Annotated in this window: 47 protein-coding genes (1 of these 47 cut by a window edge); 12 read left to right on the forward strand and 35 right to left on the reverse strand. The window is 71.8% G+C overall.

All coding sequences use genetic code 11. From position 1 onward, the window contains the following. The 3 genes from ACT2CW_RS22450 to ACT2CW_RS22460 all read left to right on the forward strand — a co-directional run. Window positions 1-737: the 3' portion of an alpha/beta hydrolase gene (locus tag ACT2CW_RS22450; protein ID WP_445518005.1), read on the forward strand. The gene continues 145 nt to the left of window position 1, outside the view; 737 of the gene's 882 nt are visible here — the last part of the coding sequence; its start codon lies off the left edge, out of view; the stop codon is at window positions 735-737. 188 nt (window positions 738-925) lie between these two features. Then, entirely contained in the window at window positions 926-2,257 is a 1,332-nt protein-coding gene (locus tag ACT2CW_RS22455; RefSeq protein ID WP_445518006.1) for an ROK family protein, read from the forward strand. Window positions 2,258-2,399: 142 nt separating this feature from the next. After that, window positions 2,400-3,986 carry an ATP-binding protein gene (locus ACT2CW_RS22460; protein ID WP_445518007.1) on the forward strand — a complete coding sequence of 529 codons (1,587 nt, stop codon included), beginning with the start codon at window positions 2,400-2,402 and terminating at the stop codon, window positions 3,984-3,986. A gap of 265 nt (window positions 3,987-4,251) precedes the next feature. On the opposite strand, the gene ACT2CW_RS22465 is transcribed toward ACT2CW_RS22460, so the two are convergent. Next, complete coding sequence (locus ACT2CW_RS22465) at window positions 4,252-4,410, reverse strand: hypothetical protein (protein WP_164425727.1); 159 nt, start codon at window positions 4,408-4,410, stop codon at window positions 4,252-4,254. Between ACT2CW_RS22465 and ACT2CW_RS22470 the strand changes: the two genes are divergently transcribed. Beyond that, on the forward strand, window positions 4,390-6,945 hold the full coding sequence (locus ACT2CW_RS22470) for an FHA domain-containing protein (protein ID WP_445518008.1): 2,556 nt from the start codon (window positions 4,390-4,392) through the stop codon (window positions 6,943-6,945). The two genes, ACT2CW_RS22465 and ACT2CW_RS22470, sit on opposite strands and share 21 nt — an antisense overlap. Before the next feature lie 530 nt (window positions 6,946-7,475). Here ACT2CW_RS22470 and ACT2CW_RS22475 read toward each other — a convergent pair. The 4 genes from ACT2CW_RS22475 to ACT2CW_RS22490 form a co-directional block, all read right to left on the reverse strand. Beyond that, the gene (locus ACT2CW_RS22475) at window positions 7,476-8,084 is read right to left on the reverse strand and encodes a hypothetical protein (protein ID WP_445518009.1); all 609 of its coding nucleotides are present in this window, start codon (window positions 8,082-8,084) and stop codon (window positions 7,476-7,478) included. 3 nt (window positions 8,085-8,087) lie between these two features. Then, the gene (locus tag ACT2CW_RS22480) at window positions 8,088-9,320 is read right to left on the reverse strand and encodes a hypothetical protein (protein ID WP_445518010.1); all 1,233 of its coding nucleotides are present in this window, start codon (window positions 9,318-9,320) and stop codon (window positions 8,088-8,090) included. Window positions 9,321-9,415: 95 nt separating this feature from the next. Then, window positions 9,416-9,859 carry a FixH family protein gene (locus tag ACT2CW_RS22485; protein WP_182473784.1) on the reverse strand — a complete coding sequence of 148 codons (444 nt, stop codon included), beginning with the start codon at window positions 9,857-9,859 and terminating at the stop codon, window positions 9,416-9,418. Further along, a complete protein-coding gene (locus tag ACT2CW_RS22490) occupies window positions 9,856-11,475 on the reverse strand; it encodes a hypothetical protein (protein ID WP_445518011.1) in 1,620 nt (539 codons plus the stop codon). Before ACT2CW_RS22490 ends, ACT2CW_RS22485 begins: the two co-directional genes overlap by 4 nt. Before the next feature lie 328 nt (window positions 11,476-11,803). On the opposite strand from ACT2CW_RS22490, the gene ACT2CW_RS22495 reads away from it, so the two are divergent. Both ACT2CW_RS22495 and ACT2CW_RS22500 read left to right on the forward strand, forming a co-directional pair. Further along, complete coding sequence (locus ACT2CW_RS22495; protein ID WP_445518012.1) at window positions 11,804-12,985, forward strand: sensor histidine kinase; 1,182 nt, start codon at window positions 11,804-11,806, stop codon at window positions 12,983-12,985. Continuing rightward, window positions 12,982-13,719, forward strand: a complete 738-nt coding sequence (locus tag ACT2CW_RS22500) for a response regulator (protein WP_445518013.1) — start codon at window positions 12,982-12,984, stop codon at window positions 13,717-13,719. Before ACT2CW_RS22495 ends, ACT2CW_RS22500 begins: the two co-directional genes overlap by 4 nt. 248 nt (window positions 13,720-13,967) lie before the next feature. Here ACT2CW_RS22500 and ACT2CW_RS22505 read toward each other — a convergent pair whose 3' ends face one another. From ACT2CW_RS22505 to ACT2CW_RS22520, 4 genes are all read right to left on the reverse strand, one after another. Beyond that, on the reverse strand, window positions 13,968-14,186 hold the full coding sequence (locus tag ACT2CW_RS22505) for an EF-hand domain-containing protein (RefSeq protein WP_086880558.1): 219 nt from the start codon (window positions 14,184-14,186) through the stop codon (window positions 13,968-13,970). 79 nt (window positions 14,187-14,265) lie between these two features. Continuing rightward, window positions 14,266-15,201: an endo-beta-N-acetylglucosaminidase H gene (locus ACT2CW_RS22510; protein ID WP_445518014.1), complete on the reverse strand. Its 936-nt coding sequence runs from the start codon at window positions 15,199-15,201 to the stop codon at window positions 14,266-14,268. Between the two features lie 188 nt (window positions 15,202-15,389). Beyond that, complete coding sequence (locus ACT2CW_RS22515) at window positions 15,390-16,025, reverse strand: hypothetical protein (RefSeq protein ID WP_445518015.1); 636 nt, start codon at window positions 16,023-16,025, stop codon at window positions 15,390-15,392. Between the two features lie 86 nt (window positions 16,026-16,111). Then, window positions 16,112-17,107, reverse strand: coding sequence for a 4,5-dihydroxyphthalate decarboxylase (locus ACT2CW_RS22520; protein ID WP_182473790.1), 996 nt, complete (start codon window positions 17,105-17,107; stop codon window positions 16,112-16,114). Window positions 17,108-17,242: 135 nt separating this feature from the next. Here ACT2CW_RS22520 and ACT2CW_RS22525 point away from each other — a divergent pair, with 135 nt between their 5' ends. Both ACT2CW_RS22525 and ACT2CW_RS22530 read left to right on the forward strand, forming a co-directional pair. Then, complete coding sequence (locus ACT2CW_RS22525; protein WP_445518016.1) at window positions 17,243-17,860, forward strand: TetR/AcrR family transcriptional regulator; 618 nt, start codon at window positions 17,243-17,245, stop codon at window positions 17,858-17,860. Between the two features lie 153 nt (window positions 17,861-18,013). Then, window positions 18,014-18,694, forward strand: a complete 681-nt coding sequence (locus tag ACT2CW_RS22530; protein WP_445518017.1) for a phosphatase PAP2 family protein — start codon at window positions 18,014-18,016, stop codon at window positions 18,692-18,694. A gap of 34 nt (window positions 18,695-18,728) precedes the next feature. Here the strand turns inward: ACT2CW_RS22530 and ACT2CW_RS22535 are convergent, their stop codons facing one another. The 22 genes from ACT2CW_RS22535 to ACT2CW_RS22640 all read right to left on the reverse strand — a co-directional run bounded on the left by ACT2CW_RS22535 (window position 18,729) and on the right by ACT2CW_RS22640 (window position 46,798). After that, window positions 18,729-20,033, reverse strand: coding sequence for a glutamate-1-semialdehyde 2,1-aminomutase (locus ACT2CW_RS22535; protein ID WP_445518128.1), 1,305 nt, complete (start codon window positions 20,031-20,033; stop codon window positions 18,729-18,731). Window positions 20,034-20,115: 82 nt separating this feature from the next. After that, window positions 20,116-20,667, reverse strand: a complete 552-nt coding sequence (gene rfbC / locus ACT2CW_RS22540; protein WP_445518018.1) for a dTDP-4-dehydrorhamnose 3,5-epimerase — start codon at window positions 20,665-20,667, stop codon at window positions 20,116-20,118. Further along, on the reverse strand, window positions 20,664-21,884 hold the full coding sequence (locus ACT2CW_RS22545) for a polysaccharide pyruvyl transferase family protein (RefSeq protein ID WP_445518019.1): 1,221 nt from the start codon (window positions 21,882-21,884) through the stop codon (window positions 20,664-20,666). The genes rfbC and ACT2CW_RS22545 overlap by 4 nt, the downstream gene beginning before the upstream one ends. Then, complete coding sequence (locus tag ACT2CW_RS22550; protein WP_414083277.1) at window positions 21,881-22,828, reverse strand: glycosyltransferase family 2 protein; 948 nt, start codon at window positions 22,826-22,828, stop codon at window positions 21,881-21,883. The genes ACT2CW_RS22545 and ACT2CW_RS22550 overlap by 4 nt, the downstream gene beginning before the upstream one ends. Next, entirely contained in the window at window positions 22,825-24,132 is a 1,308-nt protein-coding gene (locus ACT2CW_RS22555) for a hypothetical protein (RefSeq protein ID WP_445518020.1), read from the reverse strand. The genes ACT2CW_RS22550 and ACT2CW_RS22555 overlap by 4 nt, the downstream gene beginning before the upstream one ends. Beyond that, complete coding sequence (locus ACT2CW_RS22560; RefSeq protein WP_445518129.1) at window positions 24,129-25,382, reverse strand: DUF4910 domain-containing protein; 1,254 nt, start codon at window positions 25,380-25,382, stop codon at window positions 24,129-24,131. The genes ACT2CW_RS22555 and ACT2CW_RS22560 overlap by 4 nt, the downstream gene beginning before the upstream one ends. A gap of 32 nt (window positions 25,383-25,414) precedes the next feature. Continuing rightward, entirely contained in the window at window positions 25,415-26,440 is a 1,026-nt protein-coding gene (locus tag ACT2CW_RS22565; protein WP_164425764.1) for an NAD-dependent epimerase/dehydratase family protein, read from the reverse strand. Window positions 26,441-26,443: 3 nt separating this feature from the next. Then, complete coding sequence (locus ACT2CW_RS22570; protein ID WP_432046831.1) at window positions 26,444-27,091, reverse strand: PIG-L deacetylase family protein; 648 nt, start codon at window positions 27,089-27,091, stop codon at window positions 26,444-26,446. After that, window positions 27,088-27,882: a glucose-1-phosphate cytidylyltransferase gene (locus ACT2CW_RS22575; protein ID WP_432046830.1), complete on the reverse strand. Its 795-nt coding sequence runs from the start codon at window positions 27,880-27,882 to the stop codon at window positions 27,088-27,090. Before ACT2CW_RS22575 ends, ACT2CW_RS22570 begins: the two co-directional genes overlap by 4 nt. Continuing rightward, window positions 27,879-29,114, reverse strand: a complete 1,236-nt coding sequence (locus ACT2CW_RS22580; protein ID WP_445518021.1) for a class I SAM-dependent methyltransferase — start codon at window positions 29,112-29,114, stop codon at window positions 27,879-27,881. The genes ACT2CW_RS22575 and ACT2CW_RS22580 overlap by 4 nt, the downstream gene beginning before the upstream one ends. Continuing rightward, window positions 29,041-30,354: a glycosyltransferase gene (locus ACT2CW_RS22585; protein WP_445518130.1), complete on the reverse strand. Its 1,314-nt coding sequence runs from the start codon at window positions 30,352-30,354 to the stop codon at window positions 29,041-29,043. Before ACT2CW_RS22585 ends, ACT2CW_RS22580 begins: the two co-directional genes overlap by 74 nt. Before the next feature lie 2 nt (window positions 30,355-30,356). Further along, window positions 30,357-31,583 (reverse strand): O-antigen ligase domain-containing protein, encoded by a 1,227-nt coding sequence (locus ACT2CW_RS22590; RefSeq protein ID WP_445518022.1) that lies wholly within the window; start codon window positions 31,581-31,583, stop codon window positions 30,357-30,359. 1 nt (window position 31,584) lies between these two features. After that, on the reverse strand, window positions 31,585-33,114 hold the full coding sequence (locus ACT2CW_RS22595) for a right-handed parallel beta-helix repeat-containing protein (RefSeq protein ID WP_445518023.1): 1,530 nt from the start codon (window positions 33,112-33,114) through the stop codon (window positions 31,585-31,587). Between the two features lie 7 nt (window positions 33,115-33,121). Next, window positions 33,122-35,065 carry an alginate lyase family protein gene (locus ACT2CW_RS22600; protein ID WP_445518024.1) on the reverse strand — a complete coding sequence of 648 codons (1,944 nt, stop codon included), beginning with the start codon at window positions 35,063-35,065 and terminating at the stop codon, window positions 33,122-33,124. Further along, the gene (locus ACT2CW_RS22605) at window positions 35,062-37,251 is read right to left on the reverse strand and encodes a bi-domain-containing oxidoreductase (RefSeq protein WP_445518025.1); all 2,190 of its coding nucleotides are present in this window, start codon (window positions 37,249-37,251) and stop codon (window positions 35,062-35,064) included. Before ACT2CW_RS22605 ends, ACT2CW_RS22600 begins: the two co-directional genes overlap by 4 nt. Window positions 37,252-37,289: 38 nt before the next feature. Then, window positions 37,290-39,224: an asparagine synthase (glutamine-hydrolyzing) gene (gene asnB / locus ACT2CW_RS22610; protein ID WP_445518026.1), complete on the reverse strand. Its 1,935-nt coding sequence runs from the start codon at window positions 39,222-39,224 to the stop codon at window positions 37,290-37,292. Between the two features lie 3 nt (window positions 39,225-39,227). Beyond that, window positions 39,228-40,748: a Wzz/FepE/Etk N-terminal domain-containing protein gene (locus ACT2CW_RS22615; protein ID WP_445518027.1), complete on the reverse strand. Its 1,521-nt coding sequence runs from the start codon at window positions 40,746-40,748 to the stop codon at window positions 39,228-39,230. After that, window positions 40,745-42,142: a Wzz/FepE/Etk N-terminal domain-containing protein gene (locus tag ACT2CW_RS22620; RefSeq protein ID WP_445518028.1), complete on the reverse strand. Its 1,398-nt coding sequence runs from the start codon at window positions 42,140-42,142 to the stop codon at window positions 40,745-40,747. The genes ACT2CW_RS22615 and ACT2CW_RS22620 overlap by 4 nt, the downstream gene beginning before the upstream one ends. Further along, the gene (locus ACT2CW_RS22625) at window positions 42,139-43,377 is read right to left on the reverse strand and encodes a glycosyltransferase family 4 protein (RefSeq protein WP_445518029.1); all 1,239 of its coding nucleotides are present in this window, start codon (window positions 43,375-43,377) and stop codon (window positions 42,139-42,141) included. The genes ACT2CW_RS22620 and ACT2CW_RS22625 overlap by 4 nt, the downstream gene beginning before the upstream one ends. Next, entirely contained in the window at window positions 43,367-44,692 is a 1,326-nt protein-coding gene (locus ACT2CW_RS22630) for a nucleotide sugar dehydrogenase (RefSeq protein ID WP_445518030.1), read from the reverse strand. The genes ACT2CW_RS22625 and ACT2CW_RS22630 overlap by 11 nt, the downstream gene beginning before the upstream one ends. A gap of 73 nt (window positions 44,693-44,765) precedes the next feature. Further along, the gene (locus tag ACT2CW_RS22635; protein ID WP_182473808.1) at window positions 44,766-46,286 is read right to left on the reverse strand and encodes a sugar transferase; all 1,521 of its coding nucleotides are present in this window, start codon (window positions 46,284-46,286) and stop codon (window positions 44,766-44,768) included. A 374-nt stretch (window positions 46,287-46,660) separates the two neighbouring features. Beyond that, a complete protein-coding gene (locus ACT2CW_RS22640; protein WP_445518031.1) occupies window positions 46,661-46,798 on the reverse strand; it encodes a hypothetical protein in 138 nt (45 codons plus the stop codon). A 91-nt stretch (window positions 46,799-46,889) separates the two neighbouring features. Here ACT2CW_RS22640 and ACT2CW_RS22645 point away from each other — a divergent pair, with 91 nt between their 5' ends. From ACT2CW_RS22645 to ACT2CW_RS22660, 4 genes are all read left to right on the forward strand, one after another. After that, entirely contained in the window at window positions 46,890-47,516 is a 627-nt protein-coding gene (locus tag ACT2CW_RS22645) for an SAM-dependent methyltransferase (protein WP_445518032.1), read from the forward strand. 28 nt (window positions 47,517-47,544) lie between these two features. Continuing rightward, window positions 47,545-48,045, forward strand: a complete 501-nt coding sequence (locus ACT2CW_RS22650) for a mycothiol transferase (RefSeq protein ID WP_445518033.1) — start codon at window positions 47,545-47,547, stop codon at window positions 48,043-48,045. A gap of 159 nt (window positions 48,046-48,204) precedes the next feature. Then, entirely contained in the window at window positions 48,205-48,726 is a 522-nt protein-coding gene (locus ACT2CW_RS22655) for a SigE family RNA polymerase sigma factor (RefSeq protein WP_414083298.1), read from the forward strand. Further along, window positions 48,723-49,238 (forward strand): PASTA domain-containing protein, encoded by a 516-nt coding sequence (locus ACT2CW_RS22660; protein WP_166483180.1) that lies wholly within the window; start codon window positions 48,723-48,725, stop codon window positions 49,236-49,238. Before ACT2CW_RS22655 ends, ACT2CW_RS22660 begins: the two co-directional genes overlap by 4 nt. A gap of 75 nt (window positions 49,239-49,313) precedes the next feature. On the opposite strand, the gene ACT2CW_RS22665 is transcribed toward ACT2CW_RS22660, so the two are convergent. The 4 genes from ACT2CW_RS22665 to ACT2CW_RS22680 all read right to left on the reverse strand — a co-directional run bounded on the left by ACT2CW_RS22665 (window position 49,314) and on the right by ACT2CW_RS22680 (window position 57,457). Continuing rightward, a complete protein-coding gene (locus ACT2CW_RS22665) occupies window positions 49,314-51,383 on the reverse strand; it encodes a glycoside hydrolase family 97 protein (RefSeq protein ID WP_445518034.1) in 2,070 nt (689 codons plus the stop codon). 11 nt (window positions 51,384-51,394) lie between these two features. After that, window positions 51,395-51,706, reverse strand: coding sequence for a nuclear transport factor 2 family protein (locus tag ACT2CW_RS22670; RefSeq protein WP_445518131.1), 312 nt, complete (start codon window positions 51,704-51,706; stop codon window positions 51,395-51,397). A gap of 322 nt (window positions 51,707-52,028) precedes the next feature. Next, a complete protein-coding gene (locus tag ACT2CW_RS22675) occupies window positions 52,029-53,453 on the reverse strand; it encodes a M1 family metallopeptidase (RefSeq protein ID WP_445518035.1) in 1,425 nt (474 codons plus the stop codon). Then, entirely contained in the window at window positions 53,450-57,457 is a 4,008-nt protein-coding gene (locus ACT2CW_RS22680; protein ID WP_445518036.1) for a Pls/PosA family non-ribosomal peptide synthetase, read from the reverse strand. Before ACT2CW_RS22680 ends, ACT2CW_RS22675 begins: the two co-directional genes overlap by 4 nt. Between the last annotated feature and the right edge of the window lie 214 nt (window positions 57,458-57,671).

The raw sequence follows: 57,671 nt of genomic DNA on the forward strand, positions 1-57,671 counted from the left end.
CCCGGGCGCGATGGGCCCGTCCGTTCGATGCCGCCGCGTTCGCCACGGAGCCCTCGCCGGTGGCCGGGATCACGGCGTCCTCCGCGGCCGCGAGCCTGGTCGAGCAGGTGCGGCGGATCGGAGGCGGTCGGCCGTGTCTGGTCGTGGCGCACAGCATGGGCGGCGCCGTGGCCACCGCAGCGGCTGAACAGGCGCCGGAGCTGTTCGCCGAGCTCATGTACGTAACGGCGTTCGCCCCGGTCAGCGGAGCACCGGCGGCACAGTACATCGGCATGCCGGAGAACGCGGGAGAAATGGTGGCGGGCGGGCTCTCGGCGGACCCGGCGTCGCCCGGTGCGCTGCGCTACGACACGGGCGACAGCGAGCGTCGGGCCCTCATCCGCGAGACGTTCTACAACGACGTCACCGACGAGGTGACCGCCGAGGCGGCCGTCTCCCTGCTGAGCGCGGACGCGCCTGCCGGTGTCGCCGCCGAACCGATCACGGTGACCGCCGAACGGTACGGTTCGATTCCGCACAGCTACGTCGTCTGCACCAGGGACAACGCCATACGGCCCGCGTTGCAGCGCCTCATGATCCGGGAAATCGACGCCATTTCCGCGCGGCCGACGACGGTCGTGGAAATGGATTCCTCGCACTCACCGTTCCTCTCGCGTCCGGCCGCCCTCGCGGATGTCATTCAGGTGACGCACAGGGCCGCACACCGGCCCGACCGGTCGCGGACCGCCAGGGCCTGACGCGGTCCGGACAGCCGCCACGCGGGTCCGGATGCCCGCCACGCGGTCCGGACACCCGCCGCCCGCGCGCCGCCTGGTAAACCCACAGAATTCCCACAAAGTCGCTCTCTAGCCTCTCAGGCCACAAGCGACCGAATCATCCGCGTCCTGCCACGTCGCAGCCGTGTTCACAGAGGGGACCCTCCGCCATGCTGACTGAGAGGACAAGGGCCTCCGCCTCCCACAAGACCCTGGTGCTGCGCCTGTTGCGCGAACACGGCCCGCTGACACGGGGAGAGTTGGGGACCCTGTGCGGCCTGTCCCGCACCGTGCTCCACGACATCGTCGGAGCGCTCATGGACAACGGCACCGTGCTCGCCTCGATACCGGAAGCGGCCCGGCGCAAGCGGGGCCGCCCGGCCGAGGTGCTGAGCCTGAACCCCGGAACCGGTCTGCTGCTCGGCATCGAATTCGCGCGGCGGGCGGTGCGGGTGGCCACGATGAACGCGGCACGCGAGATCGTCGGCGGAGTCGGGGAGGCGCACGGCCCCGACACCCCGTGGCAGGCCCGTGTCGACATCGCATGGCGGCTGGCGGACACCCTGACGAGCGGGGCGCTGCGGTCCGGCACGCCGAACGGCATCGGCGTCGGGGTGGTCGGACCGGTCGACGCGCCGGATCACACCCCCATGCGGACACCCCGGCACAACACGGTTTCAGAGCTGGTCCGCGAGCGCTTCGGCGCGCGGGTGGCGATCGACAACAACACCCGGCTGGCGGCTCTGGCCGAGACGATCTGGGGCGCGGCCGCCGGCGAACAGGACGTGCTGTACCTGAGGTTGTCGCACGGCGTCGGCGGCGGACTCGTGGTGGCCGGCGCACTCCACCGCGGCGCTCACGGCCGCTCCGGGGAGTTCGGCCACATCACCGTGGAACCGGACGGCGCGCCCTGCGAGTGCGGTGGGGCCGGGTGCCTGGAGACGGTGGCCTCGATCGGGGCCGTACTCGACGCCTACCGCGCCGCCGGAGGTACGGCGGCGGACGTGCCGGAGCTGATGGCCGCGCTCAGGTCGGGCGACCGTAGGGCACACGCGGTCCTGGATCGGGTCGGCACCCACATCGGCAGAATGCTGGACGCCGTGAGCCATGCCGTGGGTCCGCGCGTGATCGTCGTGGGCGGTGAGCTGGTCGATGCCGGTCCGGCCCTGATGCGGTCGATCGAACGCACGCTGAACACGCGGGCGACGGGCGGCGCGGATGGGCGGCCGGCAGTGCGTCCGGCCAGACTCGGTGACTCCGGCACAGCGCTCGGCGCCATCGCCCAGCTGGTGCCCCGGCCCCCCGGAGGCATCACACCGTCCGGCGGCGGCCACGCCAAGTGCGAGGAACGTGGCAGGTACGCGGTCGACCGGTCGGCCGCTTCACCGAATGAGCACGAGAACCGGCAGGAGCACATGGCTCGACTGGCACAACGCGGGCGCCGGTACGGGGAGGCACGTGCCACGGCGCGCCGACGGCTCGGCACTCCCGAGCGTGGGTGACCATGTGTCCACTGTCAGATGCGACACCTGCGGTGAACCGCTGTCCGGCCCCGCCCGGTCCGGCAGGTCCCGTCCCCGGGCACGCTACTGTTCCAACGCCTGCCGACAGCGCGCCTATCGGTCGAGGCAGAAGGCGGGCGGCATGGACACCGCGCTGGGCGGTGGACCGCTGACCCAACTGAGCAGCCTCGTGGGCCGCACCGACGAGCTGGTGGAACTGGCCCGGCTGCTGGACGGCGTACGGCTGCTCACACTGACCGGCCCCGCCGGGGTCGGCAAGAGCCGGCTGGCGCTGGAACTGGTCGATCAGGAGGTCCGTGGCAAACGCCGCGTCGCGTCGGTGGTGCGGCTCGGCGCCTGCACCGAGCCCGACGAGATCCGGCGGCAGGTGCTGGCCGCGCTCGGCGAGCCGCCCGGCGCCACGCCGCCCTCCGTTGCCGCCGCCTCCGACGCCACATCCGAGGGCCCCGACGGCCCCGAGAGCACCGGCCGGGACCAGCTCCTCCTGCTCGACGACTGCGAACACGTACTGGACAGCTGCGGGAGGCTGCTGACCGAGTTGCTGCCGGGCCGGCCACGGCTGCGGGTGCTGGCCACCAGCCGCGAATCACTCCAACTGCCCGGCGAGACCGTCTTCTCGGTGGCCGCTCTGGCCCTGCCCGATGTCAGGTCCGATGCCGGCCCCGACGCCGTGCTCAACGCGTGCCTGCGCTCCGACGCGGTCACCCTCTTCGTGGACCGGGCCCGCGCCGTCGTACCCGGCTTCCAGCTCACCCACGACAACGCGGTCCACGTGGCCGAGATCTGCGCCCGGCTGGACGGGCTGCCCCTACCCATCGAGATGGCCGCCCGGCTGATCCGGGTCTTCCCACCGGCCGAGATCGTGACCCGGCTCGAGGACCGGCTCGCCCTGCTGACCAACGGCTGGCGGCTCGCCGACGACCGCCACCAGAGCCTGCGCGCCTCCTTGGAGTGGAGCTACGCCCTGCTGAACCCGCAGGAACAAGCACTGCTGCGCAGACTGTCAGTGCTGCCCGGCGACTTCGGCCCGGACGCCGCCGCCGCGGTCGCCTCCGACCTGCCCGACCCGGCCGCGATACCGCGGCTCCTCATCGGTCTGGAGGCCAAATCCGTCATCACTGCGCTGACCGACACCGGCGGTCCCACCCGCTTCCGGCTCCTGGAATCCATCCGCTGCCTCGGACACGACAGGCTCATCGCCGAGGGCGAGGAAACCGCGGCGTACGAACGGCTGGTCAGCTGGCTGACCGCGATGTGCCTGCCCCTGCACGGCGAGGCCGTGGTCCCCTCCGCCACGCTGGAACGGCTGGCGAAGGAGCGTACCCACCTGACCCATGCGCTGCACCGCCTCCAAGCCGGTACGGACGAACGCCAACTGCTGCTGGCCAGTGCGCTCGCCGCGATCGAGACGGCCGACGGGCGGGTCACCGGCACCGCCGACCTGGTGGCACAGGCCCTCGACCACACCGCGCCGGACTCGGACTACCGCCCTGCCGCCCTGGCGGCGGCCGCCTCGCTAGCGGCCCGGGACGCCGACGCCGACTCCGCACTCCGCTACGCCGACGATGCGGTGGAGTTGGAACACGGCCGGGACCGCCCGGAACCGCCCGCCCGGCTGCTTCTGCCGCGCGACACCATCCAGCACCTGCGAGGCGAGCCGACCGCCACCCTCACCGATCTCCAGGGACCTCAGCGCGAACTCACCTGACCAGCTTGGCGCGTTTGGCGCGTGCGGTAGGCAGTGCGGGGATCACGCGGCTGAGGGCGGGATCGGCCATGCCGACGCGCAGCGCCTCCAGGTGCCCGACGATGCCGCGCAACCTCCGCGCATTCCGCGCCCTCTTCCCTACCGGCCATGCCCCGATTCCACGAGGACACACCGCTGTGATGCCCGACCGTCGATGTTCCGGCACCCGCCAACCGGCGCACGGCCCGCCGCTGAGCCGGTTGGCGCATGGACCGGTGGTGGTTCATCACCTCGCGCCGCAGACCGTATGACGCTCATCCGCGCCCGGGACGTCCGGGCGCACGCCGGAACCGCAGGAACCGTCCGAGGCGTCGTCCGCCCGCACGCAGACGGCCTCGGTGCACACGACCGACTTGGGGCAGACGTGCCGGAACTTGTACTGCATGCCAATGGACGCACCTGGACGTTGGACACGTCCCGGAGCTACACCATCGGGCGCGACCAGCAGGCCGACATCTCGTTCATCGACCGCCGGGTCTCCCGGCGGCACCTGATGATCCGTTGTGACGGCGGGGCGTGGGTCATCGAAGACCTCGGCAGCGCGAACGGCACGTTCGCCGATGGGCGTCGTATCCAGCGGATCGAGATCGGCCACGGTTCGATCATCCGGTTGGGAGACGTCTCCACCGGCATGCGGCTGGACTTCACCGGAGCCCCGGTGGCGGTGGGTGACGCTCATGTGCGTGCCGACGCTCAGGTCCGGGCTGACGCTCAGGCTCGTGCCGACGCCCAGGCCCGTGCCGACGCTCGGATACGCGCCGGGCTGTCCCAGGGCGAGTCCCGTCCCCAGGCGCGGGGTGCCACGGCTCGGGGCACGTCGGCGGCGGCCGCCGCCACACCCCCGGTGGTGCCCGGCCCCCGGACGGAGGAGGCCCCGGGAGCCGCCGCGTCCCTCTTCGTCGACCGGGACCCCTCGGGCGTCCACCGACTCGACCTGGGCCAACGGCTGCGTATCGGTCGCGCGCCGGAGAACGAACTCGTGGTGGAGGGCCCGTATGTCTCCCGCCACCACGCCGAGTTCCGACCCCTGCCCGGTGGCCGCTTCGAAATCGTCGACCTCGGCAGCCACAATGGCACCTATGTCAACGGGCAGCCCGTACACCGCCAGGTCATCGGCCCGTACGACATCGTCGGCGTCGGCCACTCCACCTTCCGTCTCGCCGGAGACCGGCTGGAGGAGTTCGTCGACACCGGCGAGGTCTCCTTCACCGCCCGCAATCTGACGGTGACCGTCGGGCGCGGCAAGACCATCCTGAACGACGTCTCGTTCGGTGTCCCCGAGAAGTCGCTGGTCGCGGTGATCGGGCCGTCGGGTTCCGGGAAGTCCACCCTGCTGCGCGCGCTCACCGGCTACCGGCCCGCCGACCGTGGTCGGGTGCTCTACGACCACCGCGATCTCTACGCCCAGTTCGCCGAGTTGCGCCGCCGTATCGGCCTGGTCCCGCAGGATGACATCCTGCACAAGGAACTGACCGTCGACACCGCGCTGAAGTACGCCGCCAAGCTCCGCTTCCCCGGTGACACCAAAGCGGCCGAGCGCAAGGCCCGTATCGACGAGGTGCTACAGGAGCTCAAACTCGACGTCCACCGGGCCAAGAAGGTCGCCTCGCTCTCCGGCGGTCAGCGCAAGCGGGTGTCCGTGGCCCTGGAACTGCTGACCAAGCCCTCCCTGCTCTTCCTCGACGAACCCACCTCCGGTCTGGATCCGGGCCTGGACCGTGATGTGATGAAGCTGCTGCGAGAGCTCGCCGACGACGGCCGCACCGTGCTGGTGGTGACGCACTCGGTCGCCGAACTGTCCTTGTGCGACCGGGTGTTGGTCATGGCGCCCGACGGCTCCGTGGCGTACTTCGGCCCCCCGGGCGAGGCCCTGGACTACTTCGGTCACGAGAGCTGGGCCGATGTCTTCTCCGCCTTCGAGAACCATCGCGAGGACGACTGGGGCGGGCGCTGGCGGGCCTCCCGGCAGTACGACCGGTGCATCGCGGAGATCGACTCGGCCGTACCGCCGCAGCAGCCGGGCACGCCCGCGACACAGCCGCCCGCACGGGCTCTACAGTCCAAACCCCAGGGCTGGATCGGCCAGTTGTGGACGCTGATGCGCCGCTATGTGTCGGTCATCGCCTCCGACAAGGGCTTCATGGCGCTGATGCTGCTGCTCCCGGCCGTGCTGGGCGGGGTGAGCTGTCTGATTCCGGCAAAATACGGACTCGCCCCGCCACCGCCCAACAGCGGTTTCCGCTACAACCAGGAGTCTGGAACCATTCTGCTGGTGCTGGTCGTCGGCATGTGCTTCTCCGGCGCGGCCAACTCCGTACGTGAATTGATCAAGGAACGGGTGATCTACGAACGGGAGAGGGCCACGGGGCTGTCCCGATCCGCGTATCTGATGTCAAAGGTGATCGTGCTCGGTCTGATCACCACGATGCAGAGTGTCGTCATCTGCGCGATCGGCTTCTCCGTCCGCCAGCTGCCCGCCCAGGGGCTGCTCATGCCCACGGCGGTCGAGGTCTGCGTGGTCATCAGTGCGCTGGGCTTCACCACCATGCTCTTCGGTCTGGTCATCTCCGCGCTGGTGAGGACCCCGGAGAAGACCATGCCGCTGCTCGTGATGTTCGCCGTCGTCCAGGTCGTCTTCACCGGAGTCCTCTTCAAGCTGTTCGACTCGCCGGGCATCGAACAGCTCGGCTGGCTGATGCCCGCCCGCTGGGCGGTCGCCGGCGCCGGGACCACACTCGACCTCGCGCACACCATGCCGCCCTGGAACCTCGACAAGCCGGACGAGCTCGACCCGCTGTGGGCCCACACCGTCACCCAGTGGGGCACCGACCTGGGTGTGCTCCTGGCGATCGGACTGATCTGCGGCTTCGCGGTGGCCCGCCTGCTGCGCCGGCACGAGCCCGAGATCATGCGGGACTGAGTGGTCGGCTCCGGAAATCCGCCGCCCGCGCCCTCGGCGTGGGCCGGGAGACGGACGCCGGGCGCCGGGCGCCGGGTGGACGCATGAGGATCGTTGTCACCGGCCGCACCCGTATCCGCGCCGCCGAGCGGAGCGTGACCTGGCCGGCACCGGCACGGGCGCCCACCGGCCGCGGTGGGCGCGGGGCGGGGGCGGACCGTACGGCGACTGCCAGGCCGGCCGCTCGCTCGCGTCGACGCGGAAGTCGCCCTGCACCCGGAAGCGACCGGAGGCGCACCCGTGGCTACGGCGGAGAACGATCGGCAGGCGGGTGGGCATGAACGCCCAGTTCATGGACATAGAGATACACCGGTTCCAGTGAGAAGACCGCAGCGAAAGGGAGCACGGCGCGCATGTGCGCCGTGCGACGGATCAGCGCTTGGGGGTCTCACTTGGCGTACATCGGCGCGTCCTTGACCGGGTGACTGTGGGCGGGAGCACGCTAACGGCACATCGGAGTCCGGCTCCACTGATTTTCGGGCGACCGCGGCTCAGACGAGTGCGGCCACCCGCTCGGAGGGCTTGTTGCGCCGCCAGCCCACGGCGAGGTAGGCGAGCATCCCGATGGGCGGGATGGCGCAGACGGTCCAGCTGATGGCCAGGGGCGGGCCCGGCTGGTCGAGCACGGTGACGTTCCGCAGGGTGCCGCGGCCGTGGCCGGCCCGGCCGTCGATGTCGAAGGTGAAGCTCCAGGTGCCGGGCTCCGGCAGGGCCTGGACGTCCAGGCCCCAGACATCCCGTTTGCGGGGGTGCCTGCTCAGCGGGGTCTCCCGGTCCTCGGCGTCGAGGCCGGGCCCGTCGATGGTGAGCCTGCCCGACTTTCCCGCGATGCCGTCGGCCGGTGCGAACGTGAAGTCGAGTGACTGCATGGCCCGCAGCGGCCACTCGGAGAACCCGACGGTGACCGTGTAGGGCCCTGCCTGTACCCGCTCGGTATGGACGACGCCGACCGGGGCGTACGCCGCGGCCGGTGCGGTCGACACCGCCACCAGCGCGAGTGCGGCGGCCGCGGCCAGCACCAGTCGGCGTACGTGGTCTCGCACACGCCCGGATGCGCGGGCCGCGGCGAGGAGGAGTGGTGAGCGTGAGGAGTAGTGCATGGGTCATCGGCCCTTCGTGACTGATGCGTGCGTGGCTGATGGGTTCGTGGCTGATGGGTTCGTGACCGATGCGCTGGTGACCGACGCGTTCGTGACCGATGCGGTGGATTGCTCGCGCAGCAGGACCGCGAGTCGAGCCGCGAGATAGCCCGCGAGGACGCCCGTCACCAGACCGGCGGCCGTCATCTTCAGCAGTTCGGCCGAGGTCGGGCCGGAATCGCCGAACAGGGCGCTCTGGACGGGGAGGGAGAGGCCGATCACGGCTCCGCCTCCGGCGCCCGTGATCTGCGGCGCGATACGACCCGACCAGCCCCGCCTCCTGCTCAGCCACATCAGCGCCGTGCCGGCCGCTGCCGCGAAGAGCATGAACACCGGGATCCCGGAGGGCAGTTCGGGCGGATCGTCGCCGAGGTTGTCACGCAGCGGCAGACCGGTCGCGTCGGCGTAGACGCGGGCTGCCCAGGGCGAGAACCACCACAGGACGAGTTGCAGGGCGCCGAGGGTCGCGGCGATCGTCAGCGCGGTGGTCCGCCGGCCGATGGTGAGCGTCCCCAGGATCAGCAGGAGGGTGGAGAACAGGATGGTCCCGACGAGATCGGGGTCCACCGGCAGGGGCAGTGCGCCGAACGCCTTCGTCGTGATGGGGCTGAAGACGATGAGCACGGGGATGCTGAGGATCACCCCCGCCCTGCCCCACCGGGTGTCGCGCGCCGCGGCGAAGACGATGACGCTCCCCACCATGGAGAAGGAGATCGAGAGGAACAGCCCGATATGGGGCGGTGAGTCCAGTACGGCGTCAAAGCCGTACAGCGAGTGCCACCACAGGTCCAGAAGCCCGAAGAGGAGGAACAGGGCGGCCCCCGTACCGGTGATCAGATAGCCCAGCGGGGCCCGGAAGACCCCGCCGAGGACGCGTACGGGTTTGCCGCCGGGGAACCGGTCCACGGACTGGCCGGCGCGCTGGGCGGCCGTCGCGATCAGGACCATGGCCAGGCTGGCGAGGCCCGCGATGGCGCTGCCGGAGTACAGCATCAGGTGGGAGAGCGTGAAGAACGTGTCCGGGCCGACGTCGACATGCCACTGGATGTCCCAGCTGATGCCGAACAGGGACATCATGGTCCCGGCCAGGACGGTGTTGGCGGCGATGGGGCCGGTCCTGCCGTCGCGGGAGACTTTGACGGCGAGGGACGGCTGGGACGCCGCCCTACTGCCGGTGACGGGTAGCGCTGTGCTCACGGGAATTCCTTTCTCATGACCGTGCGAGAGCGGTTGCTCGCGTTTGCGTGGCCGGTTGTTCAGCCGGAGATCGCTGGTCGGCCGGAGACCGCTGGTCAGCCGGAGATCGCCAGCGGAAAGTCGAACTGGTCACTCCGAGTGCCGTAGTCGACGCTGACGTGGAAGGTCCAGCGCCCCGGCATCATCAAGTGGACTGCCGTGGAGTAGTTCCCCGGGCCGTGAACCCGGGCGGGTGCCGGGGGCGTCGCGTGTCCGTGCGTGGGCATGACGGCCTGAAGGGTGATGGCGGGCGGACGTCCGCTTCGCCCTCCTCGGCGGGGGGTCAGGCGGATGTCGACGTCCGTGGCGCCGGTGCGGGGCCTGGCCACGGTCAGTGTCACCTCGTCGGTGGCGCTGCCCGCGGTCAGCGAGACCGCGTCGTCCGTCCAGGACGGAAGGAAACCGATGGCCACCAGGGCCAGGGACACCGTCAGCAGCGCGGCGGCGACGCCATACAGGAACCGGACCATGGGGGTGCGGGAGGCGGCGCGGGCGCTCACTTCGCTCCTCCCGCCGGGGACACGCGCAGGAGGTAGGGGATGGTCAGGATGGCACTGTCGCGTTCGGCCTGTATCCACACGCGGTAGTAGCCGGGGCGGGAGAAGGTGTACACGAAGGAGGCGTCCGGACCGTAGGCGGCCACGGTCTCGTCCGCGGGACTGTCGCCGTTGAGGGGCATCAGCCCGCTCATCGAACTCGCCTCCGCCTCTCCCCCGGCGGCGTGGGTCCCGTGTCGCATGCCCGCCATGTCGTGGGCCGTGGCACCTCCCGTGTCGGGTGCGGTGTGGTCTCCGGGTGCGGAGTGGCCGCTCATGTCGCCACCCATGGAGTGCCCGTGAGCCCAGACGGGCGCGTCCTGGGCGGCCCGTCCCATACGTGTGGGGCTGGTCGCGTCCGCCCTGTCCAGCGGGCCGACCACGATCATGTGGCCGACCATGCCGAGCCAGGGCTGGAGCGTCGGTGTGTCGCCGACGCGCGCGATCAGGGTGGTCGCTTCTCCCGCCGTGGGCGAGGGCGCCGACAGCCGCACCGATACGCCGTCGATCGTCCGCGTTCCCGGCCCCCGCGGGGCGAGTTCGGGGCGCGGGGCCGGGGCGCCGCCGCCGCGCGCGGGGCCGTCGGCGACGGTCAGGCCGGTTGCCGAGCGCACCTGCTGGACTCCGCCACCGCGGCGGGCGAACTCCGCGGACACGGCGTAGTGGCCGGCCGCGGGCAGCCGCAGCTGGACCTCGTAGCTGCCGGGCGCGGTGCGTACGGGGTGCAGGTGCCAGAGCTCACCGGTCGGCCCGATGACCAGCAGATGCATCAGGGCACCGTCGTGGACGACGAGATCGTCCGCGGGCAGGCCGGTGGAGCCGTCGGTCACGCTCAACCGGAGCGTGCCCCGTTCCGCCACCCTGGCCGTGTACGAGCCCAACTCGAGTGAGGCGGGCGGCCGGGAGTAGTCGTTCGTCACCGGCCGGACGGCCGAGTACGGATCGCTGACGTTGTCGTTCGTGGCATCCACCTGCCCGCCCGGCTCGGGCGGCAGAGGCAGGGAGGTGGACAGCAGCGCGGCGGTCACGGCCACCGCGAGCGCGGCCACGACACCTCCCGCCGGCAGCAGCACCCAGCCCCCGCGCCGGGCCCGCACGGCGACGAACAGGGTCACCAGCATGAGCACACCGGCGGTGACGAAACCGCCGAACACGGCGAGTTCCGGCGGAGACGTGACCTGGCCCGGCACCATGAAGGGAATCCGCGCCGTGCGGGACCCGTCATCGACGACGAGCTCCCAGGGCCCGGCTCGATCGATGTCCAGGGCGGCGCTGTAGGACCCGGGCGTGCCGCCGAGCTCGACCGGGACGCTGCTGGTGGTGGTCCCCGCCGAGGAACCTTCCGTACGGTCCGCCGACGCGCCCGTGGGTACGGTGCCCAGGCGCAGGGTCCCCGCGGCGGTGCCCCGATGGGTGAGCACATCCACATGCAGGGGGCCGGGCAGCCCGGTGACGCGCCGCAGGATGAAGGTCAGGTCGCGGTCGCCGAGCGTCTGCGCGACCTGAAGGTCGCCACCGGCCGTGGAATCCGCCCGTGCGGGGGATCCCACGGTGACGGACAGGCCCAGGACACAGAGCACGGCTGCCGCCACTCGCGCCGCGCATGACATGCCAGGGCGATTCCGACCGGCGCATCTGCCGCGAACGGATACGGGGGGTGCGTTGTCGTTCACGCGGCAGAGACTAAGAACCGGCCCCACGCGGTGTCGTCACGCACCCGGGGCACACCATGTCCCCCGCGCGGGGGACAGCGCCTCCTCCCGGCGCGGGAAGGCTTTTCGGTGGCGCTCGTGCACCATAAGTGCATGCCTGGTGCGACCGGCCCCGTACAAGGTGGCGTTCCGACCGCACATCCCGACTTCCGGCATGCCCGCGGTGCGGGTGTGCCGACATCCTGAGAGAGGGGCCTTGTCCGCTCAGACCCGGGACCCGAGTGGGTCCCTGACCCGGCAGTCCCTCATGGTGGCGGGCTTCTGCCTGCTCGCGGATACGCTCAGCTTCGCCTACGAGGGTTCGCGGGTGTATCCCCCCGTGTCCTACTGGTGTCTGCTGGCGGGGATCGCCCTGGTGGACGCGGCACTCGCGAGTTCGGCCCGGCTTTCGGGAGTCGTCGCCCTCGCCCAGGCGGCACTGGCCGTGGCCGGTGCGCTGATACTGCCCGACGGCAGTCCACTGCCGGACGCGAACGACGCCGGAATGCTCATCGCGGCCTATCGGGCCGGAGCCTGGCTGAACGGCCGACCGGCCGTTCTGGCTCTCCTCTCCCTGGCCGCGGGGTCCATCGGGGCCAGGACACTCGGCGGCACGACCGATTTCACCGAATGGCGCTCCATTCTGCTGGGCGCGGTGAAAGAGGCCCTCCTCGCCTGGCTGGTCGGCCGCTACACCACCGCCCGGGGCGCTCACATCGCCGAGCTGGAACAACGGGCCGTCCGGGAGCGGGAGACGGCCCGGCAAGACCTCGCGAACGCCATCGCCGAGGACCGCAGTGCCATCGCCCGGGACCTCCATGACGTCATCGCCCATCATGTGAGCGCCATCGGTGTGCATGCCGGAGCCGCCCGGCTGGGACTCGCGGCCAAGGAGGCGTCACCGGTGTCGACGGCGCTCGCGGCGGTGGAGACCTCCAGCCGAGCGGCCCTCCTCGACCTGCGCCGGCTGCTGGACTTCCTGCACGACAGCCCCGCCGAAGGCGCACGGCAACCGGGGCTGCGCGACCTCGACCAGCTCATCCAGGCCGTGTCCGCCGCCGGTCTGGAGACGAACGTCAGCGTCCGGGGAGCCCCACAGGAGTTGGAGGGGTCCTTGGACATCGCCGTCTACCGTGTGGTGCAGGAGATGCTGACCAACGCCCTGCGCCACGGCGACGGCCACGTGGACATCACCCTGTGCTACGACACTTCGCGCATCACGGTCACCGCGGTCAACCCGATCGCCGCCTCCGAGCGGCTCGTGGAGGACTCTCCGCACCGGGGCCTCGAAGGCATCAGCAGCCGAGTCGGGATGTTCAACGGCTTCGTCTCGTACGGTCCCGTACCCGGCGAGGCCGACTGGAAGATATCCGCCACCTTCTCCATGGACGGGACATGAGTCTGCGTATTCTCCTGGCCGACGATCACGCCATGTTCCGCTCGGGGCTGAAGGCGGTCCTGAGCACCCAGGACGACCTGTGCTGTGTCGCGGAAGTGGCCGATGGCCAGGCTGCCGTCGAAGAGACCATCAGGCTGACGCCCGACGTCGCCATCCTGGACATCCGTATGCCGCGACTGGACGGACTGCGCGCGGCGGAACGCATCCTCGGCAGGCCGGGCAACACCACGAAAGTCATCGTGCTCACCACCTATGACGACGACGGCTACGTCTACAGCGCCCTCCACATGGGAGTCAGCGGATTCCTGCTGAAGAGCGTCCCTCCCGAGGAGACGATCGCGGCCATCCGCATCGCCGACCGAGGCGATGCCATCATCGATCCCTCGGTCACGCGCCGTCTCATCTCCCGCTTCGCCGGCAGCATCGCGCCGCCCGCGTCCTCCACCGAGCTCGAGCGATTGACGGCCCGGGAGCACGAGGTGCTGATGCTCGTGGCCCAGGCGCACAGCAATACGGAAATCGCACGCGCCCTGGGCATCGGCGACGAGACGGTCAAGACACACGTCTCCCGGATCCTGGCGAAGCTGGGTCTGCGCGATCGCACTCAAGCCGTCATCTACGCGGCCGCCCACCAACTCGTGGCACCGCTTCCCCCTCTGCCGCTCAGCACTCCTCGACGAGCTTCTTCGCCGCCGCCAACTTCGGCCCATAAGTCACGGGATCCGTGGCGTTGAGCGCGGTGAAGATGTCCACGGCCTCCCGCGCCCGCGCGGAACACCAGCCATTGCGCGAGCGTCGCACGGTAGCCGGGGTCCAGGGCCACGACCTCGCGGGCCGACCGCGATCGCGTCGGCCGCCCGGGCGTTGGCCTCGTCGCGCGCCGGGCCCGGCCATTGGACAGCCGTTCCTCATGGTGCGCCCCGTCGCCCCGCGGACACAGAAGACCCCGGGCGCATGACGCCCGGGGTCTCAGGCCTCGGTGTCAGGCATTCATGGCCGCCCAGAACTCCTCGAAGGACATCTGGCGATCGCCGTTGGTGTCGAGCGAGTCGATGAGCTCCTGGGCCTGCGACTCGGTGATCTCCGAGCCCTCCAGCTCCGCCACGACCTTCCGGTATTCGTCCGCGGTGACCAGGCCGTCCCCGTCCAGGTCGTAGCGCTCGAACACCTTCCGCGCCGCCGTCTCCATGATGTCCGCCATGTGCTCCGCCCTTCTGCGATCTTCGCTGACGGGCCCAGGTTATCCGTCCGCCCGAAGCGCCCTCGGGGGTGCGGTCGCCTTACGGGGTGTAGACGGCGTCGCTTCCGTACAGTTCCCTGGTGAACGCGGAGACATCGGCGCTGCGATTGCCGCCGTCGAGGTTGTACGTCAGATAGACGCCGTACCCCTCGCTGACGGTGCGGCGGGCGAGGCTGGCGGCCGTGCTCTGTGCGGTCCGGCCGATCTCGACGGCCGCCGGTGACAGCTTCGACTTGGGCAGTGCCACGCGGGGGACCTGCCAGGTGCCGTAGTACGGGTTCCAGGCGTAGTCGAACTTGGACGAGATGTCGACGCCGCCGTAGGAAAGGCGTGAGGCGGCCGGGCCGATGTTGTAGAGGCTGATGATCTTGTTCGGCATGTTCGCGCGCAGCGCCGTCACCAGGTGCACGAACGAGCTGTCGTTGGGCTGGCCCGTGCCGTTGTTGCCGTACTCCGCGTACTCGTCGTCGAAGTCGATGCCGTCGAGGCCGTACATGGCCACGGTGTCCGACAACGTTTTCGCGAACGCCGAAGCCGCCTGCTGGGACGGGAAGTTGGCGAAGCCCGCGCCCTGATGGTTGCCGAGCACCGAGAGGACGACCTTGATGCCCTTCTGCTGCAACGGCCGTATCTCCGTGGCGGCGTTGTCGAGGACGCGCTGCACGTTCTCGTTGAAGTGCAGATACGCCGCCTTCTTACCCGTGTCGTAGTTGATGTTCGCCGCGAAGATCACGGCGACGTCGAAGACATTGCCGCCGCCGTTGGCGAGGGTGTACTTGCCGACGTTCCGCATGCTGTTGTTGTTCACCTCGACGTACGCCACCGAGGTCGGCCCCTGTTTCGCGGCAGCGGGGGCCGCCGCCGCGCCGGTCGTGGCGCTCGCGGCGGTCCCGGCGGTCCCCGCGAAGGCGAGGGCCGCGACCGCCGAGAGCGCGAACGCGGCCGTCCGTAATCTGCTCCGTACCAGAGTGAACATCGTTGACCGGTCTCCCCTCGCATGGGTCGGCGCCCGACGTGTTCGAAGCGCCGAGTGAGCCCTCCAAGTTTTCCGTTCCCTGACCCGAATGCCGAGGATCGCGCGCGAACTTTTCACGACTCCCACTCAGTGGCGTGACGGAGGAGTCGGCGCGGTCAGCCGATCTTCCACTGGCCGGTCTCGGGCGGTCAGCCGCGGGGGGCGTTTCCGGCGTGGTAGCCGAGTTCGAGGTAGCGGGTACGGGTGCTCCAGGAGCCGAGGTCGGGCGTGTCGGCCAGGACGTCGTGCCAGGGCTGGGCACCGGGAGCCGCAGCCTCGCCGTGAGCCGCCTTGCCGGACGGGTTCCCCTCGTCGTGCGCGGGCAGCGGACGGTTGGGGCGCCCGGCCCAGAGCCGCACTCCCGACCGTGCCTCGGACTCGCGGACCGGCTCCCACCAGCCCACCGAGAACATGCCGGCGAGCTCGTGCATGGCGATGAAGCTTGCCACGCCGCTCTCGGGGTCCGTGCTGTCCGGGCGCTCGGTGAGGGCGTGCCACAGGAAGCGCATATTCGGTAGCCGCACATCGGGCTGGAAGTGGTACACGAGCCGGTTCAGCCTGATCGAGCCGATGCGCGGCAGCTGTACCCGGGTGAGCGGGACGACCTCGCGCTTGCCGCCGTTCCAGGTCAGCCTCTGGTTGCGGCCCCGGTAGCCGGGCTCGCTGAAGACCGTGGCGTGGAGGAGTTCCCGGCGATCGGGCCGACGGTTGTGCGCCATGCCCGCGGCGGCGACGGCGCCCACGGAAGCCAGGCCCGCCAGGAGGATTCTGGTCTTGCGCTTCATCGGGACGCGACACCTCGCTTCTGACCGGACGGCCGCCTCCATCATGCGCCACGGACGGCCCGTTGAACCACCGTTCGCCGCTCGGCTCAGGTGTCGAGGAGTTCCGGCACGAAGATGTCCTCACACGTCAGCCGGTGCTTCGACAGGCCCTGCTCATGGTGGTAGCGCAGGAACGTGTCGATGGCCTTGCGGTTCGCGCCGATCCCGTAGGGCCACCAGTCGTCGCCGAGCAGCCGCCGGTTCTCCTCGAACAGCGCACTGAACCACGGCGTGATGACGCCCATGTGCTGCTTCGCGGCGCCGACGAGGTACTTCCGCTCGGCGAGCTCCTTGGCTTCCGTGAAGGCGTCGTAGACGGCCCGTGCGAGGCCCCGCCGCTGTGCCAGTTCCCTGCGGATCGCGACGATGTGCATCGGGGGGAAGATCCCGGTGCGGCGGTAGTAGTCGCGCTCGACGGCCTCGTAGTCGGGGAACAGCCGGGCGACCTTCGGCGAGCCGTCGAGCACCGCCCGCGGCACGTCGATGGAGATCAGTGCGTCGATCTCGCCGGATTCGAGCATGGCACCCAGGGTCCGGCCGTCCTCCGCGTGGCGCACCTCGACGCCGTCCGGGACGGGCTGCGGGATCCAGTCGCAGGCGGGGACGGGGTGGTTGGTGCCGCCGATGACCCAGCGGCACTGGTCGGGGGTCACGCCGTACTCGTCGGCCAGGATGCCCTTCGGCCAGATCCCGGCGTCGTGGCCGTAGAGCGTGAACTCGCCGACCGTCCTGCCGACGAGGTCCTGCGGCTTCTCGATCCCACTGGCGGTGTTCACGAAGATCGCCGAGTGGCGGAAGTTGCGGTTGGGCAGGATCGGCAGCGCCAGGAACGGCGCGTCGTCGAGGTCGAAGGTGCGCAGGAAGTAGGTGAGACCGAGCTCGGCGAGATCGTAGTGGCCCTCAACGGCGCGACGGAAGATGTCCGATACGAGGGGTGCCGTCTCGAACACCGCGTCCACCCCGCCGACCGCGACCCGGCCGTCGAACAGCGCCTCGGTGTGCTCGTAGGCGTATACGCCGATGCTCAGCGCATCCGTGCCCATCAGTGGATCTCCTCTCCGGGAGTTCGCCGGGAGGCCGCTTCCGTGAATGACCTTTCACTTTTATGGTGGACCTGGAGCAGTAGAGCCGTCAAGGTGAATGTTCATTCACGATGAGACACCGTGAGAGGGGCCACCATGCCGCGCATCACAGCCGAGCGCCGCGAGGCCAAGCGCGCCGAGATCGTCGCGGCGGCCCGCCGCTGCTTCTCCCGCGACGGGTTCCACCACAGCTCGATGCCGGACATCGCCGCGGAGGCGGGCGTCTCGGCCGGCGCGCCCTACCGCTACTTCACGAGCAAGGAGGAGATCGTCCTCGCTATCGCGGGCGACGCGTTCCGGCTGATCTTCGAACCGGTTGAGCGGCTGGCCGACAGCACCGACGCCCCGGGGATCGCGGAACTGGTGGCCGCCGCGCTCGACACGATCAGCGGTGAGACGGTGCGGGACGCGGCGGGGCACACGGTCGCGGTCGACGAGCTGCTGCGCTGCGTCGTGCAGGTGTGGTCGGAGGTGCTGCGCAATGACGAGGTGCGCGGCCCGGCCGCGGAGGGCTTCGAGAGGGTCCGGGCCAGCATCGCCGACGCGCTGCGCCGCGGCAGGGCGGCGGGCGCGGTGCCCGCCGCCGTGGACCCGGACCGCGGGGCCCGCGTGGTGATGGGGCTGCTGCACGGATTCCTGCTCCAGCGCGTGGCCTTCGGCCTCACGGACACGGCCGGTCTCGCGGACGACCTGCGTGCCGGGCTGCTCTTGTGATGGGCGGTGTGGGCCCCATCGGCGCGGGCCAACTCCCGGTAGGATGACGGGCAGAGGATGATCCTGATGTGCCCTTGGCCAGGCCAGGAGCGGGTGTCCGCGGGGCGGTTCACGGTCGCTTGAGGGTGGATCGGACACGACGGGGGGCTCGCGTTGGATCGCCTGGCCGGAGCGGACCTGGAAGTCGGCCCCACGGTGCTGCCCCCGTCGCTGCGCGCGCGGCTCGGGCCGGTCGCGGTCCTCGCCGCGCTGGTGGTCTGCGTGCTCGGAGTCCTGTACGCGGGCCACGGCGAGCCCGGCGGGGTGGACAGGTGGCTCGTCGACCCGACGGCGGACAGTGTGCGGCCGCCTTGGAGGCGCGTCGCCCTGGCCATGGACTTCTTGGGGGAACCCGCCGGAGCGGCGACGCTGATCGTGGCCGTCGTGGCGGGCTGCCTGCTGCTTCGGCGTCCGCGCGCGGCGGTGCTCGTCGTCGCCGGCGCCGCCATGACCGTGGGGACGGCGACGCTGCTCAAGCATCTGGTGGGACGCACCATCCACGGCGACGGCAACCTCTCCTATCCGAGCGGGCACACCGCCTTCTTCACCGGACTCGCCCTCGTCGTGGCGCTGCTCGCGACCGGCCGGTTCGGCCTCGGCAAGGCGGCGGGCACGACACTCGTACTCGGCGTGGCGCTCGTGGCCGGCGCCGCGATGGGATGGGCGCAGGTGGCCCTGGGCGCGCACTATCCGACCGACGTCCTCGGCGGCTGGTGCACCGCGCTGGCGGTGGTTCCGGCGACCGCGTGGCTGGTCGATCGGGTGGCCGACGCCCCTCGGCGGGAGCGTCGCTGACATCACGTCACATCGTCGCGGTCACATCGTCACGTCACACCAAGCGGCGGAATACGGGCTTCACCGGTCGTCCGGCCAGCCAGGGGGTGGGGTCGGCGGCGTCCAGTGCCTTCCGGTACACCGCACATGCCTGCGCCACCACCTCCACGGTGTGATCGATGTCGGCGTCGCTGAGCGCGCTGCTCACCACGAACGACGGGGCCAGCACCCCGCCCGTGAGGAGCCGGCGCAGGAACAGGGTGCGGTACGGCTGCGACGGCCGCCCGTTCTCGTCGAGGGTGGCGAAGACCAGGTTGCTGGCCCGGCCCCGGACGACGATGTGGTCGCCGACGCCCATGGCCGCCGCCGCCTCGCGGACACCTGCGGCCAACCGCTCGCCGATCAGATGCAGTTGGGCGGTGATGCCCTCCTCGGCGTAGGTGGTCTGCACGGCCATCGCGGCGGCCAGCGAGTGCGTTTCCGCACCGTGCGTGGTGGACAGCAGGAATACCCGATCGCTGGAGTGACGCAGGCCCCCCAGCTCCATCAGATCGCGGCGCCCGGCCAGCGCGGAGACGGCGAACCCGTTGCCCAGCGCCTTGCCGAACGTGGAGAGGTCGGGCACGACGCCGTACAGGCCCTGGGCGCCAGCCTCGGACCAGCGGAAGCCGGTGATCATCTCATCGAAGATCAGTACGCAGCCGTGCCGGTCGGCCAGCTCGCGCAGACCGGCGAGATAGCCGGGCGGCGGCTCGACAACGGTGGCGGGTTCGAGGATCAGGCAGGCGACCTCGTCCTGGTACCGGGTGAGCAGTTCCTCGGTGGCGGCCAGGTCCCCGTAAGGGAACGCCACGGTGAGCTCGTTGGTCGCCTCCGGAACGCCTGCGGACATCGGCGTGGTGCCGATAAACCAGTCGTCGACGGAGAAGAACGGATGGTCGGCACAGATGGCCACCCGCGGACGCCCGGTGGCCGCGCGGGCGAGGCGCACCGCGGCGGTGGTGGCGTCGGAGCCGTTCTTCGCGAACTTCACCATCTCGGCGGTCGGCACCGTGGCCAGGAAGCGTTCCGCGGCTTCGGCCTCCACGATGGAGGGCCGGACGAAGTTGCTGCCGCGGTCGAGTTCCCGGCGCACCGCATCGAGTACGCCCGGGTGGGCGTGGCCGAGGCTGACCGACCGCAGGCCGGACCCGTACTCGACGTAGCGGTTGCCGTCGATGTCCCACACGTGGGCACCGCGGCCGTGGCTGATGACCGGGGCCAGGTTCTCGGGGTACTGGTCGTCGCCCTTGGCGTAGGTGTGCGCGCCCCCGGGGATCATGGCGTGCAGCCGCTCGTTCGCCGCCCGCGACCGGGGCAGGACGAACTCCGCGGTCTCCCCGGCGAGTTCGGTGCGTTCGGTGCGTTCGGTGCGTTCGGTGTATTCGGTGGCCAAGCCGGCTTCACCCTTCCTTGTGCTTCAGGACCTCGGCGAGGCTCGGCGCCTCCCGGTCCCGCTGGGACATCGATGTGACCGGCAGCGGCCACGGAATGGCGAGCTCCGGGTCGTCGAAGGCGATCGTCACGTCCTCGGCCGGATCGTGCGGGCGGTCGATCCGGTACGAGGTGTCGGCGGTCTCGGTCAGCGCCTGGAAGCCGTGCGCGCAGCCCGCCGGGATGTACAGGCTCGTCTGCGTCTCGCCGGAGAGTTCGAAGGAGGCCCGGCCCAGGTAGGTCGGCGAGTCCGGGCGCAGGTCCACGACGACGTCGAAGATCCTCCCGTACGAGCACCGCACCAGCTTGGCCTCGCCCGCGCCGGAGCGCAGATGGAGCCCGCGCAGCACGCCCCGGACCGAGCGGGACAGGCTGTCCTGGACGAAGGCGTCCGGGTCGAGGCCCACCGAGCGGACCACGTCGGCGTCGAAAGTGCGGCAGAAGAAGCCGCGCTCGTCGGCGTACGGCGTGGGCTCGAACAGGTACGCGCCGGCGATCGCCGGGACTTCGGTCGCTTTCATCGTGCCTTCCGCGGGGTGTGAGGGTGGTCGGTCGTCGGGAATACGGACGCGGTCAACGCGGCGAACTGGTGGGCGAGTTGCTCTGCTGCGGCCCGGTTCCGCTCGGTGAGGGTCTGCCGTAGCTTCGCCGCGTGCTTCTCCAGGTCCCGGAACTGTTCGAGCAGCCGGTCGGCGTCGACCTCGCGGGCCGGGTGGCAGTACGCGCCGAGGCCCATCCGGTCCATGAGGGCGTCGCTCTTCGCCGCGTAGCAGAGGGCGAGCACGGGCGTTCCGGTCTTCAGCGCGCAGATCAGGTTGTGGTAGCGGACGGCGACCACGGTGTCGGCGGCCGCCATCTCGTTCATCAGGTCGGTCAGTGAGGCCGGTTCGGCCGCGGTGACCAGCGGTGAGTCGACCGCGTCGAGGATCGCGGCGACCACCGACAGATCGCACTGGTCGCCGGTGAGGAGCCGGACCGGTCTGCCCTCCTCCACGAGCGTGCGGACGAACCGGATCGTCCCGTCGAGGTAGCGCCGGTAGATCTCCTCGGCGCGGGCGCGGTCGTCGTTGCCGCCGTGGAAGTCCATGACGCCGAGGCAGACGGGACCCGGCGTGCCGGTGGGCGCGCTCGCCTGTGGTGCCGGCAGGGAGAACGCGAGGTCCGGGTAGACCTCGTCGCGCGTGGTGTCCACGCCCATCGCCCGCATCGCGTCGCGGGACTGGGTGTCCCGGTACGACCGGTACGCGGCCAGCCGCGCCGACCAGCGCACCAGGGCCCGGGTCGGCCGGTTGCGGATCTCGGCGGCGCCGACGCTGACCAGCGCGACCCGGGTGCGCAGCAGCCGGCCGCTCGCGCAGAGCAGGAACAGCGAGTACGGGAAGCCCCACGGCCGCAGCGGCAGCGTGGCCTCCAGGACGCCCATGCCCGGCACGATCACCACGTCGTGCCGGCGCACCCAGGCGGCGGTGCGGAAGACATCGACGAGTTTGCCCAGGCCCTTCGCCGCGATCGAGCCCGCACGGGACGCGGTCCGGTACTCCCCGCGGTACCAGTGCAGCCGCGTCGCGGGGATCCCGAACCGGGCCGTGACGGCCTCGGGTCCGCCGCACAACGCGTCCACGACGGCCTCCGGGTGCTCGGCGCGCAGGTACCCGAGCACGGCCTCGAGTGACCCGTCGTTGCCGAGGTTGCCGGAGCCGAGCAGGCCGAACACCCCCACACGTGGCGCCGTCCTCATGCCCGCCGCCCCTCACGCCCGGCGACGAGGTCGTCGACGGAGACGGTCAGCTTGGCCGGGTCGACCGGGGCGCGGTCCTCGACCCGCTCACCGGCGCCCGGCCGGACCCGGCTGGTCATCCACGCGGCCAAGTGGCGGTAGCAGGCGCGCCGGTCGGGCGGGGACAGCGGGGCCCGCCGGATCGCCGAGGCGAAGCCCCAGACGTACTCGGCGAGCAGCCGGGGCGTCGGGTGCAGCGGACCCGCCCGGCGCGGGTCGAGGTTGACGCACCGGGAGCGCTTGCTGGGGTTCGCCCGCTCGGCGCGGGTGGGGTGGTCGCGGCGGAAGTACAGCAGCTCCGGCACCTGGTGGAAGCGCCCGTGCAGGGCGATCTCGGCGACGAACGTGCGGTCCGCGTGGTGGTAGCTGTCCATCGGCCGCACCCGGCGCAGCGCGGCGGCCCGGATCACCCCGTAGAAGTCGTCACCGCCGGGCTCGAACAGCATGCTGCGGAAGCGCTCCGGCGGGTTCGGTGAGCCGGTGGCGAGCGTGTACGCGTACGGGACCTTCACCTGGCCGTCGCCGTCGATGACCGCCTGGTCGGCGTGGGCGAGGATCACGTCCGGCCGCTCGTCCAGCGCCTGGACGCAGGCCCGCAGCAGATCGCGGGCGTAGAGGTCGTCGTGCGAGGCCCACTTGAACAGCTCGCCGCGGCACTGGGTGAACACGTAGTTGTGGTTCGGCGTGGCGCCGACGTTCCGGGGCAGCCGGAGGTACCGGACGCGCGCGTCCTGCGCGGCGTACTTGCGGCAGATGTCCTCGGTCCCGTCGGTCGAGGCGTTGTCGGAGATGACCAGCTCGAAGTCCTCGTAGGTCTGGCCGAGCAGGGCGTCGAGCGACTCGGCCAGGTACTCCTCGCCGTTGTACACGGGCAGGCCGATGCTCAGCCTGGGGTGGGCGGTCATGGGGTCCTCACTTCGGGAACGGAGTTGTGGTCGCGCTCGCGCAGGGCGGACCGCAGGTGCAGCCACCACACGGCCGAGGCGCTGACGGTCGCGGCGGCGACGCACCAGGCCGAGCCGACCGTGCCGGCGACGGCCGCCCCGCCGAGCCCGCCGCCGACGTAAGCGGCGGAGGCGAACAGCTGGGAGCGCAGGCTGCGCCGGGCGGCGCCGAGCGCGCGCAGCCCGGCCGCCGCGCCGGTGCCGAGGCCCGCACCCGCGACGCCGAGGGTGACCGGCAGGATGAGCTGTGCGGCGGAGTGCCAGACACCGCCGAGCACCAACTCCCCCAGCCGGTCCGGCATCAGCAGCAGCGCCCCGCCCCAGAGCAGCGCGCCGACGGCCTGCCCGCCACCCAGCAGGAGGCAGAACGCGCCGAGCCGGTGCGGGGTCCGCCGCAGTACCCGTGCCGCCTCGGGGACGGTGACCAGCGAAAGGCCCATCAGCACGGCGAGGAACGGGCCGAGCAGGAGCTCGGCGCCCCGCACCGCGCCCACCGCGCCGACCCCGACGATGGCGCCGAGCCCGTACGCCCGCAGCTGGCTCGCGCCGCTGAGGCAGGTGTTCTCGACCAGGTACCGGTAGCCGAGGTCGCGCTGCTCGCGAAGCCAGCCGCGCGCCTCGGTCACCCGGGGCCGGATGCCGGACTGGAGGTAGCCGTACGCCGCCGCCACCGTGGCGGACGCGCCCCAGGCGAGCACAAAAGCGGCCACGCTGCCCACCCGGGCCGCCACGACCATGGCCGGGACGAGCGCGACGCCCCACACCACGTCGTTGACGAACGCCTTCCGCCCGGCGCCGGCGGCGAAGAACGAGAACCGCCAGGCGTCCTGGAGCAGCAGTCCCGGCAGCATGACGCCGAGGCAGACGAACGCGGGCCCCACCCGGCCGCCGAGGGCCGGTCCGACCACCAGACACACCGCGCCGATGGCCGCGCCCACGCCGAGTGCGGTACCCGAGGACCGGGCCACCGCCCCGCGCCAGGACGCTTCCGGCACGCCGCTGAAGCGCACCACGAGCGGATCGGTGGCCAGCCCGCGGGAGACGTTGAGCACCACGCCGTAGGTCACCCAGGCCAGGCTGAACACGCCGAACGCGGTCACGCCCAGCGAGCGGGCCACGTAGATGCCCACCGCGAAGTTGGACATGCTGGAGGCCGCCTGGTCGGCCAGTCCCCAGGACAGCCGGCCGACGAGGGCCCGCTTGGCGGATCCGGCCGGTGGCGCCGGTGTCGTCGTCTTCTCCCCCTCGGTGGGCATCGGCGTCATGCCTTGATCAGCCCGGCGCCGTGCAGGGCGCCGGCCGCGTCGGCGACGGTGTCGAACGGCAGCCCGGACCGCTCGGCGACGTCCAGCAGACTGTGCTCGCCGTCGGAGAGGTTGAGCACCCAGAGCATGGCCATCTGGGCCTGCTTGGCGTCGCTGCGGCCGCCGAGCGAGTCGTACAACCCGCGCCGGCCCAGCTGTGGTTCGCCGTAGGGGCTGAGGTTGAGGTACCGCCGGTCGCGGTCGAGGACGGCGAACGCCTCGCGGCAGACGGCGAGCGTGTCCGCCATCGCCTCCGGGGAGACGAAGTCCAGGTTGTCCGCCGAGGTGTGATACTCGGGGTAACCCGCGTACGGGGTCCGGGTGAGCGAGCCGACGCCGAGGTCGAACCCGGGCGAGCAGTACTGCCGCTCGTCGTAGCCGTACGGGGTGAACTCGGCGACGCGGTGCGGGCGTTCGGAGGCGGCCAGCACATGCCGCATCACCCGGTCGATCTCCGCGTCGCCGCGCCTGCTCTGCTTGTACGTGAGTCGGCCCCGGTCACCGGCGCAGGCCAGCACGAGGCCGTGCTTGACCCGGTCGATCCGCTCCGCGTTGCGGGCCAGCCAGGTGATCGCCCCGATGGTGCCGGGCGCGAAGATGAACCGGTAGGTGTAGTACGGCGTCCGCTCCGCCAGCGCCCGCGCCAGGTACGTCGCCACCGCGATACCGGCCAGGTTGTCGTTGGCCAGCGACGGGTGGCAGACGTGGCAGGAGACGATCACCTCGTCGGCGACCTGCCCGGGGACCACGTGCTCGGCGTAGGTGAGGTGGCCATCGGTGAGCGTGGAGTCGACGCACACCTCGTACGCGCCGTCCGGCAGCGCGTCCAGGGTCTCCTGGGCCAGGCAGAACCCCCATTCCGGCTGGTAGTAGCTGGTGCGGTAGGGCACCCAGGCCGGGTGGTCCGGCAGGGTGTGCAGATGCGGGCGGAGCTCGGCCAGCGGCATGGTCGCCGACACCGGCACGCTGTAGCCGAGCACGTGCAGGCTGGACTCCCGGAAGTCGACGACCCGGTGGCCGGTGGCGTCGGCGATGTACGCGTCCCGGATGTTCCACTCCTTCGGCACCGTCCAGTCGAGCACCTGCGTCCCGGTCGGCACCTCGTGCACCTTCAGCGGGATGTACTCGCCGACAATGTCCAGGGTGGCGCGCACACCGTCGCCCGTGATGCTCCGGCAGAGCGGGTACAGCCGCTCCACCAGGGCGTACATCTCATCGCCGGCACCTTCTCCTCCATACGTGGTCACCGGCGCCACCGCAGCGTGTCGTCGACGGTGCCGGCGTCGGACGCCGCGCGCAGCACGGCGAGGCGGGTGAAGCGCTGCTCGAAGTCCTCCCGGGTCAGCCCGTGCTCCCGGTAGGCGTCGGCGAGTTCGAGCGCGCCCTGCTTCACCGTCCACTCGCAGTCGAAACCGGGTATGGCCGTGCGGAACCGGGAGAAGTCCACCCGGTACGACCGCGGATCGGCGCCGTTCTCGCCGGTGATGACCACCTTCGCGCCGGACACCGCCTCGGCGACCTGCCCGGCGATCTCGGCGACCGTGACGTTGTTGGTCTCGCTGCCGATGTTGAACGCCCGGTCGTGCACCGCTTCCCGCGGCGCGGTCAGCGCGGCCGTGAAGGCCCGTGCGATGTCGGCGGCGTGCACCAGCGGGCGCCAGGGGGTGCCGTCGGAGAGCACCAGCACCTCGCCGGACAGCAGCGCGTGGCCCACCAGGTTGTTCAGCACGATGTCGGCACGCAGCCGGGGCGAGTAGCCGAAGGCGGTGGCGTTGCGCAGGAACACCGGGCTGAAGTCGCCGTCGGCCAGCTCGTGCAGATCGTCCTCCACCCGCACCTTGGACTCCGCGTACGGCGTCACCGGGCGCAGCGGGGCGTCCTCGGCCACCAGGTCGTCGCCGCCGGCGGCGCCGTAGACCGAGCAGGTCGACGCGTACAGGAAGCGCCGCACTCCGGCGTCGCGGGCCAGCCGGGCCAGCCGCACGGACGCGTGGTGGTTGATGTCGTGGGTGAGCTCCGGCGCCAGCGATCCCAGCGGGTCGTTGGAGAGCGCGGCCAGGTGGATCACGGCGTCGACCCCGGCCACGTGTTCGGCCGTGACGTCGCGCAGGTCCACCCGGTGCCCCGGCAGGTCCGCGGGCGTCGGGCCCAGCACACAGTCGGCGAACAGCCCGGCGTCGAGGCCGACGACCTCGTGCCCGGCGGCGGCGAGGACCGGGGCCATGACGGTTCCCAGATAGCCCTGGTGTCCGGTCAGCAGTACGCGCAAGGTTCAACCCCCCAGGTTGAGCGTGAGTTTGGTGACGGCGAACGCCTCGGCGTATCGCTCGTGGCATTCGATGCCGCGGATCCGCGCGAGGCCGAGGAAGGCCTCCCGGTCGTACCAGGGCCGGTGCCGCTGCGAGGGGTAGTGCTCCCGCAACAGCCGCACCTTCTCTTCGGCGATCTCCGGCGACAGCGGCTGGTACGCCGCGAGGCGGCCGAGGTCGCCGTCCCACTTGACGATCTCGTAGCCGAGCACGAGGTGGTCGCGGAAGGCGGTGGGTATCAGCTTCGCCAGGGCGCGGTGGTCCTGGTGCGCGTCATCGGTGCGCGGCGCCAGCACCAGATCCGGCTCGGTCCGCGCGCGCAGTTCCTCGACCGCGGCCTTGGCCTCTTCCCAGTGCGCGGGCAGCCGGCCGTCGGGGAGCTTGTGCACGGTCAGCCGCAGGTCGGCGTCCGGGCAGAAGGCGGTGAGCGCGGCCTGCTCCTCCCGCTCCCGCTCGCTGCCGCCGCCGGAGAGCACCAGGGCGTCCACGCGCAGCCCCGGCCGTGCCAGGCACATCGCGAGCAGCGTGCCGCCCGCGCCGATGGCGATGTCGTCGCAGTGCGCGCCCACCGCGACGATCCGGTCCGGGCGTCCGGCGCCGAGCCGGATCACGCCCGTGCTCCGGTACTGTCCCGCTCCCACACGGCCCACGGGCGGTCGCCCCGGGCGTAGGCGGCATCCAGCGCGGCCCGCTCCTTCACGGTGTCGGTCGGCTTCCAGAAGCCGCGGTGCTGGTGGGCCACCAGCCGCCCGCGCTTGGCCAGTTGGGCGCATCCGTCGGCGACCAGGTCCCCGTTCTCCGGGATGTGGTCGAAGATCTCCTGGCGGAGCACGAAGTAGCCGCCGTTCTCCCACAGCGGCAGTTCGCTCACCGCGGTGATGCCCCCCACCAGGCCGTCATCGCCCAGGTCCACGCAGTGGAACGAGGACTGCGGCGGCACCACCATCATCGACGCACCGGCGTCGCGCCGGGCGAACCGGTCGATCATCTCCGGCAGCGGGGCGTCGGTGAGCACGTCGGCGTAGTTGGCGAGGAACATCTCGTCGCCGTCCAGGTGGTGCCGCACCCGGCGCAGCCGCTCCCCGATCGGCGACTCGACGCCGGTCTGCGCGAACGTGATCGTCCAGTCCGAGATGTCGGTGGACAGCAGCTCGGTCCGCCCGCCTCGCAGCACGAAGTCGTTGGACGTCGTCTCCTCGTAGTTGAGGAAGAAGTCCTTGATGTGGTGGGCCCCGTACCCGAGGCACAGGATGAACTCCGTGTGCCCGAAGTGCGCGTAGTAGCGCATGACGTGCCAGATCAGCGGCCTGGGGCCGACCATCGCCATCGGCTTGGGCACATCGTCCGCGGCGCCGCTCCGCATCCGCATCCCGTAACCGCCGCAGAACAGAACGACCTTCATGACGTCACCTCGACAATGCTCAGTTCCGGGATGGGAAAGACCAGCCGGCCGCCCCACTCGTGCACGAAGGACAGCTGCTCGGTCAGTTCGGCCCGCAGGTTCCACGGGAGGACGAGCACGTAGTCCGGCTTGTCGGCGGCTATCCGCTCGGGCGGCAGGATCGGGACGCGGGTGCCCGGAGTGAACCTGCCGTGCTTGTAGGGGTTGCGGTCGACCGTGTACGCGAGCAGGTCGGGCCGGATGCCGCAGTGGTTGAGCAGGGTGTTGCCCTTGCCCGGGGCGCCGTAGCCGACGACCGTCTCGCCGCACTCGGCCGCCGTGATGAGGAACTTCAGGAGGTCCCGGCGCACCGTGGCCACCCGGGCGGAGAACTCGGTGTACCCGGACAGCTCTTGCAGTCCGGCGGCCTTCTCCCGGGCCAGCACGTCCACCACCCGCTGGGACGGCTCGCCGGCCACCTCGGCCGGGCGGGCCCACAGCCGGATGGAGCCGCCGTGCGTGGGCAGCAGCTCGACGTCCACGAGCGTGAGTCCGCCGCTCGCCAGCGCCCGGATCGCGGACGCGACCGTGTAGTACTGGAAGTGCTCGTGGTAGATCGTGTCGTACTGGTTCTCCTCGATCAGCGTCAGCAGGTGCTGCACCTCGATGGAGACCCAGCCGTCGTCGGCGACCAGGGCGCGCAGCCCCTTCGTGAATCCGACGACGTCGGGGATGTGCGCGTACACGTTGTTGGCCACGACCAGGTCCGCCGGGCCGTGTTCGGCGCGGACGGCCGAGCCGGTCTCCGGGCTCAGGAACTCCGTGAGCGTGGGCACACCCGCGTCCCGGGCCGCGGCGCCGACGTTCACCGACGGCTCGATGCCCAGGCAGCGGATCCCGCGGTCCACCACATGCTTCAGCAGGTAGCCGTCGTTGCTGGCGACCTCGACCACGAAGGCGCCGGTGCCCAGCTCCAGCCGCGCCGCGGCGTCGTCCACGAAGGTGCGCGCGTGCTCCACCCAGGAGGTCGAGTACGAGGAGAAGTACGCGTACTCCTTGAACGTCTCCTCCGGCGTGATCAGCGGAGGGATCTGCGCGAGCCAGCAGTCGGTGCAGACCCGCAGGTGCAGCGGGTACGCGGGCTCCGGCTGGTCCAGTTGGTCCGCGGCGAGAAAGCTCTCACATGGTGGCGTCGCCCCGAGGTCGACGACGCTCGCCATCGCTTCCGAGCCGCAGAGTCGGCATCGTGTCATCTACTGTCCCCATCCCCCCGCTCGCGCGGGAGTCCCCGCCGCGAGCCAGTGCTGACCGCCCCGCGATCGCGGTGCGGTACTCCTCCACCAGGCGCTCCAGCCCGACGGCCGGGCTGAAACCCTGTTCGTAACGGAGCCGGGCCGCCCGGCCCATCTCCCGGCCCAGAGCCGGCTCGGCCGCGATCCGGCGTATGCGGGACGCGAGCGAGGCGGGGTCGCCCGGCTGGTGCAGCAGCCCGGTCACGCCGTCCTCGACGAGTTCGACGAAGGCGCCGTGTCCGGCGGCGACGACCGGGACCCCGGCCGCCATCGCCTCCACGACCACCAGGCCGAACGCCTCCAGCCACGTCGAGGGAGCCACCACGGCGACCGATCGCGCGACGGTCCTGGCGCACTCCGCCGGGTCCAGCAGGCCGACGTACGCCACGTCGTCCCGGCCCGCCGCCCAGGCGGTGACCTCTCGCTCCAGCGGCCCCGACCCGGCGATCACGAGCGGTACGCCCACACCGCCGCCCGCCGCGATCTCGTCCCACGCGGCCATGAGCAGCCGTACGCCCTTGGCCTCCGCGAGCCGGCCGAGATAGAGCAGCTGCTCTCCCCCGCCCACTCGGCGGGCGCCCGGGTCGGGCACGAAGTTGTGCTTCACCGCCAGCCGCTCGGCCGGCATACCGGCCCGCACCAGGACGTCGCGCTGCGCCGCGGAGATGCAGAAGAACCGCTCCACGCCGGACCACCATCGCCGCCGGTTGACCCACAGGCCGACCGCGAGCGGCACCGTCGCGAGGCGGGAGTTCCGGTAGCAGCCGTGCCGGACGGCGGGCAGCGGTGCCTTCGACCCGACGCACTCGGCGCACGGCTCGCCGTCCCGTTGCAGCGTGCCGGGAGGGCAGACCTGGGTGTAGTTGTGCAGCGTGGCGACGGCGGGCACCCCGGCGTCGGCGCAGGCGGCGAGCACCGCGGGCGACAGCAGCGGGAAGACGTTGTGGACGTGGACCACGTCCGGCCGCTCGGCGCGCAGCCGGGCGGCGAGCTCCGCGCGGACCGCCGGGTTCCACGGCACGAGGAGCGGCACCGCGGCCTTGCCGAGGAGGGACCGGGCGCCGATGTCGTCGCTGCGCCGCTCGAACACACCCACCTGGTGGCCGGCCGCGCGCAGCAGCTCCACCTCCTGGTCGACCACCTTGTTCTCCCCGCTCGGCTGCGCCGAGCCGTAGCGGTTGTGCACCACGAGGACGTGCATGCTCAAGGAACCTCCGATCGCCGGGCCCAGCGCGGAATGTGTCGTGGCGGGAGCGTCGTGAGCGGCGCGGCCGCGGCGGGTGCCGCCAACAGCGATGCGGCCAGGGCCAGATGCAGCAGATACGGCGAGGCGTCGCCAAGACCGGCCTCGGTGTACGACGCGATCGCGCAGTAGCTGATCAGAAAGATCGCGCAGGCCCGCTCCAGCGACGGTGGCCGCAGCAGCGCGACGCCGCCCAGCACGATGATGATCGCCGCGACGAGGGTGACGCCGACCAGACCCTGCTCGTTGTAGACGGCCAGCCAGCTGTTGTCGATCGGCAGCCCGCCGAACGACTTGTCGCCCAGGCCCATGCCGAACCACTTCTGCCCGGCCGTCCTGGGCGCGGCCAGCAGGGCGTCCCAGACCTTGGCCCGACCGGTGAGGCTGGAGAAGTTCTCCTTGCTCTGTCCGCGCAGGAACCACGCCTGGAGCAGGGAGGCGAACCCCACCGCGGCCACCGTGGCGCACAGCACCGCCCAGCTGAAGAAGCGGCGGGCCGCGGCGCTGGTGAGGAGGAGCGAGCCGATCGCCAGCGCCAGGCCGAGGAACAGGCCGAGCGTGGCCGTCCGGGTATGGGTCAGCGCGAGCAGGACGAGCGAGGGCACGATGACCACCGCCGCGCTCACCCTGTCGGTCCGGCGGCCCAGTAGGAGCAGCACGGTGAGCCCGATGATCACCGCGGCGTACTGTCCGATCTGCGGCGGGGTGAGCGGCCACAACGCGCCGACCAGCCGCCCGCCGTAGAGGTCGGGCAGGGCCGCGCCCGGTGAGGCGACCAGACCGACGGCCACCGACCCGAGCACCGCGAAGTACATCCGGATGTGGTGCCGCACGAACGTCAGATCGCCGTCCCACCAGCGGCTGAGCAGCCACAGCGTGCCGACGAAGAGGGCCAGCCGGGCGCAGCGGAACAGCGCGCCGAACCCGGACTCCAGGTTCGCGCTGGAGATCACGCTCGTCACCAGGAGCAGGGTGAGCAGGAAGACATACGCGCTGGCCCGGATGCGCAGCCGGAGATTGACCGCGAGCGCCAGCGCGAACGCGGCGACCAGCGCGCCCATGGTGACCATCTGGATGAGGGAGCGGGGCAGCGGGACGATGGTCTTCGCCCCGGCGGAGCCGAGGGTGTTGAGGACCAGCAGCCCCCAGACGGTCCCGACGATCTTCGGTGTGGGCCCCCCGCCCATCTCAACCACCGTCCCGTGCGCGGAGGGTGCTGCCCGCGTCCTGCTGGTACGGCGTGATCTGCCACTGCCCGAAGTCGAGCACCCGGCTCGGGTCCTGGGCGACGAATTGCCACGGTCCGAGGTAGACGTTGTCGTGCCAGCGGTTGTGCTGCTTGTGGGTGATCGCCTCGGCCACCCCTTCGCCCTGGTACGGCGACCAGTCCGGATAGGTGCCGTAGTTGGCCAGCACCGCCATGCGGTCGCACTTCACGGTGCACTTGACGACGGACTTGTCCAGCACGAAGCGGTTGTCGTGGATGTCCACCCGCTGGGTCTTCCACCGGCAGTCGGCGTAGAGCGGTGCTTTGGCGATCGCCGGTTCGGCGCAGCGGTCGGTGTCCCGGACCAGCAAGGTGCAGTCGCCGGACGAGGTGTTGGCCGGGCTGTTGCAGAACCGGTCGGCGTTTTCCCACAGGGTGATCCCGGACCAGTTGTTCTCCAGTACGTTCCGGTAGATCTCGATCTTGTCGGTGCGGGCCCTGATCCGTGGTTCGCCGCCGGACTCGGACAGGTAGACGGTCGAGTACGGGAAGTTGTCGCCGCGTTCGGCCTCCCTGCGGCCCTCGACCCAGTTGTTCCGGCGGATGGTGTTGTTCCGGATGACCGCGTTGTAGCTGGTCTCGTAGATCAGCGCGGCGCCGTCATTGGCCTCGAGCACGTTCTTCTCGATGCGGAAGTCGTTGTTGTTGGTGTCCGCCCACAACCCGGTTCCACGGTTGTCGTGCACCCAGTTGCCGCGGATGTCGGCGCCGTTGACGGCCCAGAACTTGATGCCTCCGGTGCAGCCGCAGCCCTTGCGCCGCCGCTCCCAGTCGCCGGTGTTGTTCCCCACGATCTCGTTGCCCTCGACCACCAGGCCGCTGATGCGGCCCTTGGCCTTGTACGCGTTCATGCCGTACTGGCCGTTGTCGCGCAGGCAGCTGGCGCGGACCCGCTGGCGGGCACCGGCCATCAGCCCGGCGCCGGAGTTGTCCTGGATCGTCGCGTGCTCGATCACCCACCCGTCGGCCGAGTCGTGGTTGACCACACCCTCGTCCGGCGGCGCCACGAAACGCTGCACGGTCAGATGGCTGATGGTGACGTCGCGGGCGGTGCCGCCGAACGCGTACTGGTTCTTCTTCCGGCCGTCGAGCACCGCGCCCGGCGCGCCGAGGTAGCGGTCCCCCTTCTTGGGGATGACCTGGGCATAGCGGTCCGGGTCGAGCCGGTGCTTGCCCGGTCGGAGCCAGAACGTGGTGTTCGGCGGGTTGCCCTTGGTCTTCGCCGCCAGGTCACCGACCACCGCGGGGTCGACCGGCACCGCGCCCGCGGGCGCCTTCGCCGGCCCGGCCGGGGGCTTGGCGCACGCCCGGGCCACGGACCGGGCCCCGGACGGCGCGGCGGTCGGCTCCGCGGCCGGGGCGCCCGGCGTGCTCACACAGCCGGTCGCCGCCACCAGGACGAGCACCGCGGCCGCCACCGGTAACGCCCAGTTCCGCCACTTGATCACCACGCGCCCCCTAGCCGCGGAACCTGAGTACGGTGGTGAACCCCCGTGCGCCGTCGGCGAAGCCGGTGCCGACCAGTGTGGTGGTGGGTTCCTTGCGCCCGAAGCCGGCGGAGTACCAGCCCAGCGGCGGTTGGGTCGCGCCGCGATGTGCCCGCCAGGACAGCTGCCCGGGCAGGTCCAGCACCGCGGAGCGGTCCTCGCCGTCCCGGGTCCAGGTGAGCTGTGCCCGGTTGTCCAGCAGGTCGGCGGCGATCGCCGGGCCGAGGTGGAACGCCAGGCGCACCTCCCGGCGCGGGCCGCGCACCTCGTCGACCACCCTCAGCTCCTCGGCCGCGGCCGTCAGTTCCACCCGGCGGCGGTGCACGGAGGGCTGGTAGCCGTCGTGCTCGGCACACCAGCGGGCCACGCCCTCGTCGGACGGTTCCGCGACCAGGACGCGGCTGCGGGCATGACGGGTCCACAGGAACGGGCCGCCGGAGACGGACTGGTCGGCGCCGTCCAGTTGCAGGGTGTTGTGGCCGAGGGTCGACCGGAAGTACCGCCGCCACTCGGGCTGCCCGTGGTAGCAGTACGTCCCCGGGTCGGCGAGCACATCGACCCCGTCGTGCCGGACCTCCACGGACAGCGCGTCCGCGTGGGCGTGTGCGGCGATGGACAGGAAGCCGTGCGGACCACCGTCGCAGCGGCACCAGATCTGTCCCGGGCCGCGCAGGATCGTGAGCCCCGCGTCGGCGAAGTGGCCCGGTCGGCTTGGTGGTCGGGTCACCGGCGGTTCGGTGGGTGTGATGAGCGCGGCCAGCAGCGGGGTCCGTACATCGGTGCCGGTCACCGCCGGCCACCAGGCGAGCCGGCCGAACACGGCGTCCCCGGTGGCCAGCAGCGAACCCCAGCGGTCGGTGCCCGCGCCGTCCACGACCAGACCGTGCCCGTCGTCGGCGTCCCCCTGGCGCGGTGGCCGCAGCCGGTTGTCCACGACGGCCGCGAGCGCGTCGGTCATCCGCAGCAGCACCAGCCGGACCGTCGCGGGGACCGGCACTCCGGCGGCATCCGCCTCGGCCACCGCGGCCAGGCCGAGCTCCAGCACCAGCCCGTGGTACTCGGTGGCCAGCTCGCGGTTGAGGCCGGAGCCGAAGGTGTTGCTCCGCAGCTGCCGCTCCAGGGACTTGAGCGCGTCGGCCCGCCAGCGCCGCGAGCTGGGGAACCAGTCGAACGCGCAGGCCGCGGCGAACTGCCCGGCGGCCTCGGCGATGACGTGGTTGTTCGCCGAGGACCCCCGGCTCGGGAAGGCGGCCAGCCAGCGCTGGTGGTGCCAGATCTGGTTTCGCGCCACCGGGTTGTCCTCGAACAGCCCGGTCGCGCCGGGCCAGCCGTCGAGGAGCCGGCGGATCCACACCCAGGACAGCAGCCGGATCCCCAGCTCGATACCGCTGGTCCAGTGCACTCCGCGCAGGGGCGCGTTGGCCGTCCACCACGACCGCAGGTGCTCGGCCACGCGCTCGGCGTACCGCTCGTCCCCGGTGATCGCGTAGGCGGCGGCGAGCACCGTGAGGTACTGATGCCGGGACGGCTCCCAGATCTGCTTGATGTCCCCGACCGCGTCCTCGTCGCGGTACGGCACGTCGAAGGCGTAGCCGCTCGGAGCCCGGCGCCCGGTCTTCGGGTCGTACCACCAGTCCGGGTCGGCCATGTCGTCGCGGTCCACCCCGAAGTACGCGGCGTGCCCGGCCATCAGCCGGTCCGCCTCGGCGACGAGACGTTTGGCGGCGTCCGGTGGCACCGCGCCGATCGTCCCCGCGGGCAGGACCGCGGTGAACCGGGCGCCGGTCACGCTCGGGCAGTCCGGCGGCCCCGACCGCCACCGCCGCCTGCGCACCGCGTCGGCCACCCGGCCGCCGACCTCCCGCGGCCCCATCCGGGACAGCCGCCGCAGGTACCAGCCCACGCTCATGGTCACAGGGCCCTCGCCAACGTCACCGGCGCACCGGCGGCCAGACCGGCCCGCACGGCGAGGGTGGCCGAAGTGGTGGCGACCAGCGACTCCAGCGGCACCGGCATCGGCCCGCCGGTCCGCACGGCCTTGATGAACGCGGCCAGCTCGGCGGACTGGCCCTTGTCCCGGGCCTTGGGCAGCCGCGAGCTGACCCACCGCTTGCGGCCATACACCGAGGCACGGACGAAGTCGTCGAGCCGCAGCACCTTGCCGTCCGCGATCAGGTCCAGCGTCTCCTTGGGGAAGCCGGGCGAGCCGGTGGTGACGTAGGCGATGGTGGCGGTGGACCCGTCCGGGTAGCCCAGCACGACCTGGAGGTCCTCGTTGCCGGACGTGGCGACCGCGTACACCGAGACCGGGTCGGCCCCGAGCAGCCAGCTCGCCGTGTCGATGAAGTGTCCGCCCTCACCGGCGAACCGCGAGCCCTCGGTGCCCTGTTGGAGGTACCAGCTGCCGTGCTCCAAGCGGCCCGCGTTGACCAGGTAGCGCAGGCTCGCCGGCCCGGTCCGGGCGCCGAACCGCTTCCTGGCCTCCTGGAGCAGCGGCGCGAACCGGCGGTTGAAGCCCACCTGGAGCCGGTCGTTGCCGGACTCCTCCACCGCCGTGAGCACCCCGGCCAGCTCGTCCTCGGTGAGGGCCAGGGGCTTCTCCACGAACACCGCCTTGCCGGCCCGCAGCGCCCTCTGGGTCAGTTCGGCGTGCGAGCTGTGGCGGGTGACCACGAACACCGCGTCGATGGACTTGTCGCCGAGCACGGCGTCGAGATCGGTGGTCGCTTCGGCGAAGCCGAACTTCCGCTTCGCGTTGGCCGCGGACAGCGCCGTCGTGGTGACGACCGTGGACAGCTCGACGCCCTCGCGCCGTTCCAGATGCGGCAGCAGCATCGACGTGGCGTAGTTTCCCGCGCCGACGAACGCCAGCCGCACCGAGGCGTTGGCGAGCCGGGCCGGGGCGGACCCTCCGCCGCCGCGTCGCACCGCGGGCACGGCCACCTCCGGGTCCCCCGTCTCCACGGCGTGGCCGGGGTCGCCGGGATACCGGAACAGCACGGCCACGGCCTTCAGGTCGCCGTCCTTCAGGCGCCGGTACGTCTCGACGGCGTCATCGAAGTCGGCCACGTGGGAGACCAGGGGCTCCACGTCGACGCTGCCGCGGGCGAGGAGATCGAGGAAGCACGCCAGGTTGCGGCGCTCGGTCCAGCGCACATAGCCGATCGGGTAGTCCCGCCCCTCGAGCTCGTACTCCGGGTCGTAGCGCCCGGGGCCGTAGCTGCGGGAGAACCGGACGTCGAGCTCCTTCTCGTAGTACGCGTTCCACGGCAGGTCCAGGCGGCACTTGCCGATGTCGACGACCCGGCCGCGGTCCCGGCAGAGCCGGGCGGCCAGCTCGACGGGCTGGTTGCTGCCGCCGCCGGCGGCCAGATACACCTGGTCCACACCGTGGCCGCCGGTGAGTTCGGCGACGGCGGTCTCCACGGCCGCGGAGGCGGGATCGCCGCAGGCCGCCGCGCCCAGCCGCTCGGCGAGCTCACAGCGCGCCGGGTCGGGGTCGGCCCCGACGACGCGGACTCCCGAGGCGGCGAGCAGCTGCACCACCAGCTGTCCGATCAGCCCGAGGCCGATGACCAGCGCCACTTCGCCGAGGTGTGACTCGCCTTGGCGGACGCCCTGCAACGCGATCGACCCGACGGTGCCGAAGGCCGCGTGCCGCGGCGCGAGGCCGTCCGGCACCCGGGCGTAGAGGTTCTTCGGCACCCAGTTCAGCTCGGCGTGCAGCGCGTGCTCATTGCCGGCGCAGGCCACGAGGTCGCCGACCTTCACATCGTCGATCCCGGCGCCGACCTGCTCGACCACCCCGCACAGCGAGTAGCCGAGCGGCGTGTAGGAGTCCAGCTTGCCCATCACCTTGCGATAGGTGGCGGGCACCCCGTTGGTGGCCACGCTCTGTACGACCTTGGCCACCTGGTCGGGCCGGGAGCGGGCCTTGCCCAGCATCGACATGCCGGCCTCGGACACCTTCATGAGCTCGGTCCCGGTGGATATCAGCGAGTAGGCGCTGCGGACCAGCACACCGCCCGGCTTGCACCCCGGCACCGGCACGTCGAGCAGCGCCAGCTCGCCGCTCTTGTAGTTCTGCACAACCTGTTTCACCCGAAGTCCCCTTGTTCTCCGCCGGTTCTCCGCCGGTTCTACGCCGATACGTGAGCGTTCTGGCCGGCCCCGGAGGTCGCGCCGCGATACCAGTACTCGAGGGTCAGCACATGCCACAGATGCTTGGAGAAGTCCCGCTGCCCGGCGGCGTCCTCGGCGACCATCCGGGCCAGCGCGTCACGGCGCAGGAACCCGGACCGGACGAGCAGGCCGTCGTCGACCACCTCGCGCACCAGCGGTGCCAGATCCCGGCTCATCCAGGCGCGCAGCGGGGCGCTGAACAGGCCCTTGGGCCGGTACACGATCTCCCGGGGCAGGATAGAGGTGGCCGCCTCCTTGAGGACGGCCTTCCCCTGCCGTCCGACGATCTTGCGGTCGCCGGGCACGGCGAACGCCGCCCTGACCACTTCGACGTCCACATACGGCACCCGCACCTCGGTCGACGCGGCCATGCTCGAGCGGTCCGTGTACGCGAGGTTCAGGCCCGGCAGGAACATCCGGGCGTCGCCCAGGCACATGCGGTTGACGAAGTCGTCGAGGTCGTTGTCCTGGTAGACCTCCGCATGCTCGGTGAGCACGTCCCCGACCGTCCCGGCCAGGTCCGGATCGATCAGTGCGAGCAGCTCGTCCTGGTCGTACATGGTGTAGCTGCGCCGGAACGCGGTCTCCTCCGGCAGATCGGCGAAGGACAGGAACCGCTTCGCGAAGCGCACCGACCGGTACCCCCGGCGGGCCGTGGCCACCGGCAGCCGGTCCACGGCCCTGGACACCCCGCGGCGCAGGGGCCGCGGGACGCGCTGGTAGCGCAGCGCGATCAGGTTGGCCAGGTGTTTGCGGTAACCGGCGAACAGCTCGTCGGCGCCCATCCCCGAGAGCATCACCTTGACCCCGGCCTCCCGGGCGGCCGAGCAGATCAGGAACGTGTTGATCGCGGCGGGGTCGCCGATCGGCTCGTCCAGGTGGTACGTCATCCGCGGCAGCAGGTCGAGCACGTTCGGGGCGATCTCGATCTCATGCAGGTCGACGCCGAACCGCGTCGCCACTTGCCGGGCGTAGCGCAGGTCGTCCGGCATCGCCTCGAACCTGGCGTCCTCGGCGCGGAACCCGATCGTGTAGGCGGAGATCCCGGGCTGGTGGCGGGCGGCCAGCGCGGTCAGGTAGCTGGAGTCGAGACCGCCGGAGAGGAAGGTCGCCACGGGCACGTCGGAGAGCAGATGGCGCCGGGTCGACTCCTCGACGATGGCGGCGAGGTCCGGCAGCTCGCCGCTGCGGGCCCGCTCCCGGCCCTCGGCAGCCACATCCCTGAGGTTCCAGAACCGGCCGCGGTCCACCCGGCCGTCGGGCCGGCACCTCAGCCAGCTCCCGGGCGGCAGCTTCTCCGCTTCGCGGAACGCGCAGCGCGAGTCCGGCACCCAGTAGTACAGCAGCGAGGCCACCAGCGCCGCCTGGTCCACCTCCAGCGACCCGCCGGTCACGGCGGCGAGCGCCTTGAGTTCTGAGGCGAACACCAGGCCCCCGCCGCGCCGGAGCAGGAACAGCGGCTTGATGCCGAGCTGGTCGCGGGCGAGCACCAGCTCACCGGTCCGCTCGTCGAAGATCCCGAACGCGAACATCCCGCGCAGCCGGGGCAGACAGTCCGTGCCCCAGCGCCGCCAGGCCTCCAGCAGCACCTCGGTGTCGGAGGTGCCACGGAAGCGCGCCCCGGCGGCGGCCAGTTCGGCACGCAGCTCGGGCGCGTTGTACAGCTCGCCGTTGTACGTCAGGACGAGGCCGCCCGAGACCATCGGCTGGGCGCCGGTCCCGGACAGGTCGATGATGGCCAGCCGACGGTGCCCGAGGTGCACTTCGCCGTCCCCTGCGGGGTGGCTGTACCGGCCCGTCCCGTCCGGACCGCGGTGGGCGAGGGTATGGGTGAGCCGGTCGGTCACGGCCTTCCCGTCCGGCCATCGGTATGTTCCCGCGATGCCACACATCTCCTACCGCGCCTCCTGGTCGCTGTCCGGGACTCGCGCGGCCCACATCGGCGGTCGCTCCGTCCGTAGTTGGCCCGTCCCCTGTCGCCGGGCCAGCCGCTCGCCATGGCCCCGCAGCGCGATGTGCAGCCCGTCCCACAGCGTGCCGTCGGTCCGGTCCCGCGGATCGGGGTCGATCAGCACCACACCGATCACCGGAATGCGCTGGTCCGCGAGCTGCCGCGCCACGGTGTGCAGCCATGCGGCGCTGCCGTGCCCGGCACGCACGACGAGCACGGTCTGGGTACCGAGGTAGTGGAGGTCGGTCCACACCGTGCCGGGCGCGACCGAGCCCACGCCGATCCGGCGCTCCTGATGCGACATGGCCGCGGCACGCTCGCCGCTGACCACGGTGGGGTCTCCTGGCTTCGGGCGGCGCCTCGTCAGCTGCGGGCCGGGCAGACCGTCGACGATCGCCACTGGCCCGTCCGCCGCCAGTGCCCTGGCGAGGTCCAGGGCGATCACGCTCGTGCCGCGCGCACAGCCCAGTTCCAGCAGCGACACCGGTTCCGCGGAGCCGCGCACGGTGCGGGCCAGGGACGCGGTGAGCCTCGTCCGTGCCGTCCGGATCCGCCGTCGCCGCCACGGCCTGCCCGACCGGTGGGGCAGCTCCGCGATGACCGAGGCGCCCAGGTTCGCGGCGATCTCCCGGCGCAGCACGGGGCGGTCCGCCACCACCGTGCCGACCGCGGCCACCGCGAGCCCGAGGACGAGCCCGAGGACGAGCCCGATCGCGGCGTTGGTGGCGGCGGTCCTGGGCAGGGAGTGCCGCACCGCGCGCGGGGCGTCCACGATCTGTGTGCCGGCGATGATCCGGGGCGTGCCGGTGCGCGCCTCCGCGGCGCGTTGGTCGAAATCGGCGATCCGCGAGTTGAGCTCGGCCCGGCGGGCGAAGAGCGACTCGGTGCTCGCCGACGCTTCCGGGTCGCTGTCCGGCGATCGGCCTCCGATCGCCTTGTTGACCTCGGCGAGTTCGCGCCGTACCCGGTCACGCTGGTCGAGCAGGGCCTTGGACTCGGCCTTCGCGGTCTCCCGCATCCGCCGCACATGGTCCGCGACGAACGCGTCGGCCAGCGCCTTGGCCCGGGCCACCGCTTCCGCGTCGCTGTCAGCCGTCACCTCGATCTGGAGCAGGTTGTTGGTCAGGCCGGTGCCCCGGTAGTCCCCCAGGAAGTCCTCCGGTTTTTCCGGTGAGTTGAGGGACTTCAGGGCCTTGTCGGCGATCCGCGTGGTCCCCAGCAGCGCGACATCGGTGCGGATCAGCGTCCCGGTGTCGTTCGGTTGGTCCTCCTGATGCGCGACCAGCACCTTGGTCACCGCGGTCGGGGGCGGCGGCAGCAGGACCGCCATCGCCACGCCCGCCAGCAGCCCCAGCAGCGCCATGGATGACCAGAGGCGGCGGCGCCTGCGCACCGCCACCACCAGCGCGTGCAGGTCGAACAGCGGGGCGGCCGCCGACCGCTCCGGCGTCGTGCTCGTCGTCACACCGCACCCCCCGTCGCGTGGCCGCGAGCCGCGAGCGCCGGAGTGGCGTCATCCGGAGGGTGGCCGGCGGACCGCTTCGGCCGGGCCCGGACCGCGCCGGCGACGACGACGCCGACGACCTCCTGGTTGCCGTCCGCACACGCCTCGGCGATGCCGGTGAGCTCCGCCGCGGTCCAGCTGCCCGCGCTGAGCACGACCAGGACACCGGACTCGGTGCCGCGGTCCGGCACCAGCGGCTGGGACACCGAAACCCCCACCACCCGCAGCACGGGGTATCCCCTGCCCGAAGCGGACGGGGCGGGATCGCCGTCGGACGTGGCGACGAGCTGGTCGGCGGCCCGGCGGGCGATCTCGTCGCCTTCGGGTACGACCACCAGCAGCCGCCGGGGGCCCGGCAGCCGGTCCCGGAGGCGGGCGCACACCCGCCGGTAGCGGATCTGCCGGCCGGCCTCGTCGCCGGACGCCTGCGGCGTCGGCAGGTCCCACCGGACGTCGAGGCCGAGCAGCCGGCGGATCCGGGCCCGCGGGCCACCGCCTTCCGGCCGGTGCGCGGGCCGTTCGCCGGGTACGTCGACGGTGCCCAGCAGCACCGAGCCCAGCGCCGCGGCGATCTCCGGTTCGGTGCGCAGCCGGCGGCTCATCCGTGCGGCGGTGAGATGGCCGATGACCGCGAGCAGGAAGAACAGCACCGCTCCGGCGACGATGAGCTGCGTCCTCGTCGGCGGGGCCTCGCCGGCCGGCCGGGCCGCAGGACCCATGACGACCATGTTGGACTTGTTGGTCACCGGGTCGGCCTCGGCCAGCTTCTTCATGGCCTCCTGGAGCGCGATGCGCAGCTTCTCGAGCTCGGTGCGGCCCTGCACGCTCTCCACGGTCCGCCCCGGATCGGCCGCGTCGGCCAGCTCGGTGATGCGGCGGCTGGTCCGCACCACCAACTTCCGCAAGTCCTCGGGCCCGGCGGACGCCTCGGAGTCGGTGTCGTCGCCCGCGAGCCGCGCGGCGAAGGTGACGAATTGCTGGGCCACCTGGTCGGAGAGGCGCTGCGCGCGCTCCGGGGTTTCGGCCGTACCCGAGATCTTGATGATGTTCCCGTCGGCGGCCTTGGCGCTCACCCGGTCCCGCAGCTCGCTGCCGCTGACCCCGGTCCAGCCGAGCGTGCCGGCCGCGCGGTCGACCACCACCGAACTGGTCGCGATCTCCGCCTGAGTGAGCAGCTCGCGCTCCTCCCACGCCCCCGGCAGCAGTACCGACGCCGACGTCGTGTAGCGCGGCGGGAACAGCAAGGAGGTGCCGTAGCCGACGAGCGCCCCCAGCACGGCGAGGATGGTGAGAAGCCGCCAGCGCCGACGGATCATCCGCCCGATCGTGACCAGGCGTATCGTGTCATCGCTCAACGGCGCGGCCTCTTCCCTGCCCGGTCCGGGTGGCTCGCCGAGGCGTAGGCGGCGAGCAGCGACGCTTGCGAGTTCCGCCAGGAGAGCGGCCCGCTGATCCGCTCCTGGCCGATCTTGCCCATCTCGGCCCGCTTCGCCGGATCGTCGAGGAGCAGCGCGATGAGCCCCGCGAACTCGGCCTCGTCATTGGCGGGCGCGTAGACGGCGGCGTCACCGGCGGAGACGCGCGCCTCCTTGAGGTCGAACGAGACGATCGGCCGGCCCATCGCCATGTACTCCAGGACCTTGTTCATGGTCGACACGTCGTTGAGCGGATTGCGCGGGTCGGGAGAGAGGCACACATCCGCGGTGGACAGGTAGCGCACCAGGTCGGCGTCCGGAATGCGCCCGGTGAACCGCACCTGCTCCGTGAGCCCGAGTTGCCGGGACAGCTCCACCATCGCGTCGAAGGCGTCGCCTGAGCCGATGAACACCGCGTGCCAGTCGGTCCGCCCGAGCTCGTCGCGCAGCTTCGCCAGGGCGCGCAAGGCGTAGTCGACGCCGTCCTGCGGGCCCATGACGCCGAGGTAGCACAGCAGATGAGGCTTGCCGCGCTTCAACTCCGGCTCGGGCGGCACCGGTTGGAACCGGTCGATCTGGGGCGCGCTGCGCACCACGAAGACGTCCTCCGGCCGCTTGCCGCCTCGGCGCACCGCGACGTCCCGGTAGCTCTCGTTCGTGGCGAGCACGACGTCCGCGGCCCGGTAGGTCCGCCGCTCCAGCGCGCACACGGCGCGGTAGAGCAGATCCTTGCCGCGGTCGAACCGGGACAGGTACAGCTCGGGTACCAGGTCGTGCTGGTCGAAGACGAACCGCGCGCCGCGCCGCCTGAGCCACCGTGCCGCCAGGAACAGCAGGTCGGGCGGGTTGCAGGCGTGGACCACGTGGACCGGGCCGACCTTCCGGGCCAGCCGGACCGTATGCCACAGCGCCGATCCGTACTCCCGCAAGTAGCCGGCCGGACCTCCGGTGGCCGCGCGCAACGGGTAGCGGTGGATCCGCACCCCGTCGATCACCGCCTCCGGTTCCGTGTCCCGCTTGCTCCCCCGGGGACAGATGACGTGCACCGTCCAGCCCGCGTCGCGCAGCGTCGTGCACTCCTGCCACACCCGCCGGTCGAACGGCACCGACAGGTTCTCCACCAGGATCAGCGCGCGCCGGCCCGACCCGCCACCGCCTGTTGCGTTACCAAGCAAGGCCCATGTACCCCGGTTCGGCCCGGCGCGCCTCGGCGTCGGGAAGGCGGATGAGGTCGATGATCACCGGGCCGTCGCCATGGGGCAGCGCCGCCAGCACGGCCGGGTCCCTGGTGCCGACCAGGCACACCTCGGCGTGTTCCAGCACCTCGTCGACGGAGTCCGCGAGCAGCTGGGCGAGGTGCGGCAGCCGGGTCTCGATGTACTCGCGGTTGGCGCCGAGCAGCCGGGAGAGGCTCACGTTGGCGTCGTGGATCTTGAGGTCGTACCCCTTGCCGTAGAGCCGCTCCGCCAGCTCGACGAGCGGGCTCTCGCGGAGGTCGTCGGTGCCGGGTTTGAAGGACAGCCCGAACAGGCCCACCCGGCGCTTGCCGGTGCGCTCGACCAGCTCCACCGCGCGCTGGAGATGGTCGGAGTTGGAGGGCAGCACATGGGCGAGGATGGGCACCGAGACATCGGCCCGCCGCGCCGCGTGGACCAGGCTGCGCAGGTCCTTGGGCAGGCAGGAGCCGCCGAAGGCGAAGCCGGGCCGCAGATAGGCGGGGCTGATGTTCAGCTTGCGGTCGGCCAGGAACACGTCCATCACCTGGTGCGAGTCCACCCCGAGCGCCTGGCACACCGCGCCCAGCTCGTTCGCGAAGCCGATCTTGAGGCCGTGGAAGGCGTTGTCCGCGTATTTGATCGCCTCGGCCGTCGGGACCGGCACCCGGAACACCTCGCCGGGCAGGCCGTCGTACAGCGCCGTCACCACATCGCCGCTCGCCGGGTCGAGCTCGCCGATGACGGTCTTGGGCGGGTCGAAGAAGTCCCGCACGCTCGTGCCCTCGCGCAGGAACTCCGGGTTGACCGCGACCCCGATGTCCACCCCGGCCGTGCCGCCTACGTACTTCTCCAGGATCGGCACCAGCAGGTTCAGGCAGGTGCCCGGGAGCATGGTGCTGCGGAACACGACGGTGTGCCGGCCCCCCTGCTCGCCCCCCTCGGCCAGCGCGATGCCGATCTGCTCGGTGACCCGCTCCAAGTACGTGGTGCACAGGCTGCCGTTGGGCTCCGACGGCGTGCCCACGCAGACCAGCGACACCTCGCTGCCCATGACCGCCTCGCGGACGTCACCGGTGGCGCGTAACGCCCCGGTCCGCACGACCTCGGCGATGAGCTCGCCGATCCGCTCCTCGACCACCGGGGCCTTGCCGTCGTTGACCAGGTCGATCTTCACCTGGTTCACGTCCACCCCGATGACCTCGTGCCCCATGCCGGCCAGGCACGCGGCCGACACACAGCCCACGTAGCCGAGCCCGAAAACGCTGACCCTCATGACCCGTTCCTCCCCCCGGGCAAGCCCTTCCGGCCTGCCTCCCATGCGCCCGCCGGGCGGCGCCCTGCGCGCATCAGTAGGCCCCCTGCCCCTGGAGCACCGCACGCAGCGTCTTCCACAAGATCACCGTGTCCAGGGCGAGCGACCAGTCCTCCACGTACCGCAGGTCCAGCCGGACCGCCTCCTCCCACGGCAGGTCGCTGCGCCCGCTGATCTGCCACAGGCCGGTGAGCCCTGGCTTGACCAGCAGCCGCCGCCGGATGTCCGGGCCGTACGCGGCGGACTCCTCCGGTAACGGGGGCCGCGGGCCGACGAGCGACATCGATCCGGTGAGCACGTTGAAAAGCTGCGGGAGCTCGTCGATCGAGTACCGCCGCAGCACCGATCCCACCCGGGTCACCCGGGGATCCCGGCGGAGCTTGAACAGCAGCCCCGCACCCTCGTTGCGGTCGGCCAGCTCGGCGCGTGCCCGGTCGGCCCCGGCGACCATGGTGCGGAACTTGAGAATGGTGAACTCCTGGCCGTCCTTGCCGACCCTGCGCTGCCGGTAGAACACCCCGCCCCGGCTGTCCACCAGCACCAGCAGCCCGACGAACACCATCAGCGGCGCGAACAGCACCAGCAGGATCGCCGCGCCCATCCGGTCGACGACCCCTTTGACCGCACGGCGGCCCCCGGTGAAGGTCGGCATGCTGACCCGCAGCAGCGGGATCCCGAGCACCGCGTCGATGTGCAGCCGCGGGCCGGCCACCTCCATCAGCACGGGGGCCACGACCATCTCGGCGTCGCTGCCCTCGAGGTTCCAGGCCAGCCGCTGGAGCCGGTCCGGTGACCAGTGCGGGTCCGGTGTGACCGCGACGACACGGTAGCCGTCGTGGCGGACGTGCTTGGCGACGTCCGTCAGCCGGCCGACGACCCGCACTCCGTCGAGTTGGTCGCCGTCGAGCCCGCGGCCGTCCGGCGTGCACACCGCCTCCACCCGCCAGCCGAGGTGTGGGAACTTGCGGGTCCGGGTGATCAGGTCGCGTACGGTGGCCGGGCTCCCGGCGGCGAGCACCGGTCGCAGACACCGCCCTTCCTTGCGCTGTTTGTGCAGCCAGAGGCGCAGCACATACCGCGCGGTCATGGTGACGAGCGCGATCGCGGGGATCGCGACGAAGATCCAGAGCTTGATGTTGCGCGAGGTCAGGGCGATTCCGCCGAGGGCCAGTACGACGGTCGCCGTGAACAGTGAGCGGCCGAGCCGGCGGAATTCCTCGGCGCCCTGGCCGAGCACGGCCGGGGCCCACGACCGGCTCACCGCGAGCGCCCCCAGCACCAGCAGCTCGGTGCCGAACGCGAGAATCCCCCATTTCTCATGCCAGTTGGCCGCGTCCCGGGCCCCGAAGAAGTTGCCGATCGCCGCCACGACGCAGGCGGTGGCCACGGTATCGCTGGTGATCACGGTACGGCGGTACCGCTGCTCCCAGCCGATCGCGGGCTGTCTGATCGACCCGTCCGCCAGACGCCCGCGCGCCGGCGGAAACGGGTTGAGTAATCCCCCTTGCACAGAACCCCCCAAGGTCCCCAGTGGTTCGACGTATTCGCCTAGCACTGTGCTCGGGAGGCCCCCACCCCCCGTACCGCCCCTCCCCTCGGGAGGCCCCCCCTCCCGGTACTGTTCCGCCCCTCGGAGGCCCCCCGCCTCCGCGCCGCGCTGTTCCTCCCCGCGGAAAGCCCCCACTCCCCGCGCCGCGCTGTTCCTTCCCGCGGGAGGTCCCCACCTCCCGGGCTCCAGGAACTGATCACCCCACATCTGGCACCCGGCGACGCGACTGCTGACTGACCGTAGAGCCGGACCGGACCCCTAGATCATTATTTGTCGCCTGGTGTCCACCATGTGAAGCACGGTCAATCTAGACCATCGAGACCGATCTGAAGAGGGGATGTGTGTAATTTGTGTTCAAACTTTGAAGCCGAATCCACCGATCAGTGACCGCCCGAGGGTGCCTCGGCGACGACGACACGCCGTGTGACCTGCGGTCCCAGGGTCAGGCCGCGTTCGCCGAGCAGCACACGCGGGCGGCCGTTGAGCCCGCCGAAATCGTCCAAAAGTACGCCGTCCATCCTTCCAACTTGCAGGAACCGCAAGAAGGTGTGCCAGTTCGGGCAAGACTGGCGAGAGTGGTGTGCGCCCATCCCCGCACAAGGAGTTCCGATGAGCGCAACAGACGCCGGTACGTACTGGAACGACATCTACGCGGCCCGGCCCGCGGCCGCCTCCCCCCGCCCCAACCCGAGCCTCACCGCGATGGTCACCGGCATGCCGCCCGGCGACGTCCTGGACCTGGGGTGCGGCGACGGCGGCGACGCCCTGTGGCTGGCGGACCGCGGATGGCTGGTCACCGCCGTCGACGTCTCCTCCGTGGCCGTCGGGCGCCTCACCCGCCTCGCCACCGAGGCCGGCCTCGCCGACCGGCTGACGGCACACCACCACGACCTGCGCACCTCCTTCCCCGCGGGCGCCTTCGACCTGGTCTGCGCCCACTACCTGCACACCCCGCTCGACCTGGACAGGACGGCCGTGCTGCGCATGGCGGCCCACGCCCTGCGCCCGGGCGGACGGCTGCTGGTGGTCGACCACGGATCGACCGCGCCGTGGTCCTGGACGCAGGACCGGGACACCCGCTACCCGACCCCGCAGGAGGTCGCGGCGGACCTGGCCCTGCCTCCCGGGGCCTGGACGGTCGAGCGCGCCGACGCACAGGTGCGCGAGGCGACCGGACCGGACGGCCGCACGGCCGAGGTCACCGACCACATCCTGATCATCCGCCGTACCGCCTGAACCGGCACGGCCGTCGAAAGCAGCCACCATGACCGACTCCCCGCGCCCCCACCGCCGCCGCGACGCCCCGCCGCCGCGCACCGGGAACACCGAGACCGAGGTCCTGCGCAGATTCCTCGACTACCTGCGCGACTCGATCGCCGCGAAGGTCGAAGGCGCTCCCGAACCCGGGATCCGCACAGCCGCGGTGCCCTCGGGCACGAATCTGCTCGGCCTGCTCCACCACCTCACCCACGTCGAACAAGCGCTGTTCCTCGGCGCCCGGATCACCGACTGGAAGGCGACCTTCCACGCCGCCCCCGCGCAGAGCGCCACCGCCGTCGTCGCCCGCTACCGGGAGACCGTCAGGGAGGCGAACGAGGTCCTCGACACCTGCACCGACCTCGGCGCGCCGCTGCCCCGCTCCCGGCCGGGCACACCGGCCCCCGCCGTCCGCTGGGCGCTCACCCACATGATCGAGGAGACCGGCCGCCACGCCGGCCACGCCGACATCCTCCGCGAACTCCTCGACGGCTCGACCGGACGCTGACCCCCACCCTCCTGATGACGGCCCAGGGCCAACTCGCCCCCGTCCGCGCCACCGTGACCCCGCGCATGAGCAACATCGTGTGACCCAGCTCTCAGTGCGGCCGTGCAGCAGATGTGCGGGGGTTGGCGTCGAGGAGGGGTGACAGGAAGGGAGGAGGATGTGGAGACGGACTTCGACGCGTTCGTGGCCGCTCGGTCGGCCGCCTTGTTCCGAGGCGCCATCGTCCTCACCGGGAACCGGGACGCGGCCGAGGACCTGGTTCAGGAGACCCTGGAGCGGGCCTGCCGCAAGTGGCGCACCGTCTCGGCCAAGGACGCTCCGGACGCCTACGTACGGCGGATCATGGTCAACCTGGCCAACGACCGCCGGCGGAGATTCCGCCGCCTGGTCACGACTCCCCATCCGGACGGCGGTGACCTGCCCGCCTCGGGCGACGAGTACGGACAGGTCGACAGCAGGGATCAGTTGGTCCGCGCGCTCCAGCGACTGCCCATGCGGATGCGGACGGTGGTGGTGCTCCGGTACTTCCACGATCTCTCGGACGGCGAGATAGCGGCCGACCTGGACATCTCGCCGAGCACGGTGCGCTCACAGCTCGCCCGGGGGATCGCGAAGCTCCGAAGCCAGTTCCCCGCACTCTCCGACCCTTCACCGCAGCGGCACACGGAAGGAATCCGATGACCTCGTACGGCGACCCACGGCCTTCCGGCCGCACCCGCTTCGAAGAGGAACTGATGAACGCCATGAACCAGTACGCCGACTCCGCCGACGCGCCCGAGTTCGACGCGCCGCGGATCGTGCGCCGCACCCGTCGCCGGCGTACCGTCGGCCTCGCCGCCGGCGCCACCGCCCTCATCCTGGCGGGCGGCGGCACGGCCCTGGCCACCTCGGCCATGAGCGGCTCGTCGCATCCGGCGGCGGGCAGTCATCCGGCGGCAAGCGGTACGGCCGCCAAGAGCGACGCCACCGTCATGCTGTACGGCGACGATCCGGCCATCCCGATCGACTTCGCGGGCTGGACCCTGGAGGGGGCCAAGTCCTACCTCAAGAAGACGCAGACGAAGCTCGGCACCGTCAGCAAGGGGACCGCTCCGGGCTGCAAGCCGGGCTCGGTGATCGGCGTGTCCCCACATGCCCCGAAGGTCGTCCACAACGGCGACACGGTCAGCTTCACCCTCTGCGCCGGCGGCTGAGCCGCTGAGTCGCTGAGCCTCTGAGCCGGTCCTGAGACGACGCCCGCCCCTGCGCCAATCAGGGGCGGGCGTCCGTCACAGGATCACATCCTTCACACCGGACCTGGACGTCAGGAGCGCGCGGCGGAAGCGGATCGCGGTGCCGCCACCGGCGACGAGTCTCAGCCTCAGTACGGTGGACGCTCGCACCGTCTCGGTCCGGACGTCGATCGGCAGTGGGTTGTCGTGCCAGCTGGTGTCCGCGGCGTCGCTGTAGATCTCGGCCCTGTACCGGCCCCGTCCCAGGAACCGCAGCGGCAGCCTCAGCGTCCGGTCGTACTCGTCGGTGATGGCGCCGAGATACCAGGTGTCGCCCTTGCGGCGGGCGACCACCGTGTAGTCGCCGATCACACAGTCCAGGAAGCGGGTCTCGTCCCAGCTGGCGGGCATGTCCTTGAGGTAGGCGAATCCGGGGTGGGAGTGGTAGTTCTCCACGGTGTCGGCGAGCATTTGCAGCGGGCTGAAGAACACCGAGTACAGCGCGAGCTGCGCGGCCGAGGTCGTCTGTACGCGGGTACCGAGCCCCGCCGGGTCCCAGGTCACGTTGAGCACGCCCGGGGTGTAGTCGGCCGGCCCGCCCATGAACCTGGTGAACGGAAGGATCGTGGCCTGCTCCGGCGGGTTGCCGAGCTTGCCCATGTAGTTGTGCTGCTCCATCCCGGCGACGCCCTCGCCGGTCATCATGTTCGGATAGGTGCGCGCCAGCCCGGTCGGCTTGATCGCCTCGTGCGCGATGATCATGATCTGGTGGCGGGCCGCCGTCTCAACGACACGCTGGTAGTGACGCACCGCTTCCTGGTCGAAGTGGCTGCGGTTCACCCCGCCCAGTACGAACTTGGTGGCGTAGCCGGTCTTGACCGAGTGGATGCCCAGTTCCGCGTATCGCGCGAAGATCGCCTCCAGGTGCTGCTCGTAGTAGTCGACGAAGCCACGGGTCTCATTGTGCGCGGTGAACCCGACGCCGTTGGCCCGGGCGTAGCGCAGTACCTCGGCCAGGTCGAAGTCGGCCCGCGGGGTGAGGAAGTCCTGGCCGGTCCAGTCGCCGCCGGCGTTGGTGTTCCAGCCCTCGGCGAGTACGGAACTCGCGCCCGCCTCCCTGGCGAGGTCGATATAGCGCTTGACCCGCTCGGTCGTGGCGCCGTGACGCGGTCCCTCGGTCCAGGTGGTGTCCCGCCGTTGGAGTTCCCACCAGACACCGACGTACGTGCCGGGTGAGATCCACGACGTGTCCGTGAGCGCGCACGGCTCGTTGAGGTTCTCGATCAGATGCGATTCGGCGAGATCGCCGGGTCGGCCGCCGATGACCAACGTGCGCCACGGGGTGGAGAATTCGCCTCTCAGGTGGGCCTTCGCGCCGTCGGGAAGGCTGATCAGCTCGCTGGTGAAGGTGCCGGGCCGGTTGCCGTCGGCGGCGAGGGTCATGCTCGGGTAGTCGATCAGCGCCGCCTCGTGCACCACGATGTACTCACCGCTCTGAGTGGCCAACGACAGCGGGGTCTGGGCGGTCCTCACATCCGCCAGCCGGGCCCGCCGGTAGTGCCGTTCATCGGCGCGCCAGTCCGTGCCCGCCTCCAGCGACCAACTCGTGGCGGTCGGCGGCAAGGAGAACTCGGTCCTCTCGGCGGTCACGGTGTAGCGGTCGAGCCCGGCTTGGGCCGGCAGCCGGTAGCGGAAGCCGACGCCGTCGTCGAAGACCCGGACGACCAGGTCCAGCCGTAGCCCGGTCGCCGGTTGCACGGTCCGCAGGACGCACTCCCGTGCATGGTTGCGGACGAGCGCGTCGGGCCCCCACACCGGCCGCCATCTCTCGTCCACGGTTCTGCGCCGCACGGACTCCAGCACCAGCCCGCCGGTGAGCGAGGGCCGGTCGGCCAGGTCGAGCCCCAGCCCGGAGGAGGACACCAGGACCCTTCCGTCTCGTGCGACCTGGTAGCGCAGCCGTCCGTCCGTCACCCGCACGGTCATCCGCAGCCGGCCGTTCGGCGAGGCGATCGTGACACGGCCGGGCGGCGCGGCGGACGCGGTGGCGGGCGCGGCGAGCGCCCCCGTGAACACCACGCCGGCGGTGGCGCCGACGACGGCACGGCGGTTGGGGACATTGGCCATGTCACGCTCCATCAAGGGTGGCTGGCGACAGGCCCTGGCCGGTGCCCTTGCCCCGGAGCCGGTCGGGCCTGCGACGAGCCGTGGGCGGCGGTCCGGGCCAGTATGCCGTCGAGTTCCCCTGCGGGCAGGACCTTGGCCGAGTTGTGTTCGCGGACGATCCGCCAGCCGTCCGGTGTTCGGCGCCAGACCAGCGAGGTCGTGGTGCGGATATCCGTGGTGGCCTCGGGTCTGGTGATCCGCGCTACGAAGGTCAGGGTGGACGCGGCCAGATCGTGGCCCGCGATGACGTGCGGGCCGTCGTCGACGGCATGATGCGCGGAGATCGCCGCCTTCGGCCACCACCACGGTCAGCCCGGGCCGGGACGCCGGCGCTCGCCGCCGCGTCAGGTGGGCGGCGTCGGTGATGAGCACCCGTGCCCCGCTGTCGTCCAGCAAGCGGGTCAGCTCCTCCCCCGGGCTCCCGGGCTCCCGGGCTCCCGGGGTCCAGGGGCACGCCCATGCCGCTCGCCCGGGTGACGGCGAGCAGGCTCTCGACCGCCTCGACACGGTTGCCGAGCTGCGACGGGCGTGGTCCCCGAGCAGTTCCGGCAGCGGTTTGACGATGTCGGCGTGCGTACGCACCGCGCGTGCGGACGCCGGAGCCGATCACCTGGGGCCGGGGAGTTCCGGCAGGCGCGGGGCGTGGAGCCAGGCGGTGAGCAGCGCGTCCAGGGGCCGTGCGGCGCGGCGCCGGGCGAGAGCGGTGAACTCCTCGGTGGTGACGGTGGCGTGGCGGTACGTGGCCGTCCATTCCCTCAGCACCCCGAAGAAGGTGTCGTCGCCGAGGGCCGTACGGAGCGCGTGCAGCGTCAGTGCGCCCCGCTGGTAGACCCGGTCGTCGAACATCCGCGGCATGCCCGGGTCCGCGACCAGCAGGTCCTGCGGCTGATTCGCCAGCTTGGCCCTGGTGCGGGCCGCGATGACGGCGGCGGGGACGCCGCCGGAGACTTCCGACCACAGCCACTCGGCGTACTTGGCGAAGCCCTCGTTCAGCCAGATGTGGCGCCAGTCGGCCACGGTCAGGCTGTTGCCGAACCACTGGTGGGCCAGCTCATGGGCGACCAGCCGCTCACAGCCGCGGTGCCCGTCGACATGGTTGGCGCCGAAGATGGAGAGCGTCTGGGCCTCGACCGGCACCTCCAGCTCGTCGTCCGTCACCACCACGGCGTACTCGTCGAATGGATACGGGCCGAAGAGGTCCTCGAAGGCGGCCATCATCCGGGGCTGGCGGGCGAAGTCGTGGTCGAAGCGGTCGCGCAGCCGCGGCGGTACCGCCGCCCGCTGGGGCACCGGGCTCACGGCCGCGTCGGTCAGCTCGACCAGGTCGTACAGGCCGATCTGGACGGTGGCGAGATAGGTGGACATCGGCGCCGGGTGCTCGTACACCCAGGTCGTGGTGGAGGCGCTGACCGTGCGCGAGTCCAGGGTCCCGGCGGCGACCACCGTGTACGGCGACGGCGCGGTCACCTCGATCCGGTACGACGCCTTGTCGGCCGGGTGGTCGTTGCACGGGAACCAGGACGGCGCGCCGATCGGCTGGCCCGCCACCAGCGCCCCGTCCTCCAGCTGCTCCCAGCCCAGGTCGCCCCAATGCCGGGTCTTCACCGGCCGGGGCACCCCGACGTACCGCACCTCCACGGTGAACGGGGCCCCGGCGGGCAGCGGGCGCGCCGGGCGGATGCGCAGCTTGTCCGCCCGGTGGGTGTAGCGGGCCGGGCGGCCCCCGTCGACCAGCACCCCGTCGACCCGGAACGCGCCGAGGTCGAGGCTGAAGCCGGACAGCGGCTCGCCGGCGGCGACCGGCTCGCCGCCCGGCTCGGCGCCCGACTCGCCGCCCGGCTCGGCGACCGCCGAGATCCGCGCGCGCCCCGAGAGCCGGCCGGAGTTCGGACGGTAGGTCAGCTCCAGGTCGTAATGGGTCACCCGGTAGCCGCCGTTGCCGTGCTCGGGCAGATAGGAGTCCCCGGACCGGGCCGCCCCGGCGCCGCCGCCGGGCGCGGCCCGCGCCCGGCCGCTCTTGCCCCTGCTCACTTCGCCGTAGCCTCCGTCTTCCGCATGTCCGGTGCCTTCTCCGTCTTCCACGCCGCGATCGGGTTGCCGAGCCACGACGTGCCCGCGGGCAGCGTCTCGCCGCGCATCACCAGCGACGCCGGACCCACCGTGGCACACGTGCCGACCGTGGCGCCCGGCAGCACGATGCCGTGCGGGCCGAGCGTCGCGCCCTCCTCCAGGACGACCTCGTCCATGCGCATGATCCGGTCGTGGAAGAGATGGGTCTGCACCACACACCCCCGGTTCACGCTCGCGCCCGAGCCGATCCGTACCAGATCGGCCTCCGGCAGCCAGTACGTCTCGCACCACACCCCGCGCCCGATGCGCGCGCCGAGGCCCCGCAGCCACCAGTTCATCAGCGGCGTACCGGACACGGCCCCGACCAGCCACGGTACGGCCAGCACCTCCACGAAGGTGTCCGCCAGCTCGTTGCGCCATACGAACGAGCTCCACAGCGGACGTTCGGCCGCCCTGAACCGGCCCACCAGCAGCCACTTGGCCAGCATGGCCACGGCGCACGCGACCAGACCGCCCGCGAGCAGCAGCACCCCGCCGGCCGCCACGGCCGCGAGGTATCCCCACCGTGTGGCGACCGTCCCGAAGGCGGCCAGCACCAGCACCGCGAGCGCCGCACCACCCATCACGGGGAGGATCCGGCACAGCTCGACCGCGCCGCGGGCCCACTTCAGCCGCCGCGCCGGGCGGTACGTACGGCTCTGGTCGCCCTCCTCGGCCGCCCGTGGCAGCTTCATCGGCGGCATCCCGAGCCACGAGCTGCCCGCCTTGGCACCCCTGGGCGCGGCGGACAGCACGCCGACCAGACCGCGCTTGGGCACCGAACTGCCGCCCACGGCCATCCCCGAGTTGCCGAGGAACGCCATCTTGCCGACCCGCGACTCCGCGATCCGCAGCCGGCCGCCGCCCAGTTCGTAGGAGGCGACCATGGTGTCGTCGGCGAGGAACGCGCCGTCGCCGACGGTGGTCATCGACGGCAGGGCCAGCACGGTGGACGCCTCGACCCCGCGCCCGACCCTCATCCCGAGCGCCCGCAGCCACACCGGGGTGAACAGGCTGGCGTACAGCGGGAACAGATGCACCCGCGCCATGTCCATCAACCGCTCGGTGGCCCATGCCTGCCAGGCGATCCGCCCGTGCACGGGATGGTGACCCGCGTGCAGCCCGAGGCCCAGCGTCCGCACCCCGGCCAGGACGAACAGCGCGTAGCAGACCATTCCGGCCACCGTCGCAAGCGGCACGGCGGCCAGCGCGTGAAGCAGCGCGGTGCCCGCGTCGCGGGTGCCCCGCACGAACAGCGCGATGACGGCGAGCGCGGGCAGCAGCGCCAGTGCGGGCAACAGGGTCAGCCCCAGCGAGGTGAGCCCGTACACGAACGCCCAGCGGCGGGTACGGGTCGGCCGGTCCTCGGGCCGACGGTGCGCCGCCTTGCCGGACTTGGCCGCCGGTACGCCCGCCCAGCGGCGCCCCGCGGGCACCGCGCCGGTCACCCCCGACCCCGGGGCGATCTCGGCGCGCTTGCCGATCCGGGCGCCGGGGAAGAGCGTGCTGCGGGCGCCGACCGTGGCGCCCGCGCCGATCCGGATCCGGCCGATCCGCAAGCGGTCGCCGTCCAGCCAGTGACCGGACAGATCGACCTCGGGCTCGACCGCGCTGCCCTTGCCGAGCTTGAGCATCCCGGTCACCGGCGGCAGCGCGTGCAGATCGACATCGTCGCCGACGCGCACGCCCAGCGCCCTGGCGTAGTGGGTGAGCCAGCTGCCCGACAGGCCGGTGGCACCGCTCAGTTCGGCCAGCCGCTCGGCCGTCCACAGCCGCAGGTGGGCGCCGCCGCCGCGCGGATACGTCCCCGGCTTCAGACCCCGCAACAGCAGCCGCGCACCACCCGCGGCGATCGCGATCCGGCCCGGCGGCGAGACGCAGAACAGCCAGCCGAGCAGGATCCACCACCAGGAGACGGTGGGCGCGTAAGGGGCGGCACCGCAGAGGTGCAGCACGTTGATGACCGCGGCCGCGGCCACGCCCCAGCGCAGCCCGGCGACCGTCAGCAGCGGCAGCATCAGCAGCGTCTGCGCGACACCGGAACGCCCGGGTACGGGCCGTACGGTGCGCGGGACCGTCGTCCCGCCGCCCGACGCCTCCAGCGTCCGGGCCAGCGCGCCCAGCCGCGGGTTCTGGTAGATGTCACTGACCGAGCCGCTGGGGTGGCGGTCCCGGATCCGCGAGACGAGCTGGGCGGCGGCGAGGCTGCCGCCGCCCGCCGCGAAGAAGTCGGCATCCGGCCCGGTGGCCGGGGTGCCCAGCACCTCGCCCCACAGCTCGGCGAGCCAGCTCTCGGTCCCGGTCAGCCCGGCCGCCGGACCGGCCGTACCGACCCCGGGCAGCGGCCACGGCAGCGCGGCCCGGTCCACCTTGCCGGAGGTACGGGTGGGCAGCGTGCCGACCACCGCGAGGAGCGGCACCAGCGCGGCGGGCAGCACCTGCCGCAGCCGGTCCAGCGCGTCCGTCTGGTCGAAGCCGCCGTCCTCTTCGGGGACGATTTCGGGCACGACGTAGCCCACCAGCAGCTGGTGACCCGCCTTGGTCTTCCGTACCGCGGCCGCCGCGCCCGCGACCCCCGGCAGCGCCTGGAGCGCGGCGTCCACCTCGCCCAGCTCGATGCGGCGGCCGCCCAGCTTGACCTGTTCATCGGCCCGGCCGACGAACAGCAGCCCCTCCTCCTCGGCGCGCACCAGGTCGCCGCTGCGGTACGCCCGCGACCAGCCCAGCGACGGCAGCGGGGCGTACTTCTCGGCGTCCTTCGCCGGGTCGAGATACCGGGCAAGACCGACCCCGCCGATCACCAGCTCGCCGACCTCGCCCATGGGCACCACCTCGCCCCGGGAGTCCACGACCGCCAGCTCCCAGCCGTCCAGCGGCAGCCCGATCCGCACCGGGCCCTCGCCGGTCAGCTGCGCGGCGCACGCGACGACCGTGGCCTCGGTCGGACCGTAGGTGTTCCACACCTCACGGCCCTCGACCGCCATCCGCTCGGCCAGTTCCGGCGGGCACGCCTCACCGCCGAAGATCAGCAGCCGTACGTCGTCCAGCGCCTCCACCGGCCACAGCGCCGCCAGCGTGGGGACCGTGGAGACCACGGTGATCTCCTGCTCGACCAGCCAGGGGCCCAGGTCGACGCCCGTGCGCACCAGCGACCGGGGCGCCGGCACCAGGCAGGCGCCGCTGCGCCAGGCGAGCCACATCTCTTCGCACGACGCGTCGAAGGCCACCGACAGGCCGGCCAGCACCCGGTCGCCCGGTCCCATGGGCTCATCGGCCAGGAACAGCCCGGCCTCGGCGTCCACGAACGCGGCCGCGCTGCGGTGGGTGACGGCGACGCCCTTGGGCTTGCCGGTCGATCCGGAGGTGAAGATGATCCACGCGTCGTCGCCGGGCCCCGGGCGGCCGGGGACGCCGTGCGGCTCGGCGCGCACCGTCATCTCGAGCCCGGCGCCGAGGACCACGCTCACCCCGGCCTCGGAGAAGACCAGCTCGGCCCGCTCATCCGGGTCCTCCGCGTCCACCGGCACATAGGCCGCGCCGGCGGCCAGCACGGCAAGGATCCCGACGTACAGGTCGACGGTCCCGGACGGGACGCGGATGCCCACCCGGTCACCGACCCCGATCCCCGCCTCGACCAGCCGCAGCCGCACCCTCTCCACCTCGGCGAGGAGCGCACGGTAGCCGAGTGCCCCCGTACCGTCGTCGACGGCGGGGGCGTTCGGGTGGCGACGGGCCGTCTCTCCGAGGACGTCCATGAGGGTGCGCTCGGCGTGGGCGCCGTGTCCGGGGAAGAGGGCGAGCGGTGCCGCGGGCTCGTCCTCGGCGACCGCGGGCTCCCCCACGGCGGGCTCGGCGGGTGCGGGCAGCGGGTCGATCAGTACGTGGGACTCGTCGATCAGTGCTTGGGACTCGTCTATTACGGCCATCCGGCCTCTCCGCAGTCGGTGGACCGGATGTTCGGCGACACCGCCCGGTCAACCCGGACCATCGGCCTCTGCCATCCGGCTCCACACTGAGCCGGGTCCCGAACACCCGCACGCGGCTGATGGTTTCCGCGAGGGCGACCACTCGGCGCGGCCGTCCAGCGGCCGGCCCGAATCGCGGGCACCGGCGGCCGGACGGGCATGTTCCGCCCCTCCG

This window comes from Streptomyces sp. NEAU-174 (genome assembly GCF_052665095.1).

Excerpts from the sequence above, each read along its gene's own strand:
- ACT2CW_RS22555 (WP_445518020.1), bottom strand. The coding sequence starts at position 24,132 with ATGACGCCGATGCCCACCGAGGGGGAGAAGACGACGACACCGGCGCCA.
- ACT2CW_RS22645 (WP_445518032.1), top strand. The coding sequence starts at position 46,890 with ATGAGCGCAACAGACGCCGGTACGTACTGGAACGACATCTACGCGGCC.
- ACT2CW_RS22650 (WP_445518033.1), top strand. The coding sequence starts at position 47,545 with ATGACCGACTCCCCGCGCCCCCACCGCCGCCGCGACGCCCCGCCGCCG.
- ACT2CW_RS22505 (WP_086880558.1), bottom strand. The coding sequence starts at position 14,186 with ATGGCGGACATCATGGAGACGGCGGCGCGGAAGGTGTTCGAGCGCTAC.
- ACT2CW_RS22575 (WP_432046830.1), bottom strand. The coding sequence starts at position 27,882 with ATGAAGGTCGTTCTGTTCTGCGGCGGTTACGGGATGCGGATGCGGAGC.
- ACT2CW_RS22515 (WP_445518015.1), bottom strand. The coding sequence starts at position 16,025 with ATGAAGCGCAAGACCAGAATCCTCCTGGCGGGCCTGGCTTCCGTGGGC.
- ACT2CW_RS22560 (WP_445518129.1), bottom strand. The coding sequence starts at position 25,382 with ATGTACGCCCTGGTGGAGCGGCTGTACCCGCTCTGCCGGAGCATCACG.
- ACT2CW_RS22545 (WP_445518019.1), bottom strand. The coding sequence starts at position 21,884 with ATGAGGACGGCGCCACGTGTGGGGGTGTTCGGCCTGCTCGGCTCCGGC.
- ACT2CW_RS22520 (WP_182473790.1), bottom strand. The coding sequence starts at position 17,107 with ATGGGCACGGATGCGCTGAGCATCGGCGTATACGCCTACGAGCACACC.
- rfbC (WP_445518018.1), bottom strand. The coding sequence starts at position 20,667 with ATGAAAGCGACCGAAGTCCCGGCGATCGCCGGCGCGTACCTGTTCGAG.
- ACT2CW_RS22500 (WP_445518013.1), top strand. The coding sequence starts at position 12,982 with ATGAGTCTGCGTATTCTCCTGGCCGACGATCACGCCATGTTCCGCTCG.
- asnB (WP_445518026.1), bottom strand. The coding sequence starts at position 39,224 with ATGTGTGGCATCGCGGGAACATACCGATGGCCGGACGGGAAGGCCGTG.
- ACT2CW_RS22460 (WP_445518007.1), top strand. The coding sequence starts at position 2,400 with ATGGACACCGCGCTGGGCGGTGGACCGCTGACCCAACTGAGCAGCCTC.
- ACT2CW_RS22630 (WP_445518030.1), bottom strand. The coding sequence starts at position 44,692 with ATGAGGGTCAGCGTTTTCGGGCTCGGCTACGTGGGCTGTGTGTCGGCC.
- ACT2CW_RS22580 (WP_445518021.1), bottom strand. The coding sequence starts at position 29,114 with ATGACACGATGCCGACTCTGCGGCTCGGAAGCGATGGCGAGCGTCGTC.
- ACT2CW_RS22455 (WP_445518006.1), top strand. The coding sequence starts at position 926 with ATGCTGACTGAGAGGACAAGGGCCTCCGCCTCCCACAAGACCCTGGTG.
- ACT2CW_RS22475 (WP_445518009.1), bottom strand. The coding sequence starts at position 8,084 with ATGCACTACTCCTCACGCTCACCACTCCTCCTCGCCGCGGCCCGCGCA.
- ACT2CW_RS22680 (WP_445518036.1), bottom strand. The coding sequence starts at position 57,457 with ATGGCCGTAATAGACGAGTCCCAAGCACTGATCGACGAGTCCCACGTA.
- ACT2CW_RS22465 (WP_164425727.1), bottom strand. The coding sequence starts at position 4,410 with ATGCAGTACAAGTTCCGGCACGTCTGCCCCAAGTCGGTCGTGTGCACC.
- ACT2CW_RS22660 (WP_166483180.1), top strand. The coding sequence starts at position 48,723 with ATGACCTCGTACGGCGACCCACGGCCTTCCGGCCGCACCCGCTTCGAA.
- ACT2CW_RS22525 (WP_445518016.1), top strand. The coding sequence starts at position 17,243 with ATGCCGCGCATCACAGCCGAGCGCCGCGAGGCCAAGCGCGCCGAGATC.
- ACT2CW_RS22585 (WP_445518130.1), bottom strand. The coding sequence starts at position 30,354 with ATGCACGTCCTCGTGGTGCACAACCGCTACGGCTCGGCGCAGCCGAGC.
- ACT2CW_RS22640 (WP_445518031.1), bottom strand. The coding sequence starts at position 46,798 with ATGGACGGCGTACTTTTGGACGATTTCGGCGGGCTCAACGGCCGCCCG.
- ACT2CW_RS22590 (WP_445518022.1), bottom strand. The coding sequence starts at position 31,583 with ATGGGCGGGGGGCCCACACCGAAGATCGTCGGGACCGTCTGGGGGCTG.
- ACT2CW_RS22665 (WP_445518034.1), bottom strand. The coding sequence starts at position 51,383 with ATGGCCAATGTCCCCAACCGCCGTGCCGTCGTCGGCGCCACCGCCGGC.
- ACT2CW_RS22550 (WP_414083277.1), bottom strand. The coding sequence starts at position 22,828 with ATGACCGCCCACCCCAGGCTGAGCATCGGCCTGCCCGTGTACAACGGC.
- ACT2CW_RS22510 (WP_445518014.1), bottom strand. The coding sequence starts at position 15,201 with ATGTTCACTCTGGTACGGAGCAGATTACGGACGGCCGCGTTCGCGCTC.